We start from the raw sequence: 55,700 nt of genomic DNA on the forward strand, positions 1-55,700 counted from the left end.
GCGGCCTTAGCGCGGTGGTCCCACCTGACCCCATGCCGAACTCAGAAGTGAAACGCCGTAGCGCCGATGGTAGTGTGGGGTCTCCCCATGCGAGAGTAGGGAACTGCCAGGTATCAAATTAAGCAGTAAGCCGGTCATAAAACCGGTGGTTGTAAAAGAATTCGGTGGAGCGGTAGTTCAGTCGGTTAGAATACCTGCCTGTCACGCAGGGGGTCGCGGGTTCGAGTCCCGTCCGTTCCGCCACTTACTAAGAAGCCTCGAGTTAACGCTCGAGGTTTTTTTTCGTTTGTATTTCTATTATTGCCAAAATCGCAAAAATCCTCTGCGTTTTACGCCATTTTTCCGCAACAGTCTGAAGCCCATAATCACCTCAGTTAACGAAAATAGCATTAAAAGAGGCATATTATGGCTATCCCTGCATTTGGTTTAGGCACTTTCCGTCTGAAAGACGACGTTGTTATTTCATCTGTGAAAACGGCGCTTGAACTTGATTATCGCGCAATTGATACCGCACAAATCTATGATAACGAAGCCGCAGTAGGTCAGGCGATTGCAGAAAGTGGCGTGCCACGTCATGAACTCCACATCACCACTAAAATCTGGATTGAAAATCTCAGCAAAGACAAATTGATCCCGAGTCTGAAAGAGAGCCTGCAAAAATTGCGTACCGATTATGTTGATCTGACGCTAATCCACTGGCCGTCACCAAACGATGAAGTCTCTGTTGAAGAGTTTATGCAGGCGCTGCTGGAAGCCAAAAAACAAGGGCTGACGCGTGAGATCGGTATTTCCAACTTTACGATCCCATTGATGGAAAAAGCGATTGCTGCTGTTGGCGCTGAAAACATCGCTACTAACCAGATTGAACTCTCTCCTTATCTGCAAAACCGTAAAGTGGTCGCTTGGGCTAAACAGCACAGTATCCATATTACTTCCTATATGACGCTGGCGTATGGCAAGGCACTGAAAGATGAGGTTATTGCTCGTATTGCAGCTAAACACAATGCGACTCCGGCTCAAGTGATTCTGGCGTGGGCTATGGGGGAAGGTTACTCAGTAATTCCTTCTTCTACTAAACGTGAAAACCTGGAGAGTAATCTTAAGGCACAAAATTTACAGCTTGATGCCGAAGATAAAAAAGCGATCGCCGCACTGGATTGCAACGACCGCCTGGTTAGCCCGGAAGGTCTGGCTCCTGAATGGGATTAAGCCTCTCTGACAGCTCCTCCGGGAGCTGTTTTTACATGCTCGCTAAGGAAATCGATAAAAGCCCGGATGCGCGTACTTACCGCACGGTCGCTGTAATAGACTGCACTGAATGGCATTTCTACTGGCAACACTTTATCTGCTATTAACTCCACCAATTCTCCGCGAGCGATTTCTTTGTCGATCATGTAGTCGGACAAACACGCAATCCCGTTGCCACTCAGGCAAAGCTGTTTCAGTGTTTCCCCACTATTGGATGACAAACCGTACTTAACCTCATGTAATTGTCCATCGCTACAGGCTATCGGCCAGGTATTGAGGGAAGCGGGTTCAGTGAATCCCAGGCAAATATGTTGCTTTAAATCGTCGATCGTTTCTGGCTTCCCGTAGCGGGAAATATAATCGGGGGAGGCGATAATTTTTCGATAACTGTTAAATAGCGGCCTGGCACGTAAGCTGGAATCCGTTAACGTACCGGCGCGTATCGCGACATCCACTTTTCTTTCGATCAAATTAATAATCGTTTCGGAGGAGACTAGCGATAAAGTGACTTCCGGATAGCGTTCACGAAAAGGCTTAATCAACGGCATCAGAAAGTGCAGCACCACTGGAGTTGCGGCATCGATCCGTAACAGTCCACGCGGTGTATTACGCGTCTCCATAATTTCTGATTCTGCCGCTGCCATCTCCTGCAAAATTGACTGTACGCGACGAAAATAACGCTCGCCTTCTTCCGTCAGGCTAAGTTGCCGCGTGGTCCGATTAAGCAGGCTAACGCCAAGTTTCATCTCCAGCTTTTTCACCGCCCGGCTTACCGCTGAGTTTGCTTGCCCTAATTGTTCCGCTGCCCGGCTAAAGCTGCCGCTTTCGACGACTGAAACAAAAATGGCGAGTTCTTCCGACGTGGCTTTCATTTTTGCTCCTGTTGCAAAATAGAAGAGATATTTTGAATTTATTTGTCATTAAACCATCAGGATGCGAGATATGCCATCCGATTTAATGTTCTCAATAATGAGCAAAATCCTGACCGGTGTAAGCACTTGCTTACATAACAATATACAATTGCTCGTTGAAAGAGTGAGCTAAAATCCCTATAACAGTAGAACCCTCCCGAGTGCGGAAGGGTTGACGTGATAGAGGTTTCAAAGTCAAAAGTGCGAAAAAACACCTATGCCATGCGCTATGTTGCCGGACAACCTGCGGAAAGGATCTTACCGCCGGGGTCTTTTGCGAGCATCGGCCAGGCATTACCACCTGGAGAACCGTTAAGTACCGAAGAGCGTATTCGGATCCTGGTGTGGAACATATACAAACAGCAACGCGCTGAATGGTTGTCGGTATTAAAGAACTACGGCAAAGATGCACATCTGGTGTTATTGCAGGAAGCGCAGACAACGCCAGAGTTAGTACAGTTTGCGACTGCTAACTATCTTGCCGCCGATCAGGTACCCGCTTTCGTGCTGCCACAACATCCTTCTGGCGTAATGACCCTTTCGGCGGCACATCCAGTGTATTGCTGCCCGTTACGTGAACGAGAACCCATTTTGCGTCTGGCGAAGTCGGCACTGGTGACGGTCTATCCGTTACCTGACACCCGCCTGTTGATGGTGGTTAATATACACGCCGTCAACTTCAGTCTGGGCGTGGATGTCTATAGTAAGCAGTTACTTCCTATTGGCGATCAGATAGCTCACCACAGTGGCCCGGTCATTATGGCGGGAGATTTCAATGCCTGGAGCCGTAGAAGGATGAACGCGTTATATCGCTTTGCGCGGGAAATGTCGCTGCGCCAGGTGCGTTTTACCGATGATCAGCGCCGTCGGGCGTTTGGTCGCCCGCTCGATTTTGTTTTCTACCGTGGTCTGAACGTCAGCGAAGCTTCTGTACTGGTTACGCGCGCGTCCGATCACAATCCGCTACTCGTTGAATTCAGTCCCGGCAAGCCTGATAAATAAGGTATGTCAGGTCTGCCACAGGGCAGACCAACGTTTGGCGCTGCCCTTTTATACTCAAATAACAAAAGGACAGCGCAATGACAACACAATCCCACCATGACCACGTAGAAAAGCAGTTTAGCTCTCAAGCCAGCGAATATCTGACCAGTACCGTACATGCATCCGGACAAGATTTACAGCGTCTGGCGGTGCGTCTGGCTGATTATCCTGATGCAAGTGTACTTGATATGGGCTGCGGAGCAGGGCATGCCAGCTTTGTCGCTGCGCAAAACGTGAGCACGGTGGTGGCGTATGACTTATCTGCCCATATGCTGGATGTCGTGGCACAAGCTGCCGAAGCCCGGCAACTGAAAAATATCACCACCCGCCAGGGTTATGTCGAAAGCCTGCCATTTGCCGATAACGCATTTGATATTGTTATCAGCCGTTATTCTGCCCATCATTGGCATGATGTTGGTGCAGCATTGCGTGAAGTGAACCGGGTATTGAAACCCGGTGGTCTGCTGATTGTGATGGACGTAATGTCTCCGGGTCACCCAGTGCGCGACATCTGGTTACAGACGGTAGAAGCATTACGCGATACATCTCACATACGGAACCACGCCAGCGGTGAGTGGTTGACGTTAATCAGTGAAGCCAATCTGATAGTTGATAATTTAATTACAGATAAGTTACCGCTGGAATTTTCTTCATGGGTAGCGAGAATGCGTACGCCAGAAGCGTTAGTAGACGCTATTCGCATTTACCAACAGAGCGCATCGACAGAGGTGAAAACGTATTTTGCCTTGCAGAATGATGGCTCTTTCACCAGTGATATCATCATGCTAGAAGCACATAAAGCGGCATAAATAAAAAAGGCACCGGGGGAATCGGTGCCTTTTTTATTATCTGGTTTGTCAGGAATCTGGCATGTTGTTGTTTTTCACAAACAACGTCAGCTTATCGCCTGGTTGCAGATTCGCAGTGTCGCTGTTCCAGCGCATTACATCTTTGATGTTCACGCCGTGGCGTTTAGCAATGCTTGAAAGCGAATCGCCTTTGCGCACACGATACGTAATGCTATCGCTGTTGTTTGCCAGTCGCTGTGCGCTACTGCCTGCACCAATCGTCAAACTTTGGCCTGGCTTCAGCTTAGATCCGCGCAGTTTGTTCCACTGCTGCAAATCTTTGGTGCTTACGCCGAGACGTGAAGCGATACTTGAAAGCGTGTCGCCAGAGCGTACGGTGTAAACACGGCTGTTAAGTGGCGTATTGTCGGCAACCAGCGTCGACTGTACAGCAGCAATTTCGCCTGAAGCCAGAGATTCACGCAGTTGATCTGCATGCTTCTTTGGCACCATCACGTACTGCGGACCACTTGCGCCCAGCGTGGAGCCTTTCACGCCTGCGTTGAATGTCTTCAGCTTGCTGACGGAAATCCCCGCCATATCTGCAACCTTCGCCATTTCAACCGGGCTGCTCAGGTGCACACGTGCCAGAGCACGGCTTTCATCGGTCGTTGGCAGACGTACGCCATAACGCTTGCTGTTTTTGAGAATATCACTCAATGCCAGCATTTTAGGCACGTACTGCTTCGTTTCCTGCGGCAACGGTAACGACCAGAAGTCCGTGGATTTCCCACGCGCTTTGTTCGTTTTAATTGCCTTCATGACCCGACCTTCGCCGCTGTTATAAGCCGCTACGGTCAGAAGCCAGTCGCCGTCAAACATCTTGTTCAGACGCTGCATCATGTTCAGCGCGGCAGTTGTTGAAGCAACAACATCGCGACGCGCGTCATAATTGCGGGTCTGTTTCAAACCATAATTGCGCCCCGTGCTCGGAATGATCTGCCAGATGCCCGCGGCATTGGCGCCAGACGTTGCGTGAGGATCAAAAGCGCTCTCCACTATGGGTAGTAGTACCAGTTCCATAGGCATGTTACGTTTTTTAACTTGCCCGGCTATCCAGTACATATACGGCTCTGCCCGTAAAGTTACATCGTGGAGATAGCTCTTATTGCGTAAATATTTCTGTTTCTGTTCGCGAATCCGGTCGTTTTCCGGAATTCCCATCTTTAGCTCGTCGCCAATGAAAGCCCACAAGTCACCATCTGGCGCGATAGACGTCCCATCGTCCATCCATCGTGCCTGACTTGTAAACTTTGCTGCTTCCCCTTGACCAGCTGCAGAAAGGCTCTGTGCGTGCTGTTGAACGTTGCCGGTGCTCTGGCAACCCACGAGCAGGACAGAGGCGAGTAATATCGCTTTTGCCTTCATGTGTGTGTCAATAGTTGCTTAAAAGACGACCGATCATAACGGCGAACGGAGCCGATGACAAGAAAGTTTTATCAGAACCTATCTTTCTTTGACCTTAACCATGCAAAACGTTCTTCAGGTTGTTGCAATAATGTTTCTTCATTAATTACATTAATTAAATCAATATCTTCCGTTCTTAAAAAAACATTAATTTGCCGCTCATTTTTCAGAATTACGGGTAGTGTTATTTGATTTTTTGCCCGTAACTCCTTAACTTTACGATAATAATCATTTATGGACAAATCGTGCGGAAGAATACTCAAAGCAAACTTCATATTTGATAAGGTATATTCATGAGCACAACATACCAATGTGTCGTCAGGTAACGCACTTAACTTTCTAAGTGATTGATACATTTGTGATGGTGTCCCTTCAAACAACCGACCACACCCACCAGAAAACAGCGTGTCGCCGCAAAATAGATAAGGTTTACTGAAGTAACAGATATGTCCTAAAGTGTGACCCGGTGTGGCAATTACACTAAATTCATGCCCCAAAACGAAGGCAGTTTCGCCATCTTTGACTACCTGTGTTGTTCCCTTATCTTGTGTCTCTTGTGGTCCATACACCACAATTTGCGGAAACTTTTCCACCAGTTCTTTTACGCCGCCAACGTGATCGTGGTGATGGTGGGTGAGAAATATGGCCTCCGGTTGCCAGTTATTGGCGGAAATGGCGTTTAATACTGGCTCTGCGTCCCCGGGATCGACAATCAGACAGCGACCTGCTTCATCATTCAAAACCCAGATGTAATTGTCATCAAAGGCGGGAATACTGTTAAGATTCATAGATTACCTCTCAGTGTGAAACGGAAGGTTGTGATGAAACCGGCAAGAGTCCCTCAAACTGTCGTGGCTCCTGATTGCTGGGGCGATTTGCCCTGGGGAGAGCTTTATCGCAAGGCGCTGGAGCGTCAGCTCAACCCGTGGTTCACTAAAATGTATGGTTTTCATCTGCTTAAGATTGGCAATTTAAGCGCAGAAATCAATTGCGAAGCGTGCGCGGTTTCTCATCAAGTGAATGTTTCTGCGCAAGGAATGCCCGTCCAGGTGCAGGCGGCCCCACTTCATCTTCCTTTTGCCGATAAATCCGTTGATGTTTGTCTACTGGCACATACATTGCCGTGGTGCACTGATCCGCATCGTTTATTGCGTGAAGCCGATCGGGTACTGATTGATGATGGTTGGCTGGTGATTAGTGGCTTCAATCCCATCAGTTTAATGGGATTACGCAAACTTGTGCCGGTATTGCGCAAAACATCGCCCTATAACAGCCGGATGTTTACTCTGATGCGGCAGCTGGACTGGCTCTCTTTGTTGAATTTTGAAGTGCTACACGCCAGCCGTTTCCACGTTCTCCCGTGGAACAAACACGGAGGAAAACTATTGAATGCGCATATTCCTGCGCTTGGTTGCTTACAACTTATTGTTGCCCGGAAACGGACTATTCCTTTAACGCTAAATCCGATGAAACAGAGCAAGAATAAACCGCGAATTCGCCAGGCGGTTGGTGCCACCCGGCAATGTCGTAAACCACAGGCTTAAACTTCGACTTGATAGCCTGTATCTTCCAGTGTGGGATTCATTGCCGCAGCACGAGCCAGTTCATCACAGCGTTCGTTTTCCGGGTGTCCGGCATGGCCTTTAACCCATTCCCATTTGATTTGATGCTGCCCCAGAGCAGCATCAAGACGTTGCCAGAGATCGACATTTTTTACTGGTTTTTTGTCTGCTGTTTTCCAGCCACGTTTTTTCCAGTTATGGATCCACTGGGTGATACCCTGGCGGACATACTGGCTGTCGGTACTCAAAATGACTTTGCAATGTTCTTTTAACGCCTCCAGCGCGACAATAGCGGCCATCAACTCCATACGGTTGTTGGTGGTGCGGGTGTAGCCAGCGCTAAAGGTTTTCTCGCGTCCGCGATAGCGTAAAATAGCGCCGTAACCCCCAGGTCCAGGATTACCCAGACACGAACCATCGGTGAAAATTTCTACCTGTTTAAGCATCTCTGGTAGACTTCCTGTAATTGAATCGAACTGTAAAACGACAAGTCTGACATAAATGACCGCTATGAGCACTGCAATTACACGCCAGATCGTTCTCGATACTGAAACCACCGGTATGAACCAGATTGGTGCGCACTATGAAGGCCACAAGATCATTGAGATTGGTGCCGTTGAAGTGGTGAACCGTCGCCTGACGGGCAATAACTTCCATGTTTATCTCAAACCCGATCGGCTGGTGGATCCGGAAGCCTTTGGCGTACATGGTATTGCCGATGAATTTTTGCTCGATAAGCCCACGTTTGCCGAGGTAGCCGATGAGTTCATGGACTATATCCGCGGCGCGGAGTTGGTGATCCATAACGCAGCGTTTGATATCGGCTTTATGGACTACGAGTTTTCGTTGCTTAAGCGCGATATTCCGAAGACCAATACCTTCTGTAAGGTCACCGATAGCCTTGCGGTGGCGAGGAAAATGTTTCCCGGTAAACGCAACAGCCTCGATGCGTTATGTGCCCGCTACGAAATAGATAACAGTAAACGAACGCTGCATGGGGCATTACTCGATGCCCAGATCCTTGCGGAAGTTTATCTGGCGATGACCGGTGGTCAAACGTCGATGGCTTTTGCGATGGAAGGAGAGACACAACAGCAACAAGGTGAAACAACAATTCAGCGCATTGTGCGTCAGGCAAGTAAGTTACGCGTTGTTTTTGCGACAGATGAAGAGCTTGCAGCACATGAAGCCCGTCTTGATCTGGTGCAGAAGAAGGGCGGAACCTGCCTCTGGCGGGCATAAATACCTGTAAAAGGCGCTAAAAATAGCGACTTGGGCGATTTTTGCAGCAAACGATTCAAAAGATGAGAAAAACCGTTGACGAAGGGTGAGGCAATCCGTAATATTCGCCTCGTTCCCAACGGAACACAACGCGGAGCGGTAGTTCAGTCGGTTAGAATACCTGCCTGTCACGCAGGGGGTCGCGGGTTCGAGTCCCGTCCGTTCCGCCAATATTCAGAAAGCCCGAATCATTACTGATTCGGGATTTCGTCGTTTAAGTTCCAGAGAAAAATAGCCACGAAACTTATCTCGTAGCCATATTCACCCTCTAACGAAATGTGAACTCATCCGCATCCTGCCATGCCGGAAACTTTTCTCTATATTCCCGCAATGCCATCATCGATAGCTCCGCATCAATGCGCGTTGCCTGATGCGCGTCGGCAGTAGCGATAATCTCGCCTTGTGGATTAATCACCCGGCTGTCACCGCGATAATGGCAGCCGTTGCCATCGCTGCCGACGCGATTACATCCCGCTACATACGCCTGATTCTCAATCGCGCGGGCTGTCAGTAATGCCTGCCAGTGCAGAGAGCGCGGTGCAGGCCAGTTGGCAACGTAGATGGCGAGGTCATAATCGTTGAGATTGCGCGACCACACCGGAAAACGTAAGTCGTAGCACACCAGCGGTAAAATACGCCAGCCGCGCCATTCCACAATCACTCGCTCATTGCCTGCTTTATAATGCAGATGCTCATCTGCCATGCGGAACAGATGACGCTTATCATAAAAATGTACCGTGCCGCCCGGCTCAACCAGCAAAAAGCGGTTAACCGAATCAGACTCCGTTTGTAATGCAACACTGCCTGCAATCAGCGCATTGCACTGCTGCGCTTTAGCGGTCATCCAGTTCACTACGTCATCTTGTGCTAGCGACGAAGCTGCCGCTTCCATGGCAAAGCCGCTGGTAAACATCTCCGGTAGAACGATCACATCGCGCCCGGTAATACCTTCCAGTTGACGATCAAAATGGCGCAGGTTGGCAGGACCATCCATCCACACCAGTGGTTGCTGCAAAAGCGTAATCTTCAAACCAGGCACGGTGTACAACTCCTTTATGCGAAGGGTTTTATAACTCTAACACCTTATCAGGCAGTTGCCTTAGCGCAGAATAAATTGATAACAAATGCTGATATTGGAAATATCTGATTTGCAAATTATCGTGTTATCGCCAGGCTTTAGGGAGTTAATCACATGGGCAGGATAAGCCCGGGAGGAATGATGTTTAAGGCAATAACGACAGTCGCCGCTCTGGTCATCGCCACCAGTGCAATGGCGCAGGATGATTTAACCATTAGCAGTCTTGCAAAGGGCGAAACCACCAAAGCGGCGTTTAATCAGATGGTGCAAGGGCATAAGCTGCCTGCCTGGGTGATGAAAGGCGGTACTTATACTCCCGCACAAACCGTGACATTGGGAGATGAGACGTATCAGGTGATGAGCGCGTGCAAACCTCATGACTGTGGCTCGCAACGTATCGCTGTGATGTGGTCCGAGAAATCTAATCAGATGACGGGGCTGTTCTCGACTATTGATGAGAAAACGTCGCAAGAGAAACTCACCTGGCTGAATGTGAATGATGCGCTTTCGATTGATGGCAAAACGGTGCTGTTCGCGGCGTTGACCGGCAGCCTGGAAAACCATCCGGATGGCTTTAATTTTAAATAATTAGCCGATAAAAAAACGGAGCCTTTCGGCTCCGTTATTCAATTACGCGGCTTCAACTTTCCGCACTTTCTCCGGCAACTTTACCGGCTTCGTCGCCAGCTCTTCTGGATCAAAGTCATCAACGTTAATACTACGCAGACGGCTTTCTTCAGCTTTCACCAGAATAGCGGCTTCATCTTTATCAATCAGCCCCTTCGTCAGCGCGTTGTGCGCCAGTTCATCCAGACGGGTAAATGGCAGATTTTTACCCAGCTCTTTACAGATCCGCTGATGAATCGGGTCGGCGGCAATCACATCCACCAACGCCTCTTCCAGTAAACCAACCGGGTTATGCTCGCTTGGAGTCAGGTACTGACCGCGACCAATACGTGAACGGGTGGCATTCGGCACTTGTAAAATCTTCGCCACCTTATGATCCAGCTTGTCAGACGGTGCCAGATAATGACGTCCGGTCGGGAAGATCACCACATTCAGCAGCCCGGCAACCACGCGGTTCGGGAAGTTTTGCAGTAAATCGTCCATCGCCTGTTCTGCCTGATACAGCGCATCCTGTACGCCCCAGTGCACCAGCGGCAGGTCGGCTTCATTACGGCCTTCGTCGTCATAACGCTTCAGAACGGCAGAGGCGAGGTAAAGCTGGCTTAAAATATCCCCCAGACGGGCTGAGATGCGCTCACGACGTTTCAGGCTGCCGCCCAGCACCGCCATCGAGACATCAGAAAGCAGGGCGAGGTTGGCGCTCAGGCGGTTCAGGTGCTGATAGTAGCGTTTAGTGGCATCGCCGGTTGGCGTGCTGCTGGTTAAACCGCGCGTCAGGCCCAGCCAGAAGCTGCGAACTTTGTTGCTACCGACGTGACCGATATGTTTGAACAGCAGTTTATCGAACGCGTTTACGTCATTGTTCTTCGCCGCTTCCATCTCTTCCAGCACGTACGGATGGCAACGAATCGCCCCCTGACCGAAGATCATCATGCTACGGGTCAGAATATTTGCCCCTTCAACGGTGATGGCAATCGGTGCCCCCTGGTAAGCACGGGCCAGGAAGTTGCTCTGCCCGAGCATAATGCCTTTACCCCCGGTGATATCCATTGCGTCGATAATCGATTGCTGCCCGCGGTGGGTACAGTGATACTTAACGATAGCCGACAGCACGGCGGGTTTTTCACCGAGCATAATGCCGTAGGTAATCAGCGATGCCGCAGCATCCATCACGTAGGCGTTCCCGGCAATACGCGCCAGCGGCTCTTCAATCCCTTCCATCTTACCAATAGAAATTTTGAACTGACGGCGAATGTGCGCATACGCACCCGTTGCCAGCGCTACCGATTTCACGCCGCCGGTTGAGTTGGAAGGCAGGGTGATGCCGCGGCCTACCGAGAGGCACTCCACCAGCATCCGCCAGCCTTGCCCGGCCATTTTCGGCCCGCCGATGATGTAATCGATCGGCACGAACACATCTTTACCGCGCGTCGGTCCGTTCTGGAACGGTACGTTCAGCGGGAAGTGGCGACGACCAATTTCCACGCCCGGCGTGGTGGTCGGGATCAGCGCACAGGTAATACCTAAATCTTCTGCACCGCCGAGTAATTTCTCCGGGTCGGAGAGTTTAAACGCCAGACCCAGCACGGTCGCAATCGGTGCCAGCGTAATGTAGCGTTTGTTCCAGGTCAGACGCATCCCCAGCACCTGCTGGCCCTGCCATTCGCCCATGCAGACAATCCCGGTATCCGGAATCGCGCCCGCATCGGAACCCGCTTCGGGGCTGGTCAGTGCAAAGCAAGGGATCTCCTGACCACGCGCCAGACGCGGCAGATAGTGATTTTTCTGCTCGTCAGTGCCGTAATGTTGCAGCAGCTCGCCCGGGCCTAATGAGTTCGGCACGCCGACGGTAATTGCCAGGATCCCGCTCACGCCGGAGAGTTTTTGCAGCACACGAGACTGGGCATAAGCCGAGAACTCCAGCCCGCCGTACTCTTTTTTGATGATCATCGCGAAGAAACGATGCTCTTTAAGGTACGCCCACAACTCCGGCGGCAGGTCCGCCAGCTCATGAGTAATCTGGAAATCATTCGCCATCCGGCAGGCTTCTTCTACCGGACCGTCGAGAAACGCTTGCTCTTCAGCGGTCAGGCGCGGCTGCGGATAGTTATGCAGCTTTTTCCAGTCCGGCTTGCCCTGGAACAAGTCGCCCTCCCACCAGGTGGTGCCCGCATCAATCGCTTCTTTCTCAGTGCGCGACATCGGCGGCATCACCTTACGGAAACCGCGAAATACCGGTGCGGAAATCATCGACTTACGCATAGGCGCAAAGTTAAATGGCACGAGGATAATGGCCAGAGGCACTAGTACCCACGCCGACCACAGACCCGCAACGCCGAGGGCGGCTGTCCAGGCGAGCAAAATCAGACTGCTGATAAATAAGCTCACGCGGTGATAGAACAACGCGCCGAGCAGGACAACCGTAGCGAGAATACTCAAAATCATCATAACGAAAAGCCCCTTACTTGTAGGAGGTCTGACCACTTGTGATGATATGGTTGTAGTGGATGTAAAAACATTTAGCAATGCGTTTACAATATAATTACAACAAAGCTCACATTGTTGCTGTTTTTATCCGCACTTCAGGTCAAAAAGTCCTGGTCATAGCACCTGCCCGTACTTCTCGCTTTTGGCGGTATCCGGTACACTGCATTTTGTCTATTACATTTATGCTGAAGGATATCCTCATGTACCAGGATCTTATTCGTAATGAACTGAACGAAGCGGCGGAAACGCTGGCTAACTTTTTAAAAGATGACGCCAATATTCACGCCATTCAGCGCGCGGCGGTCCTGTTAGCAGACAGCTTTAAAGCCGGTGGCAAAGTGCTTTCCTGTGGCAACGGCGGCTCCCATTGCGACGCCATGCACTTTGCCGAAGAGTTGACCGGTCGCTACCGTGAAAACCGTCCGGGCTACCCGGCGATTGCCATTTCTGACGTTAGTCATATTTCCTGCGTCGGTAACGATTTTGGTTTCAATGATATTTTCTCCCGTTACGTTGAAGCGGTAGGTCGCGAAGGCGATGTACTGCTGGGGATCTCCACCTCCGGTAACTCTGCAAACGTGATCAAAGCGATCGCGGCGGCGCGTGAGAAGGGGATGAAAGTGATCACCCTGACCGGTAAAGACGGCGGCAAAATGGCTGGCACGGCGGATATCGAAATTCGCGTACCGCACTTTGGTTATGCCGACCGCATTCAGGAGATCCACATTAAAGTGATCCATATCCTGATCCAGTTAATTGAAAAAGAGATGGTTAAGTAAGTCTGGCGTAGGCCGGATAAGGCGTTTACGCCGCATCCGGCATTTGTGCTCTGATGCCTGATGCGACGCTGACGCGTCTTATCATGCCTACAATCTGCACCCGAACCGTAGGCCGAATAATGCGTTCACGCCACATCCGACCTGAAAATTCTTAAATCAATCTTCGCCGGGGGCCATGCGCTCCCGCTGTTGTGGAGGTTACCCATGTGCGAATTGCTCGGGATGAGTGCCAACGTCCCTACCGATATCTGCTTTAGTTTCACCGGACTTGTACAGCGTGGTGGTGGAACCGGGCCACATAAAGATGGCTGGGGCATTACCTTTTACGAAGGTAAAGGCTGTCGCACATTTAAAGATCCGCAACCCAGCTTTAATTCCCCCATCGCCAAACTTGTCCAGGACTACCCGATAAAATCCTGTTCGGTGGTGGCTCATATTCGCCAGGCTAATCGGGGCGAGGTGGCGCTGGAAAATACTCACCCGTTTACCCGCGAGTTATGGGGGCGTAACTGGACTTATGCCCATAATGGACAACTGACGGGCTACAAATCACTGGAAACCGGCAACTTCCGCCCGGTCGGTGAAACCGATAGCGAAAAAGCCTTTTGCTGGCTCCTGCATAAATTAACGCAGCGTTACCCGCGCACACCGGGCAACATGGCGGCAGTGTTTAAATATATCGCCTCACTGGCGGATGAACTGCGGCAGAAGGGCGTTTTCAACATGCTGCTTTCTGACGGGCGCTATGTAATGGCGTATTGCTCGACTAATTTACACTGGATCACCCGCCGCGCGCCGTTTGGCGTGGCAACGTTGCTGGATCAGGATGTGGAAATCGACTTCAGCTCGCAGACCACACCGAATGATGTGGTCACGGTGATTGCGACACAGCCGCTGACGGGCAATGAAACCTGGCAAAAGATTATGCCAGGTGAATGGCGCTTATTTTGCCTCGGGGAGCGTGTAGTTTGATGCCAGTTGTGGCTGCACAACTTCGTGGCTTAACGGCTTGCTGACCACGTAACGGCCATTGACCACAGAAACGGTCGGTGGCTTACGGGTTTGCTCAAAGTAGTCGTAGCCCGGCTTCAGTTGCTCCCAGAAGTCCTTAAAGTTGGAATATTTATGGCGCTTCATATTGGCGTCGGTCATGCGGAACGGATAAATACTCACTTGCACGCTCGGCTGACCAAACACCAGCGCACCAGTAACGAACTGGAAGATCTCATCAATACCCTGATTGGTCATCGCGTAGCAGCCGATGGAAACACAATCGCCGTGAATCATCAGGTATTTCCCTTCATAACCATGCGCACGGTCATAGGCGTTTGGGAATCCAATATTAATCGCTTTGTAGTAACGGCTGTCTGGTTTTAACTGATTACGCTGGACGCTATAAAACCCTTCCGGGCTTTTGAAATCGCCCTGACGCTGTTTTGGCCCTAAGCCGCCGGAATATTTACAGATTTTATAGCTGTCGAGCAGTTGATATTGCTCGCCCATTTTGACGTAGAGATCGAGCGTACGTTCTTCCTTGAAGATCTGGATGTAGACAGGGGATCCCATCAACTGCTGCTTATACTCTTTGCTCACTGGCGTGGTCGAGCTACTGCTGCCCAGCAAACCGGCAAACGAAACGCATGGGATCAACAACATCGCAAGAATTAATGCGATTTTACGCATACTGCTTATTCCTTGATAAAACGGTTACACACGCCAGGACGGCAAAATGAATCCCAAATCGGAATAGTCTGGATTTGGAAGGCTCACATTATCACCAAAAGAGTTTTACGCAAGCCTGTCGGCGCAGGGTTTACAAATTTAGCACAGGTGCAGTTTTCAAGAGTCCGAAAAGCGCATGGATTGTAGATTTATTTCTTATTTCCTAAGATTATGAAACCGCAATAGTAATATGCAAATAAGCAATTAATAATCCCGTTTACTCCTCCGGTCTTTTAAAATTCTCACCTTCATTCAGCTGGTTTATGTCCTTCATGTCTTCGTTCTTGCACGGCAGATTTCTGCATCCAGGCGTGTTTTCGTTATGCGTTTTGCTCCCTTTACTCGCCAGCGCCACCACATCACATATCTCTTTTAGCTACGCCGCCCGCCAGCGGATGCAAAACCGTGCGCGTTTATTAAAACAGTACCAAACCCATCTGAAAAAGCAGGCCAGCTATATTGTGGAAGGCAATGCTAAAAGCAGAAGGGCGCTGCGCCAGCATAATCGGGAGCAGATAAAACAGCATCCAGAATGGTTTCCTGCGCCGCTCAAGGCGAACGACAGACGCTGGCAGGCGCTGGCGGAAAACAATCATTTCCTCAGCAGCAACCACCTGCATAACATCACCGAAGTGGCGATTCACCGCCTGGAACAGCAACTTGGCAAGCCTTATGTCTGGGGGGGCACGCGGCCTGATAAAGGTTTCGACTGTAGCGGGTTGGTTTTTTATGCCTACAACAAGATCCTTGAGGCTAAGCTCCCGCGCACGGCCAATGAGATGTACCACTACCGTCGGGCAACGATTGTGGCGAATAACGACCTGCGCCGGGGAGATTTGCTGTTTTTCCATATCCACAGCCGTGAGATAGCCGACCATATGGGCGTATATCTTGGAGACGGTCAGTTTATCGAGTCACCGCGCACCGGGGAAACCATTCGGGTAAGTCGGTTAGCTGAACCTTTCTGGCAGGATCATTTTTTGGGCGCGCGGCGGATTTTGACGGAAGAGACGATTTTGTAGGCCGGATAAGGCGTTCACGCCGCATCCGGCGGTTGTGTACCGGTGCCTGATGCGACGCTACGCGTCTTATCATGCCTATAAATCTGTGCATTTTTTGCGAGCCGCTTTCCCGATTTAACACAACATCATTGCCGACTTTTCCTTTTCTTCTTACCGTTGAGAAAAAGGAGTCGTTATGTCTGAATATCGTCGTTATTACATCAAGGGGGGAACCTGGTTTTTCACGGTAAATTTACAGAATCGTCGAAACCAACTTTTGACCACCCAGTTTCAGACGCTCCGTAACGCTATTATTAACGTTAAGCGAGACAGACCTTTTGAAATTAACGCTTGGGTAGTTTTGCCGGAGCATATGCATTGCATATGGACATTACCTGAAGGCGATGATGATTTTTCCTCGCGCTGGCGGGAAATTAAAAAGCAATTTACCCATGCTTGTGGATTGAAAAATATCTGGCAACCGCGTTTTTGGGAGCATGCCATTCGCAATACCCAAGACTATCGCCATCATGTTGATTATATTTATATAAATCCAGTAAAACATGGTTGGGTAAAGCAAGTGAGTGATTGGCCATTCTCAACGTTTCATCGCGATGTCGCGCGAGGGTTATATCCCATCGATTGGGCGGAGGACGTAACGGATTTTAGTGCTGGGGAGCGTATCATTTTATAGCTGTGCGCCGATGCCTGATGCGACGCAGATGCGTCTTATCATGCCGACAAAACCGCGCTCACCCGTAGGCCGGATAAGGCGTTCACGCCGCATCCGGCAGTTGTGCACCGGTGCCAGATGCGCCGCTACGCGTCTTATCATGCCGACAAAACCGTGCTCACCCGTAGGCCGGATAAGGCGTTCACGCCGCATCCGGCAATATGCACCGATGCCGGATGCCTACATCAACGCCCCCATTATCTTCAACTCCAGCTCATCCGGCACTTCGTTATACGACAGCACATGCAGCCCCGGCGCAAACAACCTTGCGTAGCGCGCCAGCAAGGGGCGCAGTTGCGGCGGCACCAGCAGCACCGGATCTTTCCCCGCCGCTTTCATCTGCTCCTTCACCTGAGGCATCGTGCTCTGGAACTGGTTGAGCATATTCGGGTCCACTGGCACGCTATCAAGCATCACTTTCCCGCCCTGTTGCGCCTGATTCACCACGTTGGTCAGCAGATTTTCCAGCTCATTATTCAGCGTATACACCGTCAGCTCCTGCTTGCGAACGAACGGATGGGTAATGCTGCGCCGCAGCGCCAGGCGCACATCTGCCGCCAGCAGAATATGATCTTTGGTCACCGCACTACTGGCGACCAGCACGGTGGCGATGGTGACGATATCGCGCAGGGAAACGCCTTCAGTCAGTAGCGCCCGGTACACTTTCAGCAACTGGCTGTAATTGAGTGCCGCGCTCAAATCTTCCGCCAGTCGCGGTGCCATCGACGACAAACGGTTATGCAGCTGCGTAATATCGTCATAGTTAAAGAGGTCAGGAATATAGCTGCGCACAATCTTATTCACATGGGTGGCAATCACGCTGGCGCTGTCGATCACCTGATACCCCATATTCAGCGCCTTCGCTTTCTGCGCGGGTTGAATCCAGGTGACCGGCATCCCGTACGCCGGGTCATTCCCCAGTACGCCGTCAATCTCGCCGTAGGTTTCGCTGGAGGGCAGGGCCATCAGTTTATCCGCCGGAATATCCGCTTCATCAGCCTTAATGCCGTTGATGAAAATGGCGTACTGGCTGGGCTTGAGGCGGAAGTTTTCCCGAATACGGATCTCCGGCAGCAGAACTCCGTTACCGTCGGATATCACCTGCCGTACACCGCGAATCCGCTGGGTGAGCGGATTACCCTGCGCTTTATCCACCAGCGCCACCAGTTTGTAGCCGAGGCTTAAACTGATAGGTTCGATCAGCGGAATAGTTTCCCAACTGACCTGTTGCTCGCTGGTTTCTGTCATCGTACGGGTTAGCGTTTCGAGGCTTTTCTCTTCCGCCTCCGCCGCTTGCGGGCGCTTGCTCATCCGCCAGCCGGTAAAACCAAGCAGGGCGCTGAACATCAGGAACGGGAAATGCGGCATTCCCGGCACCACCGCCAGCACGAACATAATTCCAGTGGCGGTGTAGAGAACCGACGGGCTTGCCAGCAACTGATTACGCACGTCATGGGCGATATCGCCGTTGTCGCTGACGCGGGTGACGATAATCGCCGCCGCGGTGGAGAGCAGCAGGGAAGGGATCTGCGCCACCAGGCCGTCGCCGATGGTCATCAACACATATTGCTGGAAGGCAGCATCGGCGCTCAGGTTGTATTTGAAGATCCCAATACAGACGCCGCCGATCAGGTTGATCGCCAGAATCATCATCCCGGCGATGGCATCCCCGCGCACAAACTTCGATGCCCCGTCCATCGCGCCGTAAAAATCGGCCTCGCTGGCAACATCTTTGCGCCGGGTCTGCGCCTGTGCCTGGTTGATCAACCCGGCATTAAGATCGGCGTCAATTGCCATCTGTTTGCCGGGCATCGCGTCCAGGGTAAAGCGGGCAGAAACCTCGGAAATACGCTCGGCCCCTTTGGTGACGACGATAAAGTTGATGATCATCAGGATGATAAACACCACGAAACCGACGACAAAGTTGCCGCCGATCACCACCTGACCAAACGACTCTATCACCTTACCCGCCGCGCCCGCGCCGAGATGCCCGTGCAACAGCACCACGCGCGTAGAGGCGACGTTAAGCGTCAGGCGCATTAAGGTGGTGATCAGCAAAATGGTCGGGAACAGGCTGAATTCCAGCGGTCGTTTCGCCGACACCGCCACCAGCAGTACCATCACCGCCAGCACAATGTTGAAGGTGAACAGAATATCCAGCAGCGCAGGCGGCAGCGGCAGAATAACCATCGCCAGAATACACAGTATGACCAGCGGCACGCCGAGATTGCCGCCGCGCAGCAGCGCAAGGAACGATTTAGTTGTTTTCGCCATCCAGTTTAAGCACCTCTTTGGGAATGGAAATATGTCTGTTCAGGGCCGGGCGCGGCTGTGCGCCCTCGCGCCAGTGTTTCATTTGCAGGACGTAGGTCAGAACGTGGGCGATGGCCCGGTAAAGCTGAAACGGAATTTGCTGGTTCACCTGGGTGGTGTAGTAAACCGAGCGTGCCAGCCGCGGGAACTCGACCACTTCCACCTGATTCTCCGTGGCGACCTGGCGAATATAGAGGGCGATTTCATCGGTGCCTTTTGCCACCACAAACGGCGCGGCGGCGCGCGACTGGTCATACTGTAACGCCACGGCGTAGTGGGTCGGGTTGGTGATCACCACGTTGGCTTTCGGCACCACTTTGCGGATTTGCCCCATCGCCAGTTGCCGTTGCAGTCGCCGCACACGCGCCTTCACTTCCGGCTTACCTTCCTGATTTTTGTACTCTTCTTTCAGCTCCTGTTTGGTCATCTTCAGCCCTTTGGTGAACAGGGCTTTCGCCAGCGGCACGTCGATAAGCGCGAAGAAGATAAACAGAATGACAAAGTTGCGCATCACGCTGGCGTAGAGCGATAAACCGTCATTTATCGCCAGTTTGAACGGCAGCGCCTGCAGGCTGAGAAAGGCGGCAAAGTTATTGCGCAGGCTTACCCACAGCATCACCAGCACCACCACAGACTTCACCGTCATCTTTCCCGTTTCCGCCAGATGTTCACTGGAAAACAGCCGCCCAATGCCTTTTAACGGACTGATTTTGCTGAAATCCGGGAGGATTTTTTTTGGCAGAAACAGCCAGCCGCCGGGCACCAGCGAAGAGAGCAGCGCGGCAGCAGGCATCGGCAGCAAGGTGAGGATAAACTTGCCGAGAATTAACAGGTGATGGCGCAGAAACTGGCCGATCACCTGCGGGTTATTAATCTCCTGCGCATACTGATGCACGCTGATAAAGCTCTCGCGCACAAAATCGGCATACCACGGAAAACTGCTGGAGATCACCACAAACGCCGCAAACAGGCTCGCCGCCAGCCCCATATCCTTCGAGCGCGGCAGTTGCCCCTCTTCACGCGCTTTACGCAGCTTTTGCGCCGAGGGTTTCTCTGTTTTTTCTTCGCTGCTGCTATCCGCCATAGTGACCTTTCAGCGCGTCGAGTTGTTGTAAGACAAAATTCGCCAGATGCAGATAGTGATCCGGCAGGTTGTAGAGCAGGGTGGCAAAACAGACCAGCCCCGCCAGCATGTTGATCGGAAAGCCAAGAGAAAAAAGGTTCAGCGGCGGCGCAATACGGTTGAGCAAGCCAAAGCAGCCCTGCACAATCAGCATGATAAAAGTGGTCGGCAGCGCCAGCAGCGATGCCGACGCCAGCACCCAGCTAAAGGCCAGCGCGATGGTACGCAGGGTTTGCGGATGCAGGGCGTTGCCAATCGGCCAGTAGGTGAAGCCCTTGTACAACACGCTTACCAGCAGCAGATGCCCGTCCATGGCAAAAAACAGCAGGATCGCGTAGACGTTGATTAGCTCCGCCAGCACGGTGGTCGATGCGCCGCTGCTCGGGTCGTTCATCACCGCCATGCTCATCCCCATATTGAACGAGAGAATTTGCCCGGCCAGTTGTAGCGCCAGAAACAAAAACTGAAACATCAGCCCGAATAACATGCCCCATAAAATTTGCTCCACCGTCAGGATCAGGCTGTTGAGCGATAGCAGATTGTGGGGAATGGGATGGGGGATCAACGGCGTGATGATGATCGCCAGCGCCAGCGACAAAATAATCCGCACGCGCGCGGTCAGGGCGCTGTTATCCAGCACCGGCATATAGCGCAGAAACGCCATAATGCGCACGAAGGGAAACCACAGCCCCAGCGCCAGATCCATCAGTTGCGTAACGTCGCTTGTGCGCATCTCAATGAACCAGCAACGCGGCCTGGGTAAACAGGTGAATGCAGAGATCATGCAACTGGATAATCATCCATTTGCCGCACACGCCCAGCACCACCAGCGTGACAATCAGCCTTGGCAAAAAGCTCAGGGTCTGTTCGTTAATCTGCGTCACCGCCTGGAACACGCTCACCAGCAGGCCGACCAGCAGGCTTGGCACCACCAGTACCGAAACCAGCAAAATCACTACTTTAATGCCGCTGGCGACAATGTCGGCGGCGACGTCTACGGTCAACATAATCAGCCCAGCCCCAGCCCGCGAATGCTGGTGGTGAGCGTGCCGATGGTCAGCGACCAGCCGTCAATCAGCACAAACAGCATCAGTTTAAAGGGTAGCGAAACAATCAGCGGCGACAGCATCATCATCCCCATCGCCATCAATACGCTGGCGACAATCAGGTCGATAACCAGAAACGGGATGTAAATCATAAAGCCAATCTGGAAGGCGGTTTTCAGCTCGCTCAGTACATAGGCGGGCACCACGATGGAGAGATCCTGGTCGGCGGCATTGCCCTTCGCGCCGCCGATGGTCATGATTTGCGCCATCGCTTTTTTGTCGGTCTGCGCCAGCATAAAGCGTTTTAGCGGCGTCGCGGCGGTGCTTAACGCATCGGTCAGGGTAATCTGATCGTTTTCGAACGGCACTACCGCGTGGTCGTAAATATTGAGCCAGATGGGGCGCATTACCAGCAGGGTGAGTGAGAGCGCAATACCAATCAGAATGCGGTTTGGCGGCGTTTGTTGCAGCCCCAGCGCCTGGCGCAGCAGTGACAGCACGATAATAAAACGCGTGAAACAGGTCATCATCAGCACCATCGTCGGCAGCAAACCGACGAGGGTCATCAGAATCAGTACCTGAATTTTGACGCTGTACTCCTGAGTGTTGCCGTGGGTGACCACGTTAAGCAGTGCGATATCGCCGCCCTGGGCCAGCGCCAGCGGGGCGAGCGCCAGCAGCGCCAGGCCCAGCGTCAGTTGAGTGCGGCGTTTCATGGCGCCAGGTCGTTGATATCGCGGGTGTTAAATTCCAGCACGCGCAGGCCGTACTTCTCGTTGACCACCACCACTTCCGCTTTGCCCAGCAGGATATTGTTCACTTTAATATCCAGCGGCTCCCCGGCGAGTTTATCCAGTTCAATCACCGTGTCGTCGTCGATGTTAAGCAGGTCGGCTAACATGATTTCCACCGACGATACTTCCAGCGTTAAGGTCACCGGAATGCGTTTCAGTAGCGTCATCGAGTCGGAAAATCGGTCTTCCAGGCGGGTGACCAGCGTTTCGGCGTCGGCGGATTTGGCGACAGGCGCAACTTCATCGGTGAGGCCAAAATCCCCGGCTAAAATATCTTCTTGCTTACTCATGGTTGTTCTCATTTTTTCCCGCCAGCTCCGACAAAAACAGTTTGTCTTTGTCTTCCACAATCAGGGCGCTAAATAATTCAGATTGCCCAATCGCCACCGGGAACGTTTCTCCCAGTGATATGGGTAAAATATCCCCGGCTTTAATCTGTGCCAGATCCGCGACATTCATCGATAGCTCGGCGATTTTGACGTTCAGGGTCAGCGGCAGGGAGCGGATGATTTCTTTAATCAGGGCCGGTTTATTAACGGATTTCGCCACCTGCTGCGGTTTACTGTGCTCGCTGTGGCGGATCAGATTCAAAATAAAATCGGTGTGGGCGTCGTCGAGCAAAATACGAAAACTGCTCTCTTCATCGCCCGCAAGGGTAAAGGTTAATTGATACGCCCAGTGGGTAATTACCGTGCTGCTGTCCAGTTTTAATTTCAGCGCAATACCGGAGGTTTGCAGATTAAAAATCAGCGTGCAGATATCCAGCGCGAGGCGGTTTTTTAAACGTGTTTCCGTTTTGGTCGGGAATCCATTGTGTGATTTCGCTTCTTCAAGAGACGACTCCAGACCATAAAAATTGCCCAGCAGCATTAACAGCAAGGAGCGATCAATATCAAACGCCAGATGCCCGACCTGGGAAACCATCAGCTCGGCATTTTTATTAATAATATCCATTTCGCAGCCAATCTTTTTTAGGGTGATATTGCTGCGATGCTTTTTGAGAAAGTAGCTGCCAAGATGCGAATCAATTACATCAAAATTCCCCGTAAACAGGGTCGGCAGGCGATGGTAGGGGCGTCCAAGCCGATTACCTTCTAATTTAAAGATGCCTGGCGTTTTACTGTACTTCAGCATGGCTTACTTTCTCTGCTGTAATGGTATGGGCGTTTCTGTGCACGCAAATCCGGCGGTGACATAAGGTGAGGTATTAAATAGAGGGGGAGTGAAAGGGGCAAATTATTAATAGGGTGAAAAAATAATTAAATTATTAACGGGCGAGATATCGGGCATCGTCATAAAACATTGCACAAACTGTAGGCCTGATAAGACGCGCAGCGTCGCATCAGGCATCGGCACGCAATTGCCGGATGCGGCGTAAACGCCTTATCCGGCCTACATTGCTAACTAGTTGTTTATAAACAAATAATATTTTTATTATCGTTTAATTCGAACTTGTTAATCCCACCGGTGATACGCTTCAGAACATCCTGTTTTCTGTCGCTACTTATATCGTTCACCCTATGTCTGAACTTATTGCAACTGCCGCTTCCAGCATTAACGCTTTTACTCTGGCAAAGCGTGTCGCCGCCTTTAACGTACCGGTGCTCATTCAGGGCGAAACCGGCGCGGGGAAAGAGTGCGTGGCGAAATATATTCACACCGTAGCCTTTGGTGAAAATGATAACGCGCCCTATATCGGCGTGAACTGTGCGGCGATCCCGGAAAATATGCTGGAAGCGACCTTATTTGGCTACGACAAAGGCGCATTTACCGGCGCAATTGCCAGCGTGCCAGGAAAAATGGAACTGGCTAATAACGGCACCTTATTGCTCGATGAAATTGGCGATATGCCGCTGGCATTACAGGCCAAAATATTACGCGTATTGCAGGAACAGCAGGTTGAGCGATTAGGCAGCAATAGACAAATCAAACTCAATTTTCGCCTGATTGCCTGCACCAATAAAAATCTGGAACAGGACGTGGCTGCTGGACGTTTTCGTGAAGATCTTTATTATCGTCTGGCGGTTATTCCTATAACCATGCCGCCACTGCGTGAACGTCTGAACGATATTATTCCGCTGGCAGAGTCGTTTATTAAAAAATATGCCACGGTGCTGGTGAAAAATATCACCCTGTCCGAATCCACACGCCGGGCGCTACTTAATTACCGCTGGCCCGGAAATGTTCGCCAACTGGAAAACGCCATTCAGAGAGGAATGATCTTAAACCGCGACGGCGTGATTTACCCGGATGCCTTAGGCCTGCCGGAAACTGACATTGCCGACCACAGCGAACTGCAATGGCCTGTTCAGCCCGCCGTCCACATTGCCGAAACCCGCGATTTAGGCCAGCACGGACGAAGTGCGCAGTATCAATATATCGCCGACCTGATGCGTAAATATCAGGGCAACCGCAGCAAAATCGCCGACCTGTTAGGCATTACCCCGCGCGCACTGCGCTATCGGCTGGCCTCCATGCGCAAGCAAGGTATCGAAGTTTTCTCCTGACCCGGAAGTTAAAAATGAGCATTACCACAATCAACAGCACCATGCAGGCGCAAATCATGCAGGACGTGCAGCGGATGCAGGCCAACGCCCAGGCGCCGGTGCTACCCTCCATGACCTTCAGTTCCACAGACCCGGACGTGTCGTTTAACCGCATTATGTACGGCGCGCTTGGTCACGTTGATCAGTTCCAGCAGGTGGCGGAGCAGCAGCAAACGGCTGTCGACACGGGCAAAAGTGATGACCTGGCAGGTGCGATGATCGCCAGCCAGCAGGCGTCGCTCTCTTTCTCCGCGCTGGTGCAGGTGCGCAATAAAATCGCCACCGGGTTTAACGACCTGATGAGTATGTCGATCTAACCCTATGAATGCACAAATAAAGAAGTTAACCCAGGCGTTTCCGGCGTTTCGACTGCATCTCGTAGATAACAAACGCTGGGTGTTGATGGCGGGAGTGGGGCTTGCCGTGGCGGTGACGGCGATTATCGTCAGCGTGCTGTGGACCGGTAATCGCGGCTACGTTTCGCTCTACGGACGCCAGGAAAATCTGCCCGTGTCGCAGATTGTCACGGTGCTGGACGGCGAAAAGCTCACCTACCGCATCGACCCGCAGAGCGGGCAGATTCTGGTGCCGGAAGATGCACTGTCGAAAACGCGAATGACCCTTGCCGCGAAAGGCGTGCAGGCGATATTGCCCAGCGGCTACGAGCTGATGGATAAAGACGAAGTGCTCGGCAGCAGTCAGTTCGTGCAGAACGTGCGCTATAAACGCAGTCTCGAAGGGGAGCTGGCGCAGAGCATCATGTCGCTGGACGCGGTGGAAAGCGCGCGGGTGCATCTGGCGCTCAACGAAGAAAGCTCGTTTGTGGTCAGCGATGAGCCGCAAAACAGCGCCTCGGTGGTGGTGCGCTTGCATTACGGCGCGAAGCTGAATATGGACCAGGTGAACGCCATTGTGCATCTGGTGTCCGGCAGTATTCCGGGGCTACAGGCCAGCAAAGTTAGCGTCGTCGATCAGGCGGGAAATCTGCTGACCGACGGCATTGGCGCAGGCGAGGCGGTTTCTGCCGCGACCCGTAAACGCGATCAGATCCTCAAAGATATTCAGGACAAAACCCGTGCCAGCGTGGCGAACGTGCTGGATTCGCTGGTTGGCACGGGGAATTACCGCGTCAGTGTGATGCCGGATCTCGACCTCAGCACCATCGACGAAACCCAGGAACACTACGGTGACGCGCCGAAAATCAACCGCGAAGAGAGCGTGCTGGACAGCGACACCAATCAGGTGGCGATGGGCGTGCCTGGTTCGCTCAGTAACCGTCCGCCGATTGCAGCGAATCAGATGACCAACGGTACGGAAGAAAACCGCTCGCCGGAAGCGCTTTCCAAACACAGCGAAAGTAAGCGCGACTACTCTTACGACCGCAGCGTCCAGCATATTCAGCATCCCGGCTTCGCGGTGAAACGCCTCAACGTGGCGGTGGTACTCAATCAAAACGCTCCGGCGCTGAAAAACTGGAAGCCGGAGCAAACCACGCAACTGACCGCGTTGCTGAACAATGCCGCCGGGATCGACGCCCAGCGTGGTGACAATCTCTCCTTATCGTTACTCAACTTTGTACCGCAGGCGGAGCCTGTCGAACCGGTTATTCCACTGTGGAAAGATGACAGCGTACTGGCCTGGGTGCGGCTGATTGGCTGCGGCCTGCTGGCGCTGTTGCTGCTGTTCTTCGTGGTGCGTCCGTTGATGAAACGGCTGACGGCGGTACGTGCGCCGGTTATCACACCAGAACCGGAAGCCGTCAGCGAACCGTGGATTGCCATGCCGGAAGAGGAGCGCAAAAACGTCGACCTGCCGTCGCTGCCCGGCGATGACAGCCTGCCGTCACAAAGTTCTGGCCTCGAAGTGAAACTCGAGTTCCTGCAAAAACTGGCCATGAGCGACACCGATCGCGTAGCCGAAGTTCTCAGACAATGGATCACCAGCAATGAGCGAATTGACAACAAATAAGAGCAACAGCTACCTGGAACAGGCGGCGATCCTGCTGCTGTGTCTGGGCGAAGAGGCAGCGGCGACGGTGATGCAAAAACTCAGCCGCGAAGAAGTGGTGCGCCTGAGCGAAAACATGGCGCGACTTTCCGGCGTCAAAACCAGCATGGCGCGTAAAGTGATCAACCACTTCTTTGACGAGTTCCGCGAACAGAGCGGGATCAACGGCGCATCGCGATCCATGTTGCAGGGCATTCTTAACAAGGCGTTGGGTACCGAGATCGCCAGCAGCGTGATCAACGGCATCTATGGCGATGAGATTCGCTCGCGGATGGCGCGCCTGCAATGGGTGGAACCACGCCAGTTGGCGATGCTGATTTCCGAAGAACATCTGCAATTGCAGGCGGTGTTCCTCGCGTTTCTGACGCCGGAAATCTCGGCAGCGGTGCTCTCTTATCTCAACGAATCGGTGCAAAACGAAATTCTCTACCGGGTGGCGAAACTCAACGACGTCAACCGCGACGTGGTGGATGAGCTGGACCGCCTGATTGAACGTGGCCTGTCGGTACTTTCGGAACATGGCTCGAAGGTAAAAGGCATCAAACAGGCGGCGGATATCGTCAACCGCTTCCAGGGCAATCAGCAGGTGATCCTCGACCAGATGCGCGAACGCGACGAAGAGGTGTTGGGGCAGATCCAGGATGAGATGTACGACTTCTTTATCCTCAGCCGCCAGAACGAAGAAGTGCGTCGGCGTCTGCTTGATGAAGTGCCGATGGAAGACTGGGCGGTGGCGCTGAAAGGCACCGAAGCCCTGCTGCGCCGCTCGATTTACGCGGTAATGCCAAAACGTCAGGCGCAGCAACTGGAAGCGATCACCGCGCGTCTGGGTCCGGTGCCGGTTAGCCGTATCGAACAGATCCGCCGCGAAATCATGGGCATCGCCCGTGAGCTGGAAGAAGCGGGCGAAATTCAGCTACAGCTCTTTGCGGAACGGACGGCGGAGTAATTCATGACCATTGAAACACTGCGCGGGCGCTATCGCCTGCACCGCTTCCCGCCGCGCCAGCGTGCGGTGACCGGAGAACCGCTTACTGCCAGTATCAGCGCCGCCGATTACCAGCGTCAGTTGATGGACGGTTTTCAGGAAGGGCTGCAAAAAGGGTTTGCTCAGGGAATGACCGAAGGTCAGGAGCAGGGCTTTAGCGAAGGTCATCAACAAGGTTTTGCCGAGGGGCGGCGTCAGGGCTACACCGAAGGCAGCCTCGCCGGGCAGCAGGAAGGACGCAAACAGTTTGTTGAGGCGGCGCAGCCGCTGGAAGCCATCACCGGTAAAGTGAACGACTTCCTCGCGCATATTGAACGTAAACAGCGGGAAGATTTGCTGCAACTGGTGGAGAAAGTCACCCGTCAGGTGATCCGCTGCGAACTGGCGCTGCAACCGACGCAGTTACTGGCGCTGGTGGAAGAGGCGCTGGCGGCCTTCCCGACGATGCCGGAGACCCTGCAAGTGATGCTGAGTACAGAAGAGTTTAACCGCCTGCGCGACGCGGTGCCGGAAAAAGTCAGCGAATGGGGGCTGACGCCTTCGCCGGATCTGCCGCCAGGCGAATGCCGGGTGATTACCGACAAATCTGAACTGGACATCGGCTGTGAGCATCGCCTTGAACAGTGCATGACCGCGCTGCAAGAGACGCTAACGCCGGAGTCGCAGGGTGAGTGATTTTTCTGCTTTCGATAACGCCCTGCGCTCGCTGGAGTCGATCCCGCTGGCCCGCGTCGCCGGGCGGCTGGTGCGCCTGAACGGCATTCTGCTGGAGAGCGTCGGCTGCCCGCTAATGACCGGGCAACTGTGCCGCATCGAAAGCGCCAATCACACACTGATCGACGCGCAGGCAGTGGGCTTTAATCGCGACATCACCTACTTAATGCCGTTTAAACAGCCGGTCGGCCTGATGGCAGGCGCACGCGTCTTCCCGGAAGAAAAAGCCCACGACATCCTGATTGGCGAAAGCTGGTTAGGCCGCGTGGTTAACGGTCTCGGCGAACCGCTGGATGGCAAAGGCCGCCTGAACGGCAACGACCTTCTGCCGCCGCTGCCACCCTCGGTCAATCCCTTAACCCGCCGTTCAGTGGACGAACCGCTGGACGTGGGCGTGAAAGCGATTAACGGCCTGCTGACCATCGGCAAAGGCCAGCGTGTCGGGCTGATGGCGGGCAGCGGCGTCGGGAAAAGCGTGCTGCTGGGGATGATCACCCGCCAGACTAAAGCCGACATCGTGGTGGTCGGGTTGATTGGTGAACGCGGGCGCGAAGTGAAAGAGTTTATCGACCACTCGCTGGGCGCAGACGGGCTAGCAAAGTCTATCGTCGTTGTCGCGCCTGCCGATGAATCGCCGCTGATGCGCCTGAAAGCCACCGAACTGTGCCACTCCATCGCCGCCTGGTTTCGTGACCGCGGGCATCACGTTTTACTGCTGGTGGATTCCCTGACCCGCTACGCCATGGCGCAGCGTGAAATTGCTCTCTCACTCGGTGAACCACCCGCCACCAAAGGCTATCCACCATCGGCATTCGGCATGATCCCCAAACTGGTCGAGAGCGCAGGCAACAGCGAAAGCTCAGGATCGATGACCGCCATCTACACGGTGCTGGCGGAAGGCGACGACCAGCAAGATCCAATAGTCGACTGCGCCCGCGCAGTGCTGGACGGACATATCGTATTAACCCGCAAACTGGCGGAAGCGGGGCACTATCCGGCTATTGATATCGGCCAGTCGATCAGCCGCTGCATGAACCAGGTCACCCGCCTGGAACATCAGCAATCCGCCCGCGCGTTAAAGCAAAACTACGCCGCCTATATGGAGATCAAACCGCTGATCCCGCTCGGCGGCTACGTGGCAGGCGCGGACGCCAGCGTCGACAAAGCGGTGAAAATGTTCCCGGCTATCGAGCGATTTTTGCGCCAGGAGATGCGCGAACCCGCCTCCCTCGAACTGGTGCAAAGCCGCCTGCAAATCCTCTTTCCCATCGCCAAAAAGGCAGAAGGGCAATAACCATGCGACAAATCATCGACACCCTGGCGCAGTTGCAGCGCCTGCGGGATAAATCGGTCAAAGACAAAACCGTCGAGCTGGCAAAGCAAAAACAGATTTGCGCTGGCTATGATAACAATATCAAAGCATTAGGTTACCTTGTCGAGAAAACATCTGCGGGCGCGGCGGCGTCGGTGGAGTCGCTGAAAAACGTCAGCGGCTACAAAGGCACACTGCGCAAGGTGATCGCCTGGCAAGAGCAGGAAAAAACGCTGGCCAACATCAAAGCTACGCGAATGCAGAAAAACCTGACGGCGGCGGCGTGCGAAGAGAAAGTGGTAGCCCTGACGCTGGACGACAAACGCCGCGAGCAACAGGAAAGCGCCACGGCGAAAGCGCAAAAAGCGGTGGATGACATCGCCGTCCAGTGCTGGTTGCGGCACAAATTAGCGGAGTAGCCATGAAAACGGTCATCACCTTCGGCACCTTCGATGTGTTTCATGTGGGTCATCTGCGCCTTTTACAACGCGCTCGCACGCTGGGCGAGCAGCTGCTGGTCGGCGTATCATCCGATGCCTTAAATATCGCCAAAAAGGGCAGGGCTCCGGTTTACCCTCAGGATGACCGCATGGCGATTATCGCCGGGCTGGCGTGCGTGGATGGCGTATTTCTGGAGGAGTCGCTGGAGCAGAAAGCGGAATATTTGCGCGGGTACAGTGCGGATATTTTGGTGATGGGCGATGACTGGGCAGGTAAGTTTGACGATTTCTCGTGTGTATGTGAGGTGGTCTACTTTCCCCGCACGCCGTCGGTATCGACGACGGGGATCATTGAGGTGATTAGGGGGCATTTCTGATAATATGAGTTCCTCTATTTTAGGTATTTTGATGAATATTTAAAAAATCATAATTCAAATGAATATAGTTAATGTTTATGAGTTTACTGTTCTCTATTTCATATTCTTTAATAGAGTCAATATAAGATATTAAATCGGAATTTGATATCTCAATAAGAGTTGCCGGACGTATAATTCCCTTTAGATGGAAATTACAGCACCAGGCATAGTCACCAGCATCCTTGATTGAACGCCAAAATATATCATATTCATGACAATAGAAATAAATTCTTCCGTCATTGAACTCAGGGATGAAACAAAATTCTACACCGTCACTTTGACGTTCAATTGCATTCTTATCACGATGAACAAAATAAACTTTTTTCATATGAATATTTCCTGTCGTTTTTGTTAATAAATACGCTGAGATCGAATGTATACTAACAATAATATTGATGGATGTCTTAAGTTTAATTTATTCCGTAAGTGTTTGTCGGAAGTTTATTTTTAATTGATGTCGTGCACACAAAGAAACAAATTCATCGCTGACGATGACAATATGATTCATTAAGACATTCTCTTCTCTGGCTATTAGAAATGATATGTCATGATTTTTTTTGAAAATGGGTGGCGAAAATACACGATCATTGTTTAAATCGAAAGATGTTTCTTTAATTATTGGCAAAGTTTTATTGACTTGTAAAAGGTATAAGTCGTGAGAAGTATTCCTTCCTGAGACTTGCATTGCATGAAAAGTTACATCTTCCTTTAAATATGATTTCATTGCTTCGACGAAGCGTTTAGATACAATGTGATAAGCTCCTAAGCCCTTGAAGTAATCTAAATTGTCTAAATGCTTATCTGTTAAACCTCGCTGCGTAGTTCCTTTTAAATGTTTAAAAAAATCTCTTGCAACCGGTTTACTGTTAAAAAGGTAATTAGATAGTCGTAATGATACACCATATGAGAACATTATATAATGTTCTGCACTTCTGTTTGCTGAACTTAGATGATAAGTTTTCATATCTGGTTCTCTTTAAACTTGGGAGAAGGTTACGACAGTCGCTCTCTATAAGGACTGAAGCGAGGTGGTCATTTCTTATATTCCGTTTAACCTTGACGATAAAACGGACATATCACATCAACCTTAGCCAGATGACTCCCTCCGATAAAAACGGATAGTCTGCCTGATCATCTCCAAATTGAATACTCGGCATAATTATCTAATAAATATCGTAAATTTATAGAAATTGATTTATTGCATTAACTCGCGCAACATCTTCAATTAATACGTCTTTTGCGACAATAGATAATTGCTCGGAATATGCTTCAGAGATTTCATTAAGTATACAAAATGTATTTTTATTAATGGTTCATTTTATCTCATGTCCAACTAAAAAACCGATTGCCCTTAATATGGTTATTGTTGGATGTTGTAATAATTCCTCAACCAATATATCCTCTGCTTCATCACCAAGCAATCTATAAAGCCTCAAACATGCAGCATAATGGTACTCTATTGCATTATCATCTTCTGAAGCTTCAAAATTAGAATGCCGTATTATATCAACTAATCCTGTTGATATTGTTTTAATATCACTGTTTGAGAGAAGAAATTCATTTGTTTTTATTTTGTCATATATGTTTGGTGATGATTATAAAAAATCTAAAGCCCATAGCCCGACAAGTATACTGGTAACGTCTTTCTGTTCAGGGCAGATACTGGAAACATCCCGCAGAGACATGTTTTTGATATTTTATTTTTTCTTAATAATAAATCGAGTTTAGTAACAACTCCTGGTGAATTAAGATCTATATCGACAATTATATTATGTGACAAGTGATCCTTCATTCGATCTACTGATTCAGGTGATTGTTGTGAATATCTTCCTGACTGATTACTTGATATGCTTTTCCTTTCCATCTTTTTCGTCATTCCATAGGTTTGATTTTAATCACCAGTAGGCGTGTCAGTCAGGATGGAAAACGTGATGCTCCTCACTATTTTCGCCAACTTGCCCTGTCCGGGAAAACTAATTAGATAATATTTAAGAGAAGTAATGATTTTTATGTCTTGCAATATCAATCATATCTGGAATGGCCGTTAATTTTGAATGATCTATTCCTGATAACTCCACAACCCACGATATTGGTACATAGCCTGACATATGTTCATAGGAACGACAAGACCCACACCATTCCCAATAACTTCCAGGTCCTTTATACATAATCCCTCCTAATAAGCGTGGTTGCGTTTTTAACAGAGAATAATAGCGATATAATTCCGTATCACCACATACTGGACAAGCATCTGATAAATGCATCCCTTCTTCGGGAGCAGCGTTGTTATAAATTTCCCTCCATCTATCCGTGTATTCAGGTGGGATCCCACGCCATGGTTTTTTCTCTATAATATTATCTTCTTCCATGTATCCAATCTTCTGAAGCATTAAGACAAACCTATTAATTAGTTTTCCACACCTTTACTCCGTATTCCCTTAAAAAATCTATCTTATGACCAGATTTTTGAGGTCCAGGATAGCCAATAGTTCAGCAAAATTGAGGCATGTAATATCAGAAATGCTACCGCCCTCCCGTTTCATATAATGCGGACCTTTAGCCCACGAATTGCTACAACCACTTCGTGGGTGAGGTATGTTGCGGCCAATACAGGTAAAAAAGAATGGTTATAGAGGGTAGAAGGGCGCTTTTCGGAATTCATAAAGACAGCTCTTCTCGCTATCAAAATGTGCAACTTTTACCGATTAACCAGCCATAAAGCGATGTATTTGAAATCGAAGGGTAGATAAGTGCACTGTTCGTGCCGGATGCGGCGTAAACGCCTTTTCCGGCCGACAAATCATCGCAAATTCACTATATTGCAGGGGCGCGTAGGCCTGATAAGCGAAGCGCATCAGGCACTTGCGCGGTTTACCCCAGCGCCTCCATAATCACCATCGCCGCCCGTTCTCCCGCCTTGCCATCCATAAACGCATCGCAATAGTGATGACGAATTTCCGCCAGTTGCCCCTGTACCGCACACCAGTCAAACGCCTCTGATAGCAGATAACGTAATTCCGCAACATCATGAGCCACCGGCAATATTTCGCGAATTTGCTGGTCGGCACTTTCGGGCGTGGAATAACTTTTCTCACCGTCGAGCAACGTTGTCATGCCCGGAAAGTCGAGCAGGATCACCCGCTTATCAACGTGAATAGCATCGAAAATAAAGCCGCTGTTATCGGTCAGCACGTAATCGGCCTTTGCCAGTAGCGCCAGCGTGTGGCGGGCAGAGTCGGTGCGCTGTTTTAAATGCCTGCGCGCCAGTGCCAGCGATGCAGCTTCTTCCGGGCGCGAGCAAGTGCCGTGGTGCAGTTTGCACATCAGGTTCACATCACCGCTTAAGCGGCCCAATTTTTCTGCCCAGTGGGGCAGGGAGCTTAATGCGCCAAACGTGGGGGCGTAGAGCACCGTAGGTTTATGGGAATCGGGTTGGATATTTTCCGGCAGAGCGCGGTCAAACGTGCCGTTATGCCAGGCGTCGAAGCGCGGATTGCCGACCACTTTTGCGCTGCCGAAATGTGCCAGCGCCCGCTGGCTGTAGTGGCTGTAACACAAAATGCGCTGATAAAAACGGTTCCAGTCGGCGTGGTTCCACGTTTCTTTGGCTAAGCCGTACATGGCGCGAATGTTCAGGGTTGAAAGGCCATTGAGCGCGGGCGTGTGATAGGGGCTGACCAGGCATTTCACTCGCTGACCGTGTGCCTGCATTTCAGATAAGCGCATTCCTTTGAGCTGCGGATCGTCGATGCTTTTTAGCGTCGCCAGCATTTCATCCAGAAATGGTTTAAATACGCGGTCATTGATCACCAGCGTACAGCTCTGCCCCTGCGCCTGCAGGGCGGTGATGATTGGGCGGTAGAGCGCGTAGTGGAATGAGGTTTCCATAAAAAAGCCGATGGTATCGGCGATAGGTAATGTAGATGGCTTGGTGGCTACGGGTAACTTATTGAAGTAGTGGTTAATGTTATCAGTCGCTTTTTTCTCGATATCACTAAAGCCCTGTCGCTGATAACAAAGGCTCGGGTAACAGGCCAGCCATTTGTCGGTGTGCAGCAGCGGCTGCCAGCCGTCTTCCAGCGAATGCTCATCGTTGTTCATCTGCTGCGCCAGCTGCGGGTAGTAGCGGCTGTTCACCAGATAAGCGCACACTTTGCGGCAGTCCCGCGCGTGCACCAGCCCAGGCAAACTTTTTAGCATCGTTCCCTGCGAAATTTCGCCGCCGAGGATCATCACCTGCCAGGGAATTTTCGCCAGACTCGCCAGCAGCGCGTTCAGCACCTGAATATGTTTCTCCTGTTTGAGAATAACCGCGTCATCTTCCAGCAACAGGTAGTTTTGCCAGCCGTGCTGTTGCGCCAGACGCAGCGCCTGCAAGTGTGATTGCTGGCGGCCCCGTTGACCGTTTTCATTTTCACTGGCGGCAAGGCGGGTGATCTTCTCAGGCGGAATATGCAGCAATGTCAGTTCTTCACGGATCTGCTGTAAGCGATCCGGGCGTTTATCCAGATTGATCAATACGACCTGATCGATCGCCTGATGGTGGATCGCCTGATAATGAGTGGCGTTATGCAGACCCAGATAAGCGTTGCGTAGCAGCGGATCGCTGACGATATCCGTAAGCACCGCGTTTACAGGCGTGCTGGCCCCGAGGATAAAGTCTTTATCAAAGGTGTTGTGGCTGTGCGAGATACACAGAATCGTGCGCTCGCCGGGCAGTTGCAGCGGGTTAACGCTGAAATTGTCGGTGAAACTTTTCTCCTCGCCTAAATTACAATCGTCGTCGTAACGGTGCTTTTTCAGGTAGTTACGGTGATAGCAAAAGGTGCCATTGAGGATGTTATGTGGGCCAAAGCTGCGGCTTTTGAAAATGCGGTTGATGTGGCTGTACCAGATGGGGATCTGGTCGGAACCGGAGATGAGCGCCCGGTGTTTTTGCATCATGGCGATGGAGTAAGAGATTTTATCTGGCGAGTAGTAGTCGTCATCGTCCATGCAGAGGATGTATTCGCCGCGCGCCAGTTCGTTGAGCATATTGCGTTTTTTGCCCAGCGGCAGTTTTTCCGGGTGATGGATGTAGCGGATGTTGAAGGATTCCGGCGTGCCATTGGTCAGGCGGTCGATGATGTGTTGATGGCTTTGCGGGGAGTCGTCGAGGATGATGAGTTCGCGGCGGTCTGCCGGGTAGTCCTGATAGCGGTACATATAAAGCAGGTACGGCAGGAATGCGCCGCGGTTCCAGGTTGGCGTGACGACGCTGACAAACGGTTTTACGCGGTGAGTGACGAGTGTTTTGATGAGGGTTTGCATGATAGTTTACGAAGTCGATAAGGCCGGGAAAACCGGCCAGAAAGCGTTAGCAAGACAGCAGTGAAAACGCATAAAGCAGGGGATCTGCGGAACGTTCAGCCTGAATTTGTTGGCGAATCAGCACGGCATTTTCACTCTCTCGCCAGCGTTCAAACATGGCGAAGAGGGCGAAAATATCCTCCTGTCGCAGCGGAGAACCATCCAGCGTCCATAAACTGATTAACGTGCGGATAAGATAAAAATCGCACACCAGCGGGCAATAATCTGCGCCGTCTGCCTGTCCAATCACCTCATGGTAAACGCGGTAAATCAGCCAGTTACGCATCATCCACGGCGCGGTGGCAAAATGCTGTTGCCAGGTGGTTTGCCACTGCACCTTAAGCTGCTGTTGTAACAGGGCTTTGCTGTTGGCGTCATGTAGCGTCAGCAAAGGCATTTGCAACGGCAGGGAAGTTTTGCGCGGGCTTTCCGGCAAAATCGACCAGTCAAATGCACAACTGCCGAGCAGCGTCATCAACTGGCGCGCCGGCTGTGGCACGGGCGGGAGCTGGGCGAACTGTGCCTGTAGCGTGCCTTTTTGTGCATGATCGGCCAGCGCCTGTGGCAGCGTCGTCAAGCGGGCAAGAATATCTCCATCTCTGCCCGGCATTTTACTGGCGCGGGAGAGCACAATTCCGACGGCATACAGGTAAAGCTCCGGGGTTAAATCGGGGAGCGTAAGGGTGCTCAAAATGGCCTGGTTTACTATCGCATCGCGCGCGGAGAGTTCTGCGGCATTTTCTTCCACCGGGCGGTAGGTGAGCTGTAAATCAAAGGCGCAGGCATCGTTGAGCACCGCTTCGCAGCTTTCTGGCTCTGTCAGCATCAGGCTCTGGCGAATCTCGTTTTTCCACACCTTGCGGACGTATAAAGGCGAATCGGGGTGGCGTGCCATAAAATTGCGCACATATTCCGGTTCGTAACATTCAATAAAACTCATAGGTAGTTTCCAGTCTTTATTACCTTGCAGGATGTGCAATAAGCGTGCCGGGAATTTTTTTAATCAAAAACAAAGGATTGGGGATCAGGCGGAAAATCCGTTTCCGCGATGGGGGAAGGAATTGTCGTTATCCCTGATAGAGAAAATCCGCTTCGCTGCCTAAAAAAGCCTGAATAAATTCATACTGGCGAATTAACAGCTCGCCGTTTTTATCGTTATAGGCTTTGCAGCGTTCTGCTTTTTGCTCAAGGCGTTGCCACAACTGTTGCGCTGCCGCTTTTTGTACCGCCGGAAGCCAGGCAAAAACCTGCGCCAGACCGTCACGATTTACGCTAACACCGAGCATTTTCAGCAGGCTATGCCGCTGATGGCTATGCGCATGCAACTGCTCATAGTGCTGCGTTATCTCGTCGTTTACCGCCAGCAGATCCTCTCTGGCGCGGCGAATCATGCAGATCCGCTGACGCTGGAGAAGTTCACGCAGGGAATCGTACAGTGCGTCGTCGTCACGAATTCCCTGCAACAACGCCTTCACCTGTTGTAACCGGATACTCACTTCATCGGCCTCTTAGTTCTGGAAAAAACTCAGCATGTCGCTGGCTAACTGCTCGGTGTCCACTTGCAGGCTGCCGGAGGCTAGCATCGCCTGCATTTGTGCCACTTTGTCGCTGTCGATATCGCTCTCTTGCTGGTCGTTCAGCGTTTGCTGGGCAGACTGCAATCCCGCCTGGGTAATGTCATCGGCGCTCAGCGTCGTGGCGGTGGTCGCCGTGCTTTTGCGCGGCTGACTGGAGCCTGCCATTGTGGCTGTCGGGTGATTGCCTGGCATAGTCGGGGTGATTTTCATCGTAACCTCGTCTCGGTATTTTGGGTGGGTTACTCCGGTAAAGCGGTTAACAGGCGGCAAAACTTTAATCGCCCGCGCAAATTACTCCGCGCTTACCGTTGTCACCACGCCGCTTTCCGCCACCATCGCGCTGATGACCCGCTGGCTGCTGGCGTTACGCACCTTCACCGTTTCCCCTTTGCGACCATTTTTCAGTGCTACGCCGGGCATTGAGGCGGTGATCCCCGCGCTCTGGTAAACAATCATCACCGGTTGATCGCGCTCGACCAGCACCGGAGATATCAGTTCTTCTTTGGTGATTGGCCTGCCCGGTTGCAGCGCGTGTTTACTGCTGAAACCAATCGCGTCATTGGGTTCCATCAACACCTCCCGGCGCTGGGCACTGACGTTGTAAGGCTTCAACTCCACATCATTCGCGGTGAGCGGCGTATCGCGGGCAACCAGTGACTTCGCCATTACTACTGGCACCAGTACATCCGGACGCACCGCTACGTTCATCTGCCAGCTTTGTGGGCAACTGACGGTGAAGTTCATCCGGTTGAGGGCGATGTCCCCAGGCGAAGTCAGCGTAACGCCGGGTGTTTTAGTACAGGGCGCGGCGGTCGCAATCTGCGAGGGAATGTAGACCTTAAAGGTGTAGCGATAGTCATGCCAGCGCCGCTGTTGCGCCAGCGATTCAATTTTTTGGCTGGCGGCATTCAGTACCTGGGCGTTGACTTGTTCCCGCGCGCTGTGCTGCACGGGATGGACGGCGGCGTAGCCCGGTAAGGCCAGCGCCAGGAGGAAATAAAACTTCCGCCTGCAAAATTGAAAACTCATAAACCCTTTCTCTTCAGTCACTTAAAAAATGGCACGGCGATTGCTTAGCGTATGCGGATTGAAGCAGGAGTGACGCAGGAAATGGGGATCAGTTTTCAGCAGGCATTGGGAGTACATCCGCAGGCAGTGAAGTTACGTCTTGAGAGGACCGAGCTACTGACTGCGAATCTGGCGAACGTCGATACGCCAAATTTCAAGGCTAAAGATATTGATTTTGCCAGGGAGATGCAACGGGCAAATAACGCGGCGGTGGATGTCCAGTACCGTGTGCCGATGCAGCCGTCGGAAGATGGCAACACCGTGGAACTGAACAGCGAACAAGCGCGGTTTTCACAAAATAGTATGGATTATCAAAGCAGTCTGACCTTTCTGAATCTGCAAATCAGCGGCATCAGAGAGGCCATTGAAGGGAAATAAGCATGTCATTTACTGATATCTATCAGATTTCCGGTTCGGCGATGACGGCGCAAACGCTGCGTCTGAATACCGTTGCCAGTAACCTGGCGAATGCCAATGCGCCCGCCAGCAGCGAGGCGCAGGCATATAAAGCGCGCAGCCCGGTGTTTGCGGCGGTGTATCACCACAGTTTGCTGGCGGGTACACATCGTCATGCCATTGACGGTGCCAGTGTGCAGGTGCAGGACGTGCTGCAAACCGGCGGAGCTGTGAAACGCTATGAACCACATTCGCCGCTCGCCGATGCTAACGGGGATGTCTGGTATCCCGACGTCAACGTGGTGGAACAGATGGCGGACATGATGTCGGCTTCGCGCGATTTCGAAACCAATGTCGATGTGCTCAACAACGTGAAAAGTATGCAGCAAAGTTTGCTGAAACTGGGAGAAGCCTGATGAATACCCTGGCGCTGAATGCGCAATCACCGCAGCCGACCGCCACGGCGGAAAGCAACAACGTGGCGGCCAGCGACACGCAAAGTAGCAGCGATAGCTCGCCCGTCGATACCTTCCTGACGCTGTTTGTCGCTGAGATCCAAAACCAGGACCCGACCGACCCGACTGACGCCACCGAATATATCGACCAGCTTTCTTCGATGGCGCAGGTGGCGATGATGGAAGAGATGAGCGTGCAGGCCAACACCAACGCGGTGCTGATGAGCAACATTCAGGTGATGGCGCTCGGCAACCTGGTGGGTGACGACATTATGGTGCAGACCACCGCCTTGCAGGTGAGCGACCAGACCATTAATGGTCGCGCCACGCTTGACGACGCCTGTACCACCGCCGATCTCCACTTTACCGATGCCGCAGGCGATGACTATACGGTGTCGCTGATCCCGGAAGGCAGTTCGTCCGTCGGGCCAGGTCAGGTGGATTTCTCGATTAATCCGGCGGATTACGGTATCCCGCCGGGCGATTACGACGTCTCGGTGGTCACCAACACCGGGGAAGAAGAGGTGCCGATTGAAGTTTCCGGCGAAGTGGAGGATGTGCGCATCCCGCTCGACGGCAGCTCCCCGGTGCTTAACGTTGCCGGTGTAGGCGAAGTGCCGTTCACCATGATTAGCCAGTTTGGCGTACCCGATGCCGACAGTGATGTGGCGTGATGTCCGGTGCCAAATTGCTTGATGCGCTTCGCTTATCAGGCCTACATGAAACTATTGAATCCGAATGGTTTTGTAGGCCGGATAAGGCGTTCACGCCGCATCCGGCGTTCGGTGCAAGATGCCTGATGCGACGCTTAACGCGTCTTATCAGGCCTACGAGTTCGCGCATATTTTTATGTTTGCACCCGTTCGTAGGCCGGATAAGGCGTTCACGCCGCATCCGGCAAAACAACGGGCACGCTGCCAAAATCTGAATTAACAGGAAGACACAATGAGTTATGAAATTGCTGCAACGGGGCTGAATGCCGTTAACGAACAGCTGGACGGGATCAGTAACAACATCGCCAACGCCGGAACGGTAGGCTATAAGTCGATGACCACCCAGTTTTCAGCCATGTATGCCGGAAGTCAGGCGATGGGCGTCAGCGTGGCAGGCACCGCGCAAAGTATTTCGCGCGGCGGTTCGCTGGTATCCACCGGTAACGCGCTGGATCTGGCGATTAACGACGACGGCTTTTTTGTTACCTGCGACAGCGCGGGCAACATTTCTTATACCCGCGCCGGATCGTTTGAAACCGACAAAAACGGCTATATCGTCAACGCCTCGGGCGCTTATTTGCAGGGCTATCCGGTCGATGACACGGGCACCCTGCAAACCGGTACAGTCACCGATATCCAGATCAAAACCGGTAATATTCCGGCGCAGGCCAGCAGCAGCCTGACCTTTACCGCCAACTTCGATGCCAGCGATGCGGCTATCGACCGCACTACCGTACCGTTCGACGCGACCAACAGCAGCTCGTACACCGACAGCTACACCACCACGGTGTATGACTCATTAGGCAACGAACATTCGGTATGCCAGTACTTCACCAAAACCAGCGACAACACCTGGGAAGTGCAGTACACCTTCGACGGTCAGCAGCAGACCGGCGTTCCGGCGACGACGTTAACCTTCGACCCGAACACCGGGAAACTGACCTCGCCAACCACGCCGCAGACCATTGAGTTTCAGACCGACGCCGCCGCACCCATCGATTTAACCGTCGATTACTCGACCTGTACGCAATACGGCTCTGAATTTTCGGTCACCACCAACGCCGCCGACGGCTACGCCTCTGCCACTCAGAACGGTGTGCAGGTTGATGACGATGGCAAAGTTTACGCTACCTACAGCAACGGCGAGCGCATGTTGCAGGGGCAGGTGGTGCTGGCGACGTTCCCGAATGAAAACGGCCTGGAGGCAGTGAGCGGCACCGCGTGGGTACAAACCGGCGAATCCGGCACCCCGCTGATTGGCGTTCCCGGTTCCGGCACCTGCGGCACGCTGTCGTCGGGCGTGCTCGAAAGCTCTAACGTCGATATCACCAGCGAGTTAGTCAACCTGATGACCGCCCAGCGTAACTATCAGGCCAACACCAAAGTTATCGCCACCAGCACGCAGCTCGATGACGCGCTGTTCCAGGCAATGTAATGGACCGCTTGATTTATACCGCCCTGAGCGGGGCTTCTCAGACCCTGTACGAGCAGCAGATCAGCGCCAACAACCTGGCAAACGTCAACACCAACGGTTTTCGCGCCGATATGGCAATGGCGACTAACGATAAGGTGAAAGGCGGCGGCTTCGACACGCGCTATATGGCGCAGGAAGGGGCCAGCGGCGTGAACGACAGCACTGGTGTTGCGGAGAAAACCGAACGCCCACTGGACGTGGCGATTCAGGGTTCGGGTTACATTGCTGTGCAGGATAAAAACGGCAACGAAGTGTATACCCGCAACGGCAACATTCAGCAGGATGACCAGGGGCAACTGACTATCGACGGCAATCTGGTGCTGGGAGATAACGGGCCGATCATTCTGCCGCCCAACGCCATTGCTTCGTTTGGCAGCGACGGCACGCTCTCCGTGACGCCCGATGACGGTGACGTGACCGCGACGATGGATATCGACCGCCTGAAGCTGGTGGATATCCCGGTCGCGAACCTGGCGAAAAATCCTGAAGGGATGCTGGTGACTGCCGACGGCGTTCCGGCCCAGCGCGATGAAAACATCAAAGTCAGCGGCGGTTTTCTCGAGGGCAGCAACGTCTCGGCGGTGAGCGAGATGATGTCGTCCATCGCCATGAACCGCCAGTTCGAAGCGCAGATCAAGATGATGAAAACCGCCGAAGATATCAGCGACGCGGGCAACCGCTTATTGCGCGGCTCGTAATCGCACATCGTAGGCCGGATAAGGCGTTCACGCCGCATCCGGCAACCGCGGCCAAAAAATAACACGGAATTTACCACCATGAACGCAGCACTATGGATCAGCAAAACCGGCCTCTCGGCGCAGGATGCTGAAATGAGCGCGATTGCCAACAACATCGCCAACGTTAACACCACCGGCTTCAAGCGTGACCGGGTGATGTTTCAGGATCTGTTTTACCAGACCCAGGAAGCGCCGGGCGCGATGCTCGATCAGAACAACATTATGCCGACCGGGCTGCAATTCGGTAGCGGCGTACGCATTGTCGGCACTCAGAAAACCTTCACCGAAGGCAACGTCGAAACCACCGACAACGCGATGAATGTCGCCATTATGGGGCAGGGGTTTTTGCAGGTGCAAAAGGCCAACGGCGATATCGCTTATACCCGCGACGGCAACTTGCAGGTGAACGCTGACGGCGTACTGACCAACTCGCAGGGCTTGCCGTTGCAGCCGGAAATCGACGTTCCGGCGGGGGCGACTAATGTTGCTTTTGGTGAGGATGGCACGGTGACGGCGATCTTACCCGGCGACAGCGACGTGACTGAGTTAGGGCAACTGACGCTGGTGAACTTCGCCAACCCGGCCGGGCTTTCCGCTGAGGGTGACAACCTCTATCTGGAAACCGCCGCCAGCGGTCAGCCGACCGAAGGCGTACCGGGCGAAGATGGGCTTGGCACCTTGCAGGACAACGCGCTGGAAGGATCGAACGTGGATATCGTCAACGAGATGGTGGCGATGATTACGGTGCAACGGGCGTACGAGATGAACGCCAAAATGGTCTCGGCTGCGGACGATATGTTGCAGTACATCAGCCAGACGCTGTAAGGCCGAAATGTCGGATGCGACGCTGACGCGTCTTATCCGACCTACAAGAGCACATAACTCACTGTATTTAAACAGGCAGAACGTGAAAAATTATCTCTGGCTGGTGGCGCTGCTTCCACTCCTTAGCGGGTGTGAATCGCAGGCCATTCTGGTCAAAAAAGACGACGCATACTTTGCGCCACCAACCACCGAAGCGCCGCCTCCGGCAGACGGGCGTGCCGGGGGCGTGTTTGAAACCGGCTACAACTGGTCGCTCACCGCCGACCGGCGGGCTTACCGCGTGGGCGATATCCTGACGGTGATCCTCGAAGAGTCCACCCAGTCGAGCAAACAGGCGAAAACCAACTTCGGCAAAAGCAACACCGTCGATATCGGCGCGCCCACGATTTTTGGACACACCAAAGATAAACTTTCCGGCTCTATCGACGCCAACCGCGACTTTGACGGCAGCGCCACTTCCCAGCAGCAGAACAGCCTGCGCGGGGAGATCACCGTTTCCGTCCATGCGGTGCAGCCTAACGGCATCCTGGAAATTCGCGGCGAAAAATGGCTGACTCTCAACCAGGGCGATGAGTACATCCGCTTAAGCGGCCTGGTGCGCGCCGACGACATCCAAAACGACAACTCGGTTTCCTCGCAGCGGATCGCCGATGCCCGCATCTCCTATGCCGGACGCGGCGCGTTAAGCGACGCCAACGCCGCAGGCTGGTTGACGCGGCTGTTTAACCATCCTCTGTTCCCGATTTAATGCCGGAGAGTGCAATGCAAAACTGGATAAAGGCCGCAGCGATCGCTGTAAGTCTGACGCTGCCCGGCGTGGCGCTGGCGCAATCGCTGGAGTCGTTGGTCAACGTACAGGGCGTGCGTGAAAACCAACTGGTCGGCTACAGCCTGGTGGTAGGCCTCGACGGTACTGGTGATAAAAACCAGGTCAAATTCACCAACCAGACCATCACCAATATGCTGCGCCAGTTTGGCGTGCAACTGCCAAATAAAATCGATCCGAAGGTGAAAAACGTCGCCGCGGTAGCGGTGAGCGCCACGCTGCCGCCGATGTACTCGCGCGGGCAGACCATCGATGTCACTGTTTCGTCGATTGGCGATGCCAAAAGTATTCGTGGCGGCACTTTGTTGCTGACCCAGTTGCACGGCGCGGATGGCGAAGTTTATGCGCTGGCGCAGGGCAGCGTGGTGGTGGGCGGGATGACTGCCACCGGGGCCAGCGGTTCGAGCGTAACGGTTAATACGCCAACCGCCGGGTTAATTCCTAACGGCGCAACGGTAGAGCGCGAGATCCCCAGCGATTTTCAGATGGGCGACACTATCACCCTCAACCTGAAACGTCCGTCGTTTAAAGATGCCAACAATATTGCGGCGGCGATTAACGCCTCGTTTGGCGGCATTGCTACTGCGCAGAGCTCTACCAACGTCAGCGTGCGTGCGCCCACCAGCCCCGGCGCGCGGGTGGCATTTATGTCGCAACTGGATGATGTACAGGTGCAGGCAGAGAAAATCCGCGCCCGCGTGGTGTTTAACTCGCGTACCGGCACGGTGGTGATGGGCGATGGCGTTGCGCTGCATGCGGCGGCGGTGTCGCACGGCAGTTTGACCGTCTCGATTAACGAAACCAGCAACGTCAGCCAGCCAAATGCTTTTGCGGGCGGGCGCACGGCGGTAACGCCGCAGAGCAATATCGCGGTGAATCATGCGCGCCCGGGCGTGGTGAGTTTGCCGGAGTCGAGCAGCCTGAAAACGCTGGTCAATGCGCTGAACAGTTTAGGCGCAACGCCGGACGACATTATGTCGATTTTACAGGCGCTGCATGAGGCGGGCGCGCTGGATGCCGACCTGGAGGTGATCTGATGAAAGTGAACGCCAGCGGCGGGATTGACGGCAGCGATGCGTTAATGGGGCCGAAGGTTCAGGCCAATGATATTAAGCAGGCCGCGGAGCAGTTTGAGGCGATTTTTTTACGCAACATGCTGAAAGAGATGCGTAAAACCAACGAGTTGTTTGATTCGAAAGATAACCCGTTTAACAGCGATTCGGTGCGCATGATGCAGGGGTTTTATGACGATGAGTTGTGTAACACCCTGGCGCAGCAGCACGGGATTGGGATTGCGGCGATGCTTGTGAAGCAGTTGTCGCCCAGGCATAAATGAGGCTTCGGCGTTCGGTGCCTGATGCGACGCTGTCGCGTCTTATCAGGCCTACGAGTCGCCCGTATGTAGTATGTAGGCCGGATAAGGCGTTTACGCCGCATCCGGCATTTGGCACCCGGTTTACGGAACTTAAGAATCCCCAACTTCACGCCGCTTTTAACCGGCACGATTTACCGGTAAGGACCCAACATGGACATGATTAACATCGGCTACAGCGGCGCATCAACGGCGCAGGTGGAGCTGAACGTCACGGCGCAAAACACCGCTAACGCCATGACCACGGGCTACACCCGCCAGGTGGCGGAGATCAGCACCATCGGTGCCAGCGGTGGTTCGCCGAACAGCGCTGGTAACGGCGTGCAGGTCGACAGTATTCGCCGCGTCTCCAACCAGTATCAGGTTAATCAGGTATGGTATGCCGCCAGCGATTACGGCTATTACAGCACCCAACAAGGGTATCTCACACAACTGGAAGCGGTACTGAGCGACGATAACAGCAGTCTGAGCGGCGGCTTCGATAACTTTTTCGCTGCCCTTAACGAAGCGACCACCAGCCCCGATGATTCCGCCCTGCGCGAGCAGGTGATCAGCGAAGCCGGGGCGCTGTCGTTGCGCATCGACAACACGCTGGATTACATCGACTCGCAAAGCACGGAAATCATCAGTCAGCAGCAGGCGATGGTATCGCAAATCAATACGCTGACCAGCGGCATCGCCAGCTATAACCAGCAAATCGCTCAGGCCGAAGCCAACGGCGATAACGCCTCCGCGCTGTACGACGCCCGCGATCAGATGGTGGAAGAACTGAGCGGAATGATGGACGTGCAGGTCAATATTGACGACCAGGGCAACTACAACGTCACCCTGAAAAACGGTCAGCCGCTGGTGAGCGGGCAGCAAAGCTCGACCATCGCGCTGGAAACCAACGCCGACGGCACACCGACCATGTCGCTGACTTTCGCTGGCACCACCTCGACCATGACCACCGACACTGGCGGTTCGTTAGGCGCTCTGTTCGACTATCAAAACGACGTGCTGACGCCGCTGACCGACACCATCAACAGCATGGCGTCGCAGTTCGCCGATGCGGTCAACAACCAGCTGGCGCAGGGCTACGATCTCAACGGTAACCCCGGCGAGCCACTGTTTATTTATGACGCCAGCAATGCCGATGGCCCACTGACCGTTAACCCGGATATCACTGCCGATGAGCTGGCGTTTTCCAGTTCACCGGACGAAAGCGGCAACAGCGACAACCTGCAGGCGCTGATCAATATCTCCACCGAACCGCTGGAGATAGCCAACCTCGGCAGTGTGACGGTCGGGCAGGCGTGCTCGTCAATCATCAGCAATATCGGCATTTACAGTCAGCAAAATCAGACGGAAGTCGATGCCGCGTCCAATGTCTATTCCGCAGCGCAAAACCAGCAGAGTAGCGTCAGCGGCGTCAGCATGGACGAAGAAGCGGTGAACCTGATCACCTATCAACAAATTTATGAAGCTAATCTGAAAGTCATTTCCGCCGGGGCCGAGATTTTCGATTCGGTGCTGGAAATGTGCAGCTAAGCGGGAGCGCGAAAATGCGAGTAACCACCCAACAAACCTACGTCTCGATGACGCAAAGTTTTAATAATCTCTCCGGCTCTCTGGCGCATGTGGTCGAGCAGATGGCAACCGGCAAGGAAATTTTGCAGCCGTCGGATGACCCAATCGCCGCCACGCGCATCACCCAGTTAAACCGCCAGCAGTCGGCGATTGAACAGTATCAGAGCAATATCGACTCCGCGTCGGCGGGCTTAAGCCAGCAGGAATCGATTCTCGATGGCGTCAACAACAGCCTGCTGGTGGTACGCGACGACCTGCTTGAAGCGGCGAACGGCACCAATACCGCCGATTCGCTGGCAAGCCTCGGCCAGGATATTGAGTCGCTCACCGATTCAATGGTGGCGGCGCTCAATTATCAGGACGAAGACGGGCACTACGTGTTTGGCGGCACCATCAACGATCAGCCGCCGATTGTCGCGGTAGACGATGATGGCGATGGCGTCACCGACAGCTATAGCTATCAGGGCAACAGCGACCATCGCCAGACTACCGTGTCGAACGGTGTGGAAGTGGACACCAACGTGGCGGCGAGCGATTTTTTCGGTAGCAATTTAGACGTGCTTAACACGCTTAATTCCTTGTCGCAGGAACTGCAAAACCCGGACGTCGACCCGGCAGATCCGCAGGTGCAGAGCGATATTCAGAACGCCGTCGATGTGGTGGACACCGCCTCGGACGACCTCAACGCCTCGATTGCGTCGCTCGGCGAGACACAAAACACCATGTCGATGTTGAGCGATGCACAGACCGATATCTCGACATCTAATGATGAATTGATTGGTTCATTGCAGGATCTCGATTACGGTCCGGCGTCGATCACCTTTACCGGACTGGAAGTGGCAATGGAAGCTACCCTCAAGACTTACTCGAAAGTGAGTGAGTTGAATTTGTTCAGCGTTCTCTAACTCTTTCAGGAACAGTATGCAGGTCGGACTTACATCTTCATCACTCGCCACCGGCGGCGCACATAGCGCTGCGGTATCGTCGTCAACCGTTGCGTCCACTCAGGCGGTGCGGCAAAAACTCCCGGCGACGGCGAGTGAATATCCGGCCTCGCCGCTGATTACCACTCGCCCGCAGCGTTACAGCGTACAGCTTAACGACCAGCTCACCACGTTGCAGCAGGCGGATCACTATCTCGGGCAACTGGAACAGCAGTTGCTCGACTATCGTCACAGCCAGCGTAAGGGCGGGCAGGCGCAGAGTACGGCGCTGATGCAGATGCTGGACAAACGCGCCGCGCTTTCCGGCGGCGCGGTGGACCGCCAGTTACAACCAGTGTTGCAGGGCGAAGCGCGGGTGACCTTCCACTCGCCGGATCTGGCGAATCTGGTACACAATCCCACGCCGGGAACGCGCATGTTCAGTGTCTCTGACGGGCGGCAGACCCAGCTTTCGGCGGTGATGCTGTCTGAGGATGACAGCGCCGGGCAGTACCAGACGCGCCTGACCAACGCCCTGCGCCGCGTGGGCGTGCAGGTACATCAGCAAGCGGACGGCATCAGTTTCTCCACCACCGAAAAACAGTGGCCTGACATCGAGCGCACCTTAAGCGTGCGCACCGATGGTGATAAGTCGGCGTTTATGCCACTAAAAACCTTTGCCGAACCGTCGCAGGCCGTGCGTTTAGCGCAAAGTTTGCAACAGGGTGGGGCGGGGATTTCCCAGACGTTAGAAAGCATTAATCAGCAGCGCGCGCAGATGGCGGTGCAGCAGGAAAAAGCCCGCCAGTTGATCGACGGCATGTCACGCTTCCCGCAAACGGAAAACGCGGTGCAGGCATCGGAGAACCTCGGCGGCGTGCTGGATAGCGCCAATCATAACTATCAGATTTTATTGCAGGCGGTGAACGGTCAGGCGCGAATTTCCAGCCAGACGGTGAGGAATTTATTGGGATAATTATCGGTTGGCCGGATAAGACGCGTTTAGCGTCGCATCCGGCATATATTGGCACTTGTCAGCATTTCTGCACAGTATTTAACAACTTCTCTAAATTCTGATACATCGCGCTATTAATATCGCTGTTCTGCCAACCTTCCACATTAAAGGTTAATTGCCAGCTGCCGTTGCACTGGTTACGCAGAACAATATCGCTTTCCAGTCGGTTACGAACATATTTATAATAGGTTGTCATTGTCATATTATGCGCTGACAATAAATTATCGAGTTTGTCTTTTCCTGGTGCGAGGATTTGTGACAGTAACGGTACGGAATTATTTTCCTTTCCAGAACTAAGATGAAATATTTTTATTCTTGGACTGTTAATTGACTCTTTTACCAGTTGCGGGGCGTCAGGTGTACTTTTCAAGTGTGAATACCCCACGGTTGAGCCAACCAATATAACAGCCGCGGCCAACGCCAGCCCCATCAGTCCTTTATGTTTTTTTCTAACAGGTACAGGCGGTGTTGTCGAAGATATCTCTTCTGGCGTTGTTTTCTGTATCTGGTCGGTAATAATCAGCGCTTCCGCAGGCGATGACTCCGGAAAAGACACATACTCTTTATTGCACAGGTACCCTTTCTTCGGAATTGTTTTAATAATGTTCTGTTGTTTGCCATCATCATCGATAGCAACGCGCAACGCATGGATCGCCGTCGGCAGGCTGTTACCGCCGACTATGCGGTTCTTCCATACTTCGGCACATAAATAAGATCGCGATAAAACCACATCGGCATTTTTTGCTAATGTTTCCAGCAAAATAAAATGGTATTCGCCGAGACGACGTGTTTCACCCGTTTCGCAATGTATTAAGGCATTAAGCGACGGGTCCATCCGCCAGTTGTTGATAATAATACTCATAGTTGAGTTTACCTTAGCAAGGGATAAATGTTTCCTGATAGTGCTTTGCATAAAGCACAGTCTTATACGTCCCTGAGAAGATGATTTTTCTGCGTGATAATTAATATTTTATGGTAATAGGATTATTCTTAATCACTATATGGCGTGGAAATGTAACGAAATGACAGGACAGGTACAATAGCCAAACGTGTACTATTTGCAACGCAATGTAAATTTTGGCATCAGTACATTGAGAAGAAAACGCGTTAATTGATGACAATCTTAACTATATCAAGCATTTGATAAAGACATATTTTGATACCTGGCCATGTGGCAGATATTGCTAATAATCTTTTTATCTGAATTTAAACTCTGCTTTTTTTAGCTAAAAGTGGCATCGGATAATACGTGGCGAAAAAATTTTAACGGCGATTTTAAGTTTGCTCCCGAGGTGTCGTTTTTACAGGGTATCGAAACGAACACGATTAATCCCAAGGAGCAGTATCATGTTATCTATTAACACCAATAACGCCTCAATGGCCGCCGTTAATGCAATCAGCAAAAGCAGCTCTTCTCTGTCTACTTCTATGGAACGCCTGGCGACAGGTAACCGGATTAACTCTTCTGCCGATGACGCCGCAGGCAAACAAATTGCTAACCGTCTGACGGCACAGTCCAGCGGTATGGGTGTGGCGCTGAGCAACATCAATGATGCTACCGCGATGCTGCAAACCGCTGACAGCATGTTCGACGAAATGTCTGACGTGCTGGGGCGTATGAAAGACCTGTCAACGCAGGCAGCGAACGGCACCTACAGCGACGACGACCTGCAGGCGATGCAGGACGAATACGACGAACTGGGCCAGCAGATGTCTGACATGCTGCAAAACACTACTTACGGCGGCACCAACCTGTTCGGTGTTTCCGGCACCAGCAACACCGGTACTGACGGTCTGTTCCAGAGCGCGGTAACTTTCCAGGTGGGCGCGGAATCTTCCGACACCATGACCGTGAACATTTCAAGCCAACTGAACACGCTGGTGACTGACCTTTCTGCTATCAGCAACTCCTTTAGTGCGGATCAGGCTGACACCACTGGCACCGCAGGCGTTTCTGGCGGTACTGAACTGACTGCGTCTGGCTCGGCTAACCAGATGATCACCAGCATTTCTACCGCGATGGATGACGTTTCTCAGATTCAGTCCAAGTTGGGTGCATCTATCAACCGTCTGAATGACACCGCCAACAACCTGACCAGCATGCAGGACAACACCGAAGTGGCTATCGGCAACATCATGGATACCGATTACGCGACGGAAGCGTCCAATATGACCAAACAACAGGTGCTGATGCAGACCGGTATCACCATGCTGAAACAGTCCAACAGCATGTCCAGCATGGTTTCCAGCCTGCTGCAGTAAGTTCGGGCCGACAAACGGGCACAAGCATAAAAATATGTGCGGACTCGTAGGCCTGATAAGACGCGTCAGCGTCGCATCAGGCGTTGTGCACCGATTGCCGGATGCGGCGTGAACGCCTTATCCGGCCTACAAATGGGCACACGCATAAAAACAGGCGCGGACTCGTAGGCCTGATAAGACGCGTCAGCGTTGCATCAGGCACTGTGCACCGATAGCCGGATGCGGCGTAAACGCCTTATCCGGCCACGAACAACACCGCCTGTGGGCGGTGTTGTGCTTTCTGCGGCAGGCTTTTTTCCGCCAGACCGGAAACGTCATTTCCGCCTGTTTTTCAATCTATTGATTATTCACATAAAAAATATTGGCACGCCTTTTGCCAATAACCTGACATTGTTATCCGGAGTCATCAATGATCAACCCAAGAACCATTGCGCAAGAAATCGCGTATGCGGATGTCGCTACTCAGGCGACGAATTTGCAGGAGAAGCAGAGTGAGCTGGATGCTGAAAGCAGCGGCCTGGACTCGCTCAGCTCGGCGTTGAGCGATTTCCAGAGCGCCGTTGACGCGCTGAACAGCGATACCGACGGCCCGGTGACTTTTGCCGCCACCAGCAATAATGACTCGGCGACCGTTTCCGCCAATTCCCAGGCGCAGGCGGGAAGCTACTCGTTTTTCGTTGAGCAACTGGCGCAGGGGCAGCAAACCACGTTCAGTATGGGCGACGACGCCTTTTCCGCTACCGGTACTTTTGAACTGACGATGGGCGACAGCACTATGGATATCGATCTGTCGGCGGCAGATCAGAACGGTGACGGTGACGGTTTTATCGACGCCAGCGAGCTGGTGAATGCGATTAACGACTCCGATGACAATCCGGGCGTGTCGGCGGCACTGGTAAAAACCGACGGCACCACCACGATTATGCTCACCTCCGATAGCACCGGGGCGCAGAGCGCGTTTTCGGTGAGCGTAACGGGGCATGATGCCAGCAACGATAGCACCAGTGCGCCCGTTGCCACGGATGTTTCCTCCGCTCAGGACGCGATTATTCATCTCGGTAGCGCCAGCGGACCGGCTATCACCAACAGCAGCAACACGTTTGATGATGTGATCCCCGGTGTCACCATGACTTTTACCGAAGTCAGCGATTCTGACAGCGATCTCACCACCTTTAACATCAGTGAAGATTCCAGCGCCAGCCAGGAGAAAGTACAGACCTTTGTCGATGCCTATAACACCTTGATTGATACGGTTGATTCGCTAACCACCCACGGTGATGACAGTAGTAGCGCCGGGGTCTTTGCGGGGGATGCTGGACTCAGCTCACTGGCAAACCAGCTCGATGACATCGCCCATGCCAGCTACAACGGCGTGTCGATTGTCGACTATGGCATCACGCTCGATTCTCACGGCCACTTACAGATTGACTCCGACCAGTTCAACGACGCGATGAAGAGCGATCCCGACGGCCTGACCTCTATTTTCGTTGGCGACAACAGCATGGTGGCGCAGATGGACGACCTGATTAACACCTACACGGACTCCAGCAACGGCATCATCACCCTGCGCCAGCAGAACATTGATGATCAGATGAGCAAAATTCAGGACGAAGGCGATCAGCTTACCGATACCTATAACGCTAACTACGACCGTTATCTCGAGGAGTACACCAATACGTTGGTTGAGGTGTACACCATGAAAGCCAGTATGGCGGCATTTGCGTAATTCAGAAGGAATATCCTTAAAGATGTACCAAGTACAGGACGGTTATTCGCAATACAAAGAGATCGATCTCGCGGCGCGTACCGCGGCGGCATCGCCTCTTGAACTGGTGCTGGTGCTGTTTTCTGGCCTGATGGACGAGCTGGAACGCGCCAGAAGCCACATTGAAGGGCGGCGTTTCGAGAAGAAAGCCCAGAGCATCAATAAATGCATCGACATTCTCAATGCGCTCACCAGTTCGCTGGAATTTGAAACCGGCGGCGAGCTGGTGGTCAACCTTTCGCGCCTCTATGACCACTGTGTGTATCGCTTGTATGAAGCCAGCGGCGAACTGTCGGCAGAGAAAATCGATGAAGTGATGCTGATCTTAAGCAACCTGCGCGAAGGCTGGGAAGGGCTTTCGGGCAAGCTGGGTTAAGACGATGGAAAAACAACGCAGGCAACTTTTTGCACTGGTCGAAGCGATGAATGACGCCCTCGACAAGCAACGCTGGCGACGCCTTCCGGCACTGTATCAGCAGTTGATGCGCCAGTTTCACGATTACGCGGCGGCGGAAACCGACGCGGCGCAGTTGGATGCGGTGAAGGCACAACTGTACGGCGCGTTTAATGCCCTGATTAAACGGCGCGAGCAGCGCGCAGAAGTGTTGAAAGCGCGTATGGAACAGCATCAGCGGCATCAGGAAGGCGTACTGGCCTACTCAATTGTTAATTTACTTTCGGAGAAGTCATGAATCCGGCATTGCTTGCCACGCTCGGAACGCTTGCGGAAACCGCTTCGTTGAAGGCGGATATTTTACCGCCGGTGAGCGGTGAAAACGCGCCCGTGTTTACCCTGCCGAAAATGGTGGTCGCGGCGGTGGCGGAGCGCGTTCATAGCGCTAAAACCAGTCAGCAACAGGCGACGCGCCCGCAGGAGAACGATCCGGTGGCGATGCAGGCGCTAATGGCGCTGTTACTTCCGCAACCTGCCGCGCCGCATCAGGACACGCCGCAGCCGCGAAACGTCGCAACATCGCCGGTTATCCAGCAATTGACGAAAGCGGTGGTGCAAAACGCGCCGCAACGCCCGACGCAGCAGCAGGAACTCACGTCGTTGCCGCCGCAGTTGCAGGAACTGATCGGTCAGTTGCCGCAGGCGAAACCCGAACAGCAGGCCAGACTGGCGACTTACGCCAGTGAAGATTTACATGCCATTGCGCCGACGCAGCCGCGCGTCTCAACACCGCCAGCTCGCCCGAAACCTGAACTAACCCGTGTGACCGCGCGCCCGCAGGTCGAGCGTAAAACGGAAAAAGTGCCGGACAGCGAACCGGTTATTGCGCGTGCGGTGTTGCAGGTTAAGACGCCAGAGTTGGTCAGCGATCATCAGGAGATTGTCGCCAAACCAGCCACGCTTTCGATGGACGAACTGGGCGAAAAACTGACGACGCTGTTGAAAGATCAGATCCACTTTCAGCTCAACAAACAACAGCAGATCTCCACCATTCGTCTCGATCCACCGTCGCTTGGCAAGCTTGAGATCGCCGTACAGTTGGATAACGGCAAACTGACGGTCCATATCGGTGCGAATCAAAGCGAAGTCTGCCGCGCATTGCAGCAGTTTAGCGACGATCTCCGCCAGCATCTGACGGCGCAAAATTTTATGGAGGTGAACGTACAGGTTTCCTCCGAAGGGCAGTCGCAGCAGCAACAACAGTCGGGCCATCAGCAGGAAGAGGTGAGTGCCGCCTTACAGCTTGATGATGCGCCTCAATTTCAACAGAACGAATCCGTTTTGATCAAAGTGTAAAGGCAATATGAAGAAAATCGTGGTGGCAGGCGTGGTCAGCGCCGTTCTGGCGTTGGTGGTCGGCGCTGGAGCAGGATGGAGTGTCTGGCATCATTATGCCGGAAAAGGAAAACCGACTACCGCCGCGCAAACGGAATCGGTGGAAGCTCTGGATGAGAGCAAGAGCGTATTTGTGACGCTGCCGGAAACCATTGTCACTTTGCATGACAACAACGGCGCGGATCATTATTTGTCGGCGGAATTAGTGATGGTGGTCGCCAGTGACAAAGAGGCGGAAAAAATAAAGCATCAGGAACCGCTGTATCAAAGTATTGCGGTTGAATGCCTGACGGAAATGAAATTTGAAGATTTGCGCGGCATGAAAATATCTGCCATCCGCAAACTGATTTCTGACGCGTTAAAGAAAGATCTTCAGCGTCGCAAAATGACCGCACCGTATAAGGATTTGCTGGTGAAAAAAGTGGTCTTCCAGTAATCACCAGGCGGATATAAACATGCTACAGGATGTATTCGAGTCAGAAGAATTTGCAGCCACGCTGGTATTAACTCCGCAGCAGGAGAGCCACTACTTGCAGGCCTATTTACCGTTGGTGCGTAAAGTGGTGCGGCAACTTGCCCCGCAGTGTAATTGCATTATTGACCGTCAGGATATGGAACAAACGGCGTTAATGGGGCTGTTGAACGCCATTCGTCGCTATGGGCTGCCGGACGAAGGTTTTGCGGGCTATGCCGTGCACCGTATTCGCGGTGCGATCCTGGATGAGCTGCGCGCTCTCGACTGGCGACCGCGCCAGCTGCGACAGAAATATCATCAGATGAAAGACCTGATTCGCGAAACGCGTAAAAAACTGGGGCACGAACCGGAGTGGCAGGAGCTGGCTGAGGAAGGGATCTCGCATGAAGATTATCTCGAATATCAGCAACTGGAAGGGGCGGAAACGCTCGCCAGCCTGGACGAACTGCTGAACGGCGAAGGGCCAGGCATTCCGCTTGCTGGCCGGGAACTGGAAGATCAGTTTGTCACTCAGCAAATGTTGCAACACGCGCTTTCACAATTAAGCGAAAAAGAGCAACTGATCCTCTCCATGTATTACCAGCATGAGATGAATCTCAAAGAGATTGCGCTGGTATTAGGGCTAACCGAGGCCCGAATTTGTCAACTGAATAAACAGATCGCGCAGAAAATTCGTGATTTTGTCT

General features: G+C 52.7%; 60 protein-coding genes, 2 tRNA genes and 1 rRNA gene (1 of these 63 running past the window's edge). 40 read left to right on the forward strand and 23 right to left on the reverse strand.

Features of this window, described 5'->3' with window-relative positions:
- The 3 genes from rrf to dkgB all read left to right on the forward strand — a co-directional run.
- A 5S ribosomal RNA gene (gene rrf, locus ACJHX4_RS00005) occupies positions 1 to 112 on the forward strand; the annotation flags it as partial.
- 54 nt (positions 113 to 166) lie between these two features.
- A tRNA-Asp gene (locus tag ACJHX4_RS00010) sits at positions 167 to 243 on the forward strand.
- 162 nt (positions 244 to 405) lie between these two features.
- A complete protein-coding gene (gene dkgB / locus ACJHX4_RS00015; protein WP_000997013.1) occupies positions 406 to 1,209 on the forward strand; it encodes a 2,5-didehydrogluconate reductase DkgB in 804 nt (267 codons plus the stop codon).
- Here the strand turns inward: dkgB and yafC are convergent.
- Positions 1,206 to 2,120, reverse strand: a complete 915-nt coding sequence (gene yafC / locus ACJHX4_RS00020; RefSeq protein WP_000648564.1) for a DNA-binding transcriptional regulator YafC — start codon at positions 2,118 to 2,120, stop codon at positions 1,206 to 1,208. The genes dkgB and yafC overlap by 4 nt on opposite strands.
- Positions 2,121 to 2,360: 240 nt before the next feature.
- Between yafC and ACJHX4_RS00025 the strand changes: the two genes are divergently transcribed.
- Complete coding sequence (locus ACJHX4_RS00025) at positions 2,361 to 3,161, forward strand: endonuclease/exonuclease/phosphatase family protein (RefSeq protein WP_001230983.1); 801 nt, start codon at positions 2,361 to 2,363, stop codon at positions 3,159 to 3,161.
- A gap of 77 nt (positions 3,162 to 3,238) precedes the next feature.
- A complete protein-coding gene (locus ACJHX4_RS00030; RefSeq protein ID WP_000211691.1) occupies positions 3,239 to 4,009 on the forward strand; it encodes a class I SAM-dependent methyltransferase in 771 nt (256 codons plus the stop codon).
- 48 nt (positions 4,010 to 4,057) lie between these two features.
- Here ACJHX4_RS00030 and mltD read toward each other — a convergent pair whose 3' ends face one another.
- The gene (mltD, locus tag ACJHX4_RS00035) at positions 4,058 to 5,416 is read right to left on the reverse strand and encodes a murein transglycosylase D (RefSeq protein WP_000644685.1); all 1,359 of its coding nucleotides are present in this window, start codon (positions 5,414 to 5,416) and stop codon (positions 4,058 to 4,060) included.
- A gap of 71 nt (positions 5,417 to 5,487) precedes the next feature.
- Positions 5,488 to 6,243, reverse strand: a complete 756-nt coding sequence (gene gloB, locus ACJHX4_RS00040) for a hydroxyacylglutathione hydrolase (protein WP_001052747.1) — start codon at positions 6,241 to 6,243, stop codon at positions 5,488 to 5,490.
- Positions 6,244 to 6,276: 33 nt separating this feature from the next.
- Between gloB and ACJHX4_RS00045 the strand changes: the two genes are divergently transcribed.
- Positions 6,277 to 6,999, forward strand: a complete 723-nt coding sequence (locus ACJHX4_RS00045; RefSeq protein ID WP_001531410.1) for a class I SAM-dependent methyltransferase — start codon at positions 6,277 to 6,279, stop codon at positions 6,997 to 6,999.
- Here the strand turns inward: ACJHX4_RS00045 and rnhA are convergent.
- Positions 6,996 to 7,463, reverse strand: coding sequence for a ribonuclease HI (gene rnhA / locus ACJHX4_RS00050; protein ID WP_000917890.1), 468 nt, complete (start codon positions 7,461 to 7,463; stop codon positions 6,996 to 6,998). The genes ACJHX4_RS00045 and rnhA overlap by 4 nt on opposite strands.
- Positions 7,464 to 7,527: 64 nt before the next feature.
- Here rnhA and dnaQ point away from each other — a divergent pair, with 64 nt between their 5' ends.
- Positions 7,528 to 8,259, forward strand: coding sequence for a DNA polymerase III subunit epsilon (dnaQ, locus tag ACJHX4_RS00055; protein ID WP_001385210.1), 732 nt, complete (start codon positions 7,528 to 7,530; stop codon positions 8,257 to 8,259).
- Between the two features lie 132 nt (positions 8,260 to 8,391).
- A tRNA-Asp gene (locus tag ACJHX4_RS00060) sits at positions 8,392 to 8,468 on the forward strand.
- Positions 8,469 to 8,566: 98 nt separating this feature from the next.
- Here ACJHX4_RS00060 and yafV read toward each other — a convergent pair.
- The gene (gene yafV / locus ACJHX4_RS00065; protein ID WP_001118016.1) at positions 8,567 to 9,337 is read right to left on the reverse strand and encodes a 2-oxoglutaramate amidase; all 771 of its coding nucleotides are present in this window, start codon (positions 9,335 to 9,337) and stop codon (positions 8,567 to 8,569) included.
- A 180-nt stretch (positions 9,338 to 9,517) separates the two neighbouring features.
- On the opposite strand from yafV, the gene ivy reads away from it, so the two are divergent.
- Positions 9,518 to 9,964 carry an Ivy family C-type lysozyme inhibitor gene (ivy, locus tag ACJHX4_RS00070; protein WP_001308392.1) on the forward strand — a complete coding sequence of 149 codons (447 nt, stop codon included), beginning with the start codon at positions 9,518 to 9,520 and terminating at the stop codon, positions 9,962 to 9,964.
- A 42-nt stretch (positions 9,965 to 10,006) separates the two neighbouring features.
- On the opposite strand, the gene fadE is transcribed toward ivy, so the two are convergent.
- Positions 10,007 to 12,451 (reverse strand): acyl-CoA dehydrogenase FadE, encoded by a 2,445-nt coding sequence (gene fadE, locus ACJHX4_RS00075; RefSeq protein ID WP_000973095.1) that lies wholly within the window; start codon positions 12,449 to 12,451, stop codon positions 10,007 to 10,009.
- A 239-nt stretch (positions 12,452 to 12,690) separates the two neighbouring features.
- On the opposite strand from fadE, the gene lpcA reads away from it, so the two are divergent.
- Complete coding sequence (lpcA, locus tag ACJHX4_RS00080; RefSeq protein ID WP_000284050.1) at positions 12,691 to 13,269, forward strand: D-sedoheptulose 7-phosphate isomerase; 579 nt, start codon at positions 12,691 to 12,693, stop codon at positions 13,267 to 13,269.
- Positions 13,270 to 13,473: 204 nt separating this feature from the next.
- Positions 13,474 to 14,241, forward strand: coding sequence for a class II glutamine amidotransferase (locus tag ACJHX4_RS00085; protein ID WP_000333380.1), 768 nt, complete (start codon positions 13,474 to 13,476; stop codon positions 14,239 to 14,241).
- Here ACJHX4_RS00085 and dpaA read toward each other — a convergent pair.
- Complete coding sequence (gene dpaA, locus ACJHX4_RS00090) at positions 14,212 to 14,952, reverse strand: peptidoglycan meso-diaminopimelic acid protein amidase (protein WP_001225679.1); 741 nt, start codon at positions 14,950 to 14,952, stop codon at positions 14,212 to 14,214. The genes ACJHX4_RS00085 and dpaA overlap by 30 nt on opposite strands.
- Positions 14,953 to 15,263: 311 nt before the next feature.
- Here dpaA and ACJHX4_RS00095 point away from each other — a divergent pair, with 311 nt between their 5' ends.
- Together ACJHX4_RS00095 and rayT are read left to right on the forward strand one after the other, a co-directional pair.
- Positions 15,264 to 16,013: a C40 family peptidase gene (locus tag ACJHX4_RS00095; RefSeq protein WP_000093933.1), complete on the forward strand. Its 750-nt coding sequence runs from the start codon at positions 15,264 to 15,266 to the stop codon at positions 16,011 to 16,013.
- 175 nt (positions 16,014 to 16,188) lie between these two features.
- A complete protein-coding gene (rayT, locus tag ACJHX4_RS00100) occupies positions 16,189 to 16,686 on the forward strand; it encodes an REP-associated tyrosine transposase RayT (RefSeq protein WP_000006240.1) in 498 nt (165 codons plus the stop codon).
- A 219-nt stretch (positions 16,687 to 16,905) separates the two neighbouring features.
- Here rayT and flhA read toward each other — a convergent pair whose 3' ends face one another.
- From flhA to ACJHX4_RS00135, 7 genes are read right to left on the reverse strand one after another with little or no spacing between them, the layout of a single operon-like run.
- Positions 16,906 to 18,999, reverse strand: coding sequence for a flagellar biosynthesis protein FlhA (flhA, locus tag ACJHX4_RS00105; protein ID WP_001140822.1), 2,094 nt, complete (start codon positions 18,997 to 18,999; stop codon positions 16,906 to 16,908).
- The gene (flhB, locus tag ACJHX4_RS00110) at positions 18,983 to 20,122 is read right to left on the reverse strand and encodes a flagellar type III secretion system protein FlhB (protein ID WP_000785669.1); all 1,140 of its coding nucleotides are present in this window, start codon (positions 20,120 to 20,122) and stop codon (positions 18,983 to 18,985) included. The genes flhA and flhB overlap by 17 nt, the downstream gene beginning before the upstream one ends.
- Complete coding sequence (gene fliR, locus ACJHX4_RS00115; RefSeq protein WP_001260499.1) at positions 20,112 to 20,894, reverse strand: flagellar biosynthetic protein FliR; 783 nt, start codon at positions 20,892 to 20,894, stop codon at positions 20,112 to 20,114. Before fliR ends, flhB begins: the two co-directional genes overlap by 11 nt.
- 1 nt (position 20,895) lies before the next feature.
- The gene (locus ACJHX4_RS00120; RefSeq protein WP_000958542.1) at positions 20,896 to 21,168 is read right to left on the reverse strand and encodes a flagellar biosynthetic protein FliQ; all 273 of its coding nucleotides are present in this window, start codon (positions 21,166 to 21,168) and stop codon (positions 20,896 to 20,898) included.
- 2 nt (positions 21,169 to 21,170) lie between these two features.
- Positions 21,171 to 21,923: a flagellar type III secretion system pore protein FliP gene (fliP, locus tag ACJHX4_RS00125; protein ID WP_000830267.1), complete on the reverse strand. Its 753-nt coding sequence runs from the start codon at positions 21,921 to 21,923 to the stop codon at positions 21,171 to 21,173.
- Complete coding sequence (locus ACJHX4_RS00130) at positions 21,920 to 22,291, reverse strand: FliM/FliN family flagellar motor switch protein (protein ID WP_000043127.1); 372 nt, start codon at positions 22,289 to 22,291, stop codon at positions 21,920 to 21,922. The genes fliP and ACJHX4_RS00130 overlap by 4 nt, the downstream gene beginning before the upstream one ends.
- Complete coding sequence (locus tag ACJHX4_RS00135) at positions 22,284 to 23,135, reverse strand: FliM/FliN family flagellar motor switch protein (RefSeq protein ID WP_000922513.1); 852 nt, start codon at positions 23,133 to 23,135, stop codon at positions 22,284 to 22,286. The genes ACJHX4_RS00130 and ACJHX4_RS00135 overlap by 8 nt, the downstream gene beginning before the upstream one ends.
- A gap of 386 nt (positions 23,136 to 23,521) precedes the next feature.
- Between ACJHX4_RS00135 and ACJHX4_RS00140 the strand changes: the two genes are divergently transcribed.
- From ACJHX4_RS00140 to ACJHX4_RS00175, 8 genes are read left to right on the forward strand one after another with little or no spacing between them, the layout of a single operon-like run.
- Positions 23,522 to 24,508, forward strand: a complete 987-nt coding sequence (locus ACJHX4_RS00140; protein ID WP_001292199.1) for a sigma-54 interaction domain-containing protein — start codon at positions 23,522 to 23,524, stop codon at positions 24,506 to 24,508.
- A 14-nt stretch (positions 24,509 to 24,522) separates the two neighbouring features.
- Entirely contained in the window at positions 24,523 to 24,864 is a 342-nt protein-coding gene (locus tag ACJHX4_RS00145) for a flagellar hook-basal body complex protein FliE (protein ID WP_000029091.1), read from the forward strand.
- A gap of 4 nt (positions 24,865 to 24,868) precedes the next feature.
- Positions 24,869 to 26,515, forward strand: coding sequence for a flagellar basal-body MS-ring/collar protein FliF (gene fliF, locus ACJHX4_RS00150; RefSeq protein WP_410239903.1), 1,647 nt, complete (start codon positions 24,869 to 24,871; stop codon positions 26,513 to 26,515).
- Positions 26,493 to 27,503 (forward strand): flagellar motor switch protein FliG, encoded by a 1,011-nt coding sequence (locus ACJHX4_RS00155; RefSeq protein WP_001293163.1) that lies wholly within the window; start codon positions 26,493 to 26,495, stop codon positions 27,501 to 27,503. Before fliF ends, ACJHX4_RS00155 begins: the two co-directional genes overlap by 23 nt.
- Positions 27,504 to 27,506: 3 nt before the next feature.
- Positions 27,507 to 28,217: a flagellar assembly protein FliH gene (gene fliH, locus ACJHX4_RS00160; protein WP_000151522.1), complete on the forward strand. Its 711-nt coding sequence runs from the start codon at positions 27,507 to 27,509 to the stop codon at positions 28,215 to 28,217.
- Positions 28,210 to 29,550 (forward strand): flagellar protein export ATPase FliI, encoded by a 1,341-nt coding sequence (gene fliI / locus ACJHX4_RS00165; RefSeq protein WP_001279407.1) that lies wholly within the window; start codon positions 28,210 to 28,212, stop codon positions 29,548 to 29,550. The genes fliH and fliI overlap by 8 nt, the downstream gene beginning before the upstream one ends.
- 2 nt (positions 29,551 to 29,552) lie before the next feature.
- Entirely contained in the window at positions 29,553 to 29,987 is a 435-nt protein-coding gene (fliJ, locus tag ACJHX4_RS00170; protein ID WP_001248919.1) for a flagellar export protein FliJ, read from the forward strand.
- Positions 29,988 to 29,989: 2 nt separating this feature from the next.
- A complete protein-coding gene (locus ACJHX4_RS00175) occupies positions 29,990 to 30,385 on the forward strand; it encodes an adenylyltransferase/cytidyltransferase family protein (RefSeq protein ID WP_000859530.1) in 396 nt (131 codons plus the stop codon).
- Positions 30,386 to 30,404: 19 nt separating this feature from the next.
- Here the strand turns inward: ACJHX4_RS00175 and ACJHX4_RS00180 are convergent, their stop codons facing one another.
- From ACJHX4_RS00180 to flgA, 8 genes are all read right to left on the reverse strand, one after another.
- Entirely contained in the window at positions 30,405 to 30,752 is a 348-nt protein-coding gene (locus ACJHX4_RS00180) for a hypothetical protein (RefSeq protein WP_000758621.1), read from the reverse strand.
- Positions 30,753 to 30,839: 87 nt separating this feature from the next.
- On the reverse strand, positions 30,840 to 31,388 hold the full coding sequence (locus ACJHX4_RS00185; protein ID WP_001531417.1) for a hypothetical protein: 549 nt from the start codon (positions 31,386 to 31,388) through the stop codon (positions 30,840 to 30,842).
- Positions 31,389 to 32,412: 1,024 nt separating this feature from the next.
- Positions 32,413 to 32,793 carry a hypothetical protein gene (locus tag ACJHX4_RS00190; protein WP_023142437.1) on the reverse strand — a complete coding sequence of 127 codons (381 nt, stop codon included), beginning with the start codon at positions 32,791 to 32,793 and terminating at the stop codon, positions 32,413 to 32,415.
- Between the two features lie 502 nt (positions 32,794 to 33,295).
- Entirely contained in the window at positions 33,296 to 35,734 is a 2,439-nt protein-coding gene (locus tag ACJHX4_RS00195; protein ID WP_001194008.1) for a glycosyltransferase, read from the reverse strand.
- Between the two features lie 46 nt (positions 35,735 to 35,780).
- A complete protein-coding gene (locus ACJHX4_RS00200) occupies positions 35,781 to 36,713 on the reverse strand; it encodes a hypothetical protein (RefSeq protein WP_000008076.1) in 933 nt (310 codons plus the stop codon).
- A gap of 127 nt (positions 36,714 to 36,840) precedes the next feature.
- Positions 36,841 to 37,269 carry a flagellar protein FlgN gene (gene flgN / locus ACJHX4_RS00205; protein WP_000027800.1) on the reverse strand — a complete coding sequence of 143 codons (429 nt, stop codon included), beginning with the start codon at positions 37,267 to 37,269 and terminating at the stop codon, positions 36,841 to 36,843.
- Positions 37,270 to 37,281: 12 nt separating this feature from the next.
- Entirely contained in the window at positions 37,282 to 37,560 is a 279-nt protein-coding gene (gene flgM, locus ACJHX4_RS00210; protein WP_000705392.1) for a flagellar biosynthesis anti-sigma factor FlgM, read from the reverse strand.
- Positions 37,561 to 37,641: 81 nt separating this feature from the next.
- A complete protein-coding gene (gene flgA, locus ACJHX4_RS00215; protein ID WP_000009756.1) occupies positions 37,642 to 38,379 on the reverse strand; it encodes a flagellar basal body P-ring formation chaperone FlgA in 738 nt (245 codons plus the stop codon).
- An 81-nt stretch (positions 38,380 to 38,460) separates the two neighbouring features.
- Here flgA and ACJHX4_RS00220 point away from each other — a divergent pair, with 81 nt between their 5' ends.
- From ACJHX4_RS00220 to ACJHX4_RS00275, 12 genes are all read left to right on the forward strand, one after another.
- Positions 38,461 to 38,796, forward strand: coding sequence for a flagellar basal body protein (locus ACJHX4_RS00220; protein ID WP_000512950.1), 336 nt, complete (start codon positions 38,461 to 38,463; stop codon positions 38,794 to 38,796).
- Positions 38,797 to 38,798: 2 nt separating this feature from the next.
- On the forward strand, positions 38,799 to 39,230 hold the full coding sequence (gene flgC / locus ACJHX4_RS00225; protein WP_000010949.1) for a flagellar basal body rod protein FlgC: 432 nt from the start codon (positions 38,799 to 38,801) through the stop codon (positions 39,228 to 39,230).
- A complete protein-coding gene (locus tag ACJHX4_RS00230; protein ID WP_001093672.1) occupies positions 39,230 to 39,943 on the forward strand; it encodes a flagellar hook capping FlgD N-terminal domain-containing protein in 714 nt (237 codons plus the stop codon). Before flgC ends, ACJHX4_RS00230 begins: the two co-directional genes overlap by 1 nt.
- A gap of 271 nt (positions 39,944 to 40,214) precedes the next feature.
- Positions 40,215 to 41,417: a flagellar hook protein FlgE gene (flgE, locus tag ACJHX4_RS00235; protein ID WP_000119526.1), complete on the forward strand. Its 1,203-nt coding sequence runs from the start codon at positions 40,215 to 40,217 to the stop codon at positions 41,415 to 41,417.
- Positions 41,417 to 42,154, forward strand: a complete 738-nt coding sequence (locus ACJHX4_RS00240) for a flagellar basal body rod protein FlgF (protein ID WP_000375461.1) — start codon at positions 41,417 to 41,419, stop codon at positions 42,152 to 42,154. The genes flgE and ACJHX4_RS00240 overlap by 1 nt, the downstream gene beginning before the upstream one ends.
- Positions 42,155 to 42,232: 78 nt before the next feature.
- Entirely contained in the window at positions 42,233 to 43,018 is a 786-nt protein-coding gene (gene flgG, locus ACJHX4_RS00245; protein WP_000990540.1) for a flagellar basal-body rod protein FlgG, read from the forward strand.
- Between the two features lie 82 nt (positions 43,019 to 43,100).
- Complete coding sequence (gene flgH, locus ACJHX4_RS00250) at positions 43,101 to 43,766, forward strand: flagellar basal body L-ring protein FlgH (protein WP_000800871.1); 666 nt, start codon at positions 43,101 to 43,103, stop codon at positions 43,764 to 43,766.
- A 14-nt stretch (positions 43,767 to 43,780) separates the two neighbouring features.
- Positions 43,781 to 44,881, forward strand: a complete 1,101-nt coding sequence (locus ACJHX4_RS00255; protein WP_001181885.1) for a flagellar basal body P-ring protein FlgI — start codon at positions 43,781 to 43,783, stop codon at positions 44,879 to 44,881.
- A complete protein-coding gene (locus ACJHX4_RS00260) occupies positions 44,881 to 45,180 on the forward strand; it encodes a rod-binding protein (protein ID WP_000867181.1) in 300 nt (99 codons plus the stop codon). Before ACJHX4_RS00255 ends, ACJHX4_RS00260 begins: the two co-directional genes overlap by 1 nt.
- A gap of 189 nt (positions 45,181 to 45,369) precedes the next feature.
- On the forward strand, positions 45,370 to 46,746 hold the full coding sequence (gene flgK, locus ACJHX4_RS00265; RefSeq protein WP_000367237.1) for a flagellar hook-associated protein FlgK: 1,377 nt from the start codon (positions 45,370 to 45,372) through the stop codon (positions 46,744 to 46,746).
- 14 nt (positions 46,747 to 46,760) lie between these two features.
- Complete coding sequence (gene flgL / locus ACJHX4_RS00270; RefSeq protein ID WP_001266819.1) at positions 46,761 to 47,690, forward strand: flagellar hook-associated protein FlgL; 930 nt, start codon at positions 46,761 to 46,763, stop codon at positions 47,688 to 47,690.
- 16 nt (positions 47,691 to 47,706) lie between these two features.
- Positions 47,707 to 48,684: a hypothetical protein gene (locus ACJHX4_RS00275; RefSeq protein ID WP_001531421.1), complete on the forward strand. Its 978-nt coding sequence runs from the start codon at positions 47,707 to 47,709 to the stop codon at positions 48,682 to 48,684.
- A gap of 58 nt (positions 48,685 to 48,742) precedes the next feature.
- On the opposite strand, the gene ACJHX4_RS00280 is transcribed toward ACJHX4_RS00275, so the two are convergent.
- On the reverse strand, positions 48,743 to 49,585 hold the full coding sequence (locus ACJHX4_RS00280; RefSeq protein WP_000022354.1) for a transcriptional regulator: 843 nt from the start codon (positions 49,583 to 49,585) through the stop codon (positions 48,743 to 48,745).
- A 485-nt stretch (positions 49,586 to 50,070) separates the two neighbouring features.
- On the opposite strand from ACJHX4_RS00280, the gene lafA reads away from it, so the two are divergent.
- The 7 genes from lafA to ACJHX4_RS00315 all read left to right on the forward strand — a co-directional run.
- The gene (gene lafA / locus ACJHX4_RS00285) at positions 50,071 to 50,985 is read left to right on the forward strand and encodes a lateral flagellin LafA (RefSeq protein WP_000949083.1); all 915 of its coding nucleotides are present in this window, start codon (positions 50,071 to 50,073) and stop codon (positions 50,983 to 50,985) included.
- A 409-nt stretch (positions 50,986 to 51,394) separates the two neighbouring features.
- Entirely contained in the window at positions 51,395 to 52,711 is a 1,317-nt protein-coding gene (gene fliD / locus ACJHX4_RS00290) for a flagellar filament capping protein FliD (protein ID WP_000609689.1), read from the forward strand.
- 22 nt (positions 52,712 to 52,733) lie between these two features.
- Positions 52,734 to 53,126: a flagellar export chaperone FliS gene (gene fliS / locus ACJHX4_RS00295; RefSeq protein WP_000285321.1), complete on the forward strand. Its 393-nt coding sequence runs from the start codon at positions 52,734 to 52,736 to the stop codon at positions 53,124 to 53,126.
- Positions 53,127 to 53,130: 4 nt separating this feature from the next.
- A complete protein-coding gene (locus ACJHX4_RS00300) occupies positions 53,131 to 53,442 on the forward strand; it encodes a hypothetical protein (protein ID WP_000414995.1) in 312 nt (103 codons plus the stop codon).
- A complete protein-coding gene (locus tag ACJHX4_RS00305) occupies positions 53,439 to 54,500 on the forward strand; it encodes a flagellar hook-length control protein FliK (RefSeq protein WP_001067480.1) in 1,062 nt (353 codons plus the stop codon). Before ACJHX4_RS00300 ends, ACJHX4_RS00305 begins: the two co-directional genes overlap by 4 nt.
- 7 nt (positions 54,501 to 54,507) lie before the next feature.
- On the forward strand, positions 54,508 to 54,975 hold the full coding sequence (locus tag ACJHX4_RS00310) for a flagellar basal body-associated FliL family protein (RefSeq protein ID WP_000725265.1): 468 nt from the start codon (positions 54,508 to 54,510) through the stop codon (positions 54,973 to 54,975).
- Between the two features lie 19 nt (positions 54,976 to 54,994).
- A protein-coding gene (locus ACJHX4_RS00315) for a FliA/WhiG family RNA polymerase sigma factor (RefSeq protein ID WP_000938731.1) crosses the window boundary here: on the forward strand, positions 54,995 to 55,700 show its 5' portion. The gene runs 11 nt beyond the window's last position; the window shows 706 of its 717 coding nt (coding positions 1-706); the start codon lies at positions 54,995 to 54,997; the stop codon falls past the right edge of the window.

Source organism: Escherichia sp. WS2035 (assembly GCF_046487065.1).
Lineage (GTDB): Bacteria > Pseudomonadota > Gammaproteobacteria > Enterobacterales > Enterobacteriaceae > Escherichia > Escherichia coli.

Excerpts from the sequence above, each read along its gene's own strand:
- ACJHX4_RS00045 (WP_001531410.1), top strand. The coding sequence starts at position 6,277 with ATGAAACCGGCAAGAGTCCCTCAAACTGTCGTGGCTCCTGATTGCTGG.
- ACJHX4_RS00135 (WP_000922513.1), bottom strand. The coding sequence starts at position 23,135 with ATGCTGAAGTACAGTAAAACGCCAGGCATCTTTAAATTAGAAGGTAAT.
- ACJHX4_RS00185 (WP_001531417.1), bottom strand. The coding sequence starts at position 31,388 with ATGAAAACTTATCATCTAAGTTCAGCAAACAGAAGTGCAGAACATTAT.
- mltD (WP_000644685.1), bottom strand. The coding sequence starts at position 5,416 with ATGAAGGCAAAAGCGATATTACTCGCCTCTGTCCTGCTCGTGGGTTGC.
- ACJHX4_RS00305 (WP_001067480.1), top strand. The coding sequence starts at position 53,439 with ATGAATCCGGCATTGCTTGCCACGCTCGGAACGCTTGCGGAAACCGCT.
- ACJHX4_RS00175 (WP_000859530.1), top strand. The coding sequence starts at position 29,990 with ATGAAAACGGTCATCACCTTCGGCACCTTCGATGTGTTTCATGTGGGT.
- gloB (WP_001052747.1), bottom strand. The coding sequence starts at position 6,243 with ATGAATCTTAACAGTATTCCCGCCTTTGATGACAATTACATCTGGGTT.
- ACJHX4_RS00140 (WP_001292199.1), top strand. The coding sequence starts at position 23,522 with ATGTCTGAACTTATTGCAACTGCCGCTTCCAGCATTAACGCTTTTACT.
- fadE (WP_000973095.1), bottom strand. The coding sequence starts at position 12,451 with ATGATGATTTTGAGTATTCTCGCTACGGTTGTCCTGCTCGGCGCGTTG.
- rayT (WP_000006240.1), top strand. The coding sequence starts at position 16,189 with ATGTCTGAATATCGTCGTTATTACATCAAGGGGGGAACCTGGTTTTTC.
- ACJHX4_RS00220 (WP_000512950.1), top strand. The coding sequence starts at position 38,461 with ATGGGGATCAGTTTTCAGCAGGCATTGGGAGTACATCCGCAGGCAGTG.
- ACJHX4_RS00260 (WP_000867181.1), top strand. The coding sequence starts at position 44,881 with ATGAAAGTGAACGCCAGCGGCGGGATTGACGGCAGCGATGCGTTAATG.
- ACJHX4_RS00230 (WP_001093672.1), top strand. The coding sequence starts at position 39,230 with ATGAATACCCTGGCGCTGAATGCGCAATCACCGCAGCCGACCGCCACG.
- flgK (WP_000367237.1), top strand. The coding sequence starts at position 45,370 with ATGGACATGATTAACATCGGCTACAGCGGCGCATCAACGGCGCAGGTG.
- rnhA (WP_000917890.1), bottom strand. The coding sequence starts at position 7,463 with ATGCTTAAACAGGTAGAAATTTTCACCGATGGTTCGTGTCTGGGTAAT.
- flgC (WP_000010949.1), top strand. The coding sequence starts at position 38,799 with ATGTCATTTACTGATATCTATCAGATTTCCGGTTCGGCGATGACGGCG.
- ACJHX4_RS00280 (WP_000022354.1), bottom strand. The coding sequence starts at position 49,585 with ATGAGTATTATTATCAACAACTGGCGGATGGACCCGTCGCTTAATGCC.
- dkgB (WP_000997013.1), top strand. The coding sequence starts at position 406 with ATGGCTATCCCTGCATTTGGTTTAGGCACTTTCCGTCTGAAAGACGAC.
- ivy (WP_001308392.1), top strand. The coding sequence starts at position 9,518 with ATGTTTAAGGCAATAACGACAGTCGCCGCTCTGGTCATCGCCACCAGT.
- flgL (WP_001266819.1), top strand. The coding sequence starts at position 46,761 with ATGCGAGTAACCACCCAACAAACCTACGTCTCGATGACGCAAAGTTTT.
- fliD (WP_000609689.1), top strand. The coding sequence starts at position 51,395 with ATGATCAACCCAAGAACCATTGCGCAAGAAATCGCGTATGCGGATGTC.
- ACJHX4_RS00240 (WP_000375461.1), top strand. The coding sequence starts at position 41,417 with ATGGACCGCTTGATTTATACCGCCCTGAGCGGGGCTTCTCAGACCCTG.
- ACJHX4_RS00030 (WP_000211691.1), top strand. The coding sequence starts at position 3,239 with ATGACAACACAATCCCACCATGACCACGTAGAAAAGCAGTTTAGCTCT.
- ACJHX4_RS00300 (WP_000414995.1), top strand. The coding sequence starts at position 53,131 with ATGGAAAAACAACGCAGGCAACTTTTTGCACTGGTCGAAGCGATGAAT.
- ACJHX4_RS00180 (WP_000758621.1), bottom strand. The coding sequence starts at position 30,752 with ATGAAAAAAGTTTATTTTGTTCATCGTGATAAGAATGCAATTGAACGT.
- lafA (WP_000949083.1), top strand. The coding sequence starts at position 50,071 with ATGTTATCTATTAACACCAATAACGCCTCAATGGCCGCCGTTAATGCA.
- ACJHX4_RS00130 (WP_000043127.1), bottom strand. The coding sequence starts at position 22,291 with ATGAGTAAGCAAGAAGATATTTTAGCCGGGGATTTTGGCCTCACCGAT.
- flgG (WP_000990540.1), top strand. The coding sequence starts at position 42,233 with ATGAACGCAGCACTATGGATCAGCAAAACCGGCCTCTCGGCGCAGGAT.
- fliF (WP_410239903.1), top strand. The coding sequence starts at position 24,869 with ATGAATGCACAAATAAAGAAGTTAACCCAGGCGTTTCCGGCGTTTCGA.
- ACJHX4_RS00085 (WP_000333380.1), top strand. The coding sequence starts at position 13,474 with ATGTGCGAATTGCTCGGGATGAGTGCCAACGTCCCTACCGATATCTGC.
- flgM (WP_000705392.1), bottom strand. The coding sequence starts at position 37,560 with ATGAAAATCACCCCGACTATGCCAGGCAATCACCCGACAGCCACAATG.
- ACJHX4_RS00145 (WP_000029091.1), top strand. The coding sequence starts at position 24,523 with ATGAGCATTACCACAATCAACAGCACCATGCAGGCGCAAATCATGCAG.
- ACJHX4_RS00195 (WP_001194008.1), bottom strand. The coding sequence starts at position 35,734 with ATGCAAACCCTCATCAAAACACTCGTCACTCACCGCGTAAAACCGTTT.
- lpcA (WP_000284050.1), top strand. The coding sequence starts at position 12,691 with ATGTACCAGGATCTTATTCGTAATGAACTGAACGAAGCGGCGGAAACG.
- ACJHX4_RS00155 (WP_001293163.1), top strand. The coding sequence starts at position 26,493 with ATGAGCGAATTGACAACAAATAAGAGCAACAGCTACCTGGAACAGGCG.
- fliR (WP_001260499.1), bottom strand. The coding sequence starts at position 20,894 with ATGCGCACAAGCGACGTTACGCAACTGATGGATCTGGCGCTGGGGCTG.
- fliH (WP_000151522.1), top strand. The coding sequence starts at position 27,507 with ATGACCATTGAAACACTGCGCGGGCGCTATCGCCTGCACCGCTTCCCG.
- ACJHX4_RS00255 (WP_001181885.1), top strand. The coding sequence starts at position 43,781 with ATGCAAAACTGGATAAAGGCCGCAGCGATCGCTGTAAGTCTGACGCTG.
- flhA (WP_001140822.1), bottom strand. The coding sequence starts at position 18,999 with ATGGCGAAAACAACTAAATCGTTCCTTGCGCTGCTGCGCGGCGGCAAT.
- flgE (WP_000119526.1), top strand. The coding sequence starts at position 40,215 with ATGAGTTATGAAATTGCTGCAACGGGGCTGAATGCCGTTAACGAACAG.
- fliJ (WP_001248919.1), top strand. The coding sequence starts at position 29,553 with ATGCGACAAATCATCGACACCCTGGCGCAGTTGCAGCGCCTGCGGGAT.
- ACJHX4_RS00275 (WP_001531421.1), top strand. The coding sequence starts at position 47,707 with ATGCAGGTCGGACTTACATCTTCATCACTCGCCACCGGCGGCGCACAT.
- fliS (WP_000285321.1), top strand. The coding sequence starts at position 52,734 with ATGTACCAAGTACAGGACGGTTATTCGCAATACAAAGAGATCGATCTC.
- ACJHX4_RS00310 (WP_000725265.1), top strand. The coding sequence starts at position 54,508 with ATGAAGAAAATCGTGGTGGCAGGCGTGGTCAGCGCCGTTCTGGCGTTG.
- yafC (WP_000648564.1), bottom strand. The coding sequence starts at position 2,120 with ATGAAAGCCACGTCGGAAGAACTCGCCATTTTTGTTTCAGTCGTCGAA.
- flgA (WP_000009756.1), bottom strand. The coding sequence starts at position 38,379 with ATGAGTTTTCAATTTTGCAGGCGGAAGTTTTATTTCCTCCTGGCGCTG.
- ACJHX4_RS00190 (WP_023142437.1), bottom strand. The coding sequence starts at position 32,793 with ATGGAAGAAGATAATATTATAGAGAAAAAACCATGGCGTGGGATCCCA.
- flhB (WP_000785669.1), bottom strand. The coding sequence starts at position 20,122 with ATGGCGGATAGCAGCAGCGAAGAAAAAACAGAGAAACCCTCGGCGCAA.
- ACJHX4_RS00200 (WP_000008076.1), bottom strand. The coding sequence starts at position 36,713 with ATGAGTTTTATTGAATGTTACGAACCGGAATATGTGCGCAATTTTATG.
- ACJHX4_RS00095 (WP_000093933.1), top strand. The coding sequence starts at position 15,264 with ATGTCTTCGTTCTTGCACGGCAGATTTCTGCATCCAGGCGTGTTTTCG.
- fliP (WP_000830267.1), bottom strand. The coding sequence starts at position 21,923 with ATGAAACGCCGCACTCAACTGACGCTGGGCCTGGCGCTGCTGGCGCTC.
- dpaA (WP_001225679.1), bottom strand. The coding sequence starts at position 14,952 with ATGCGTAAAATCGCATTAATTCTTGCGATGTTGTTGATCCCATGCGTT.
- ACJHX4_RS00120 (WP_000958542.1), bottom strand. The coding sequence starts at position 21,168 with ATGTTGACCGTAGACGTCGCCGCCGACATTGTCGCCAGCGGCATTAAA.
- dnaQ (WP_001385210.1), top strand. The coding sequence starts at position 7,528 with ATGAGCACTGCAATTACACGCCAGATCGTTCTCGATACTGAAACCACC.